59 protein-coding genes (1 of these 59 cut by a window edge) are annotated in these 55095 nt (G+C 67.1%); 27 read left to right on the top strand and 32 right to left on the bottom strand.

Annotated features, from left to right (window positions below):
- The 11 genes from ACGFH6_RS08100 to ACGFH6_RS08050 all read left to right on the top strand — a co-directional run.
- Positions 1 to 301 carry the end of an amidase family protein gene (locus tag ACGFH6_RS08100; RefSeq protein ID WP_393381580.1) on the top strand. It extends 1262 nt beyond the left edge of the window, so the window shows 301 of its 1563 coding nt (coding positions 1263-1563); its start codon lies off the left edge, out of view; it ends in the stop codon at positions 299 to 301.
- Positions 298 to 1587 (top strand): MFS transporter, encoded by a 1290-nt coding sequence (locus ACGFH6_RS08095; RefSeq protein ID WP_393381578.1) that lies wholly within the window; start codon positions 298 to 300, stop codon positions 1585 to 1587. Before ACGFH6_RS08100 ends, ACGFH6_RS08095 begins: the two co-directional genes overlap by 4 nt.
- A gap of 120 nt (positions 1588 to 1707) precedes the next feature.
- The gene (locus ACGFH6_RS08090) at positions 1708 to 2736 is read left to right on the top strand and encodes an ABC transporter ATP-binding protein (protein ID WP_393381576.1); all 1029 of its coding nucleotides are present in this window, start codon (positions 1708 to 1710) and stop codon (positions 2734 to 2736) included.
- A gap of 1 nt (position 2737) precedes the next feature.
- Positions 2738 to 4348, top strand: coding sequence for an ABC transporter substrate-binding protein (locus ACGFH6_RS08085; RefSeq protein WP_393381574.1), 1611 nt, complete (start codon positions 2738 to 2740; stop codon positions 4346 to 4348).
- Positions 4345 to 5295 (top strand): ABC transporter permease, encoded by a 951-nt coding sequence (locus ACGFH6_RS08080; RefSeq protein WP_393381572.1) that lies wholly within the window; start codon positions 4345 to 4347, stop codon positions 5293 to 5295. Before ACGFH6_RS08085 ends, ACGFH6_RS08080 begins: the two co-directional genes overlap by 4 nt.
- Positions 5292 to 6254: an ABC transporter permease gene (locus ACGFH6_RS08075; RefSeq protein WP_393381570.1), complete on the top strand. Its 963-nt coding sequence runs from the start codon at positions 5292 to 5294 to the stop codon at positions 6252 to 6254. The genes ACGFH6_RS08080 and ACGFH6_RS08075 overlap by 4 nt, the downstream gene beginning before the upstream one ends.
- A 23-nt stretch (positions 6255 to 6277) precedes the next feature.
- Positions 6278 to 7273: an ABC transporter ATP-binding protein gene (locus ACGFH6_RS08070; protein WP_393381568.1), complete on the top strand. Its 996-nt coding sequence runs from the start codon at positions 6278 to 6280 to the stop codon at positions 7271 to 7273.
- Positions 7274 to 7477 carry a hypothetical protein gene (locus tag ACGFH6_RS08065; RefSeq protein ID WP_393381566.1) on the top strand — a complete coding sequence of 68 codons (204 nt, stop codon included), beginning with the start codon at positions 7274 to 7276 and terminating at the stop codon, positions 7475 to 7477. It abuts the gene before it with no gap.
- Positions 7477 to 8871, top strand: coding sequence for an amidase (locus ACGFH6_RS08060; protein WP_393381565.1), 1395 nt, complete (start codon positions 7477 to 7479; stop codon positions 8869 to 8871). Before ACGFH6_RS08065 ends, ACGFH6_RS08060 begins: the two co-directional genes overlap by 1 nt.
- A gap of 9 nt (positions 8872 to 8880) precedes the next feature.
- Positions 8881 to 9063, top strand: coding sequence for a hypothetical protein (locus tag ACGFH6_RS08055; RefSeq protein WP_393381563.1), 183 nt, complete (start codon positions 8881 to 8883; stop codon positions 9061 to 9063).
- Positions 9060 to 10481, top strand: coding sequence for an amidase (locus ACGFH6_RS08050; RefSeq protein ID WP_393381561.1), 1422 nt, complete (start codon positions 9060 to 9062; stop codon positions 10479 to 10481). The genes ACGFH6_RS08055 and ACGFH6_RS08050 overlap by 4 nt, the downstream gene beginning before the upstream one ends.
- Here the strand turns inward: ACGFH6_RS08050 and ACGFH6_RS08045 are convergent.
- The gene (locus ACGFH6_RS08045; protein WP_393381559.1) at positions 10448 to 11308 is read right to left on the bottom strand and encodes a GntR family transcriptional regulator; all 861 of its coding nucleotides are present in this window, start codon (positions 11306 to 11308) and stop codon (positions 10448 to 10450) included. The two genes, ACGFH6_RS08050 and ACGFH6_RS08045, sit on opposite strands and share 34 nt — an antisense overlap.
- A gap of 342 nt (positions 11309 to 11650) precedes the next feature.
- On the opposite strand from ACGFH6_RS08045, the gene ACGFH6_RS08040 reads away from it, so the two are divergent.
- Genes ACGFH6_RS08040 through ACGFH6_RS08030 form a run of 3 tightly spaced genes read left to right on the top strand, consistent with a single transcriptional unit; the run spans position 11651 to position 14220 of the window.
- Positions 11651 to 11839, top strand: a complete 189-nt coding sequence (locus tag ACGFH6_RS08040; RefSeq protein WP_393381558.1) for a hypothetical protein — start codon at positions 11651 to 11653, stop codon at positions 11837 to 11839.
- Complete coding sequence (locus ACGFH6_RS08035; RefSeq protein WP_393381556.1) at positions 11836 to 13350, top strand: MFS transporter; 1515 nt, start codon at positions 11836 to 11838, stop codon at positions 13348 to 13350. The genes ACGFH6_RS08040 and ACGFH6_RS08035 overlap by 4 nt, the downstream gene beginning before the upstream one ends.
- Positions 13351 to 13356: 6 nt before the next feature.
- Positions 13357 to 14220, top strand: coding sequence for an aldo/keto reductase (locus ACGFH6_RS08030; protein ID WP_393381554.1), 864 nt, complete (start codon positions 13357 to 13359; stop codon positions 14218 to 14220).
- A gap of 69 nt (positions 14221 to 14289) precedes the next feature.
- Here ACGFH6_RS08030 and ACGFH6_RS08025 read toward each other — a convergent pair whose 3' ends face one another.
- From ACGFH6_RS08025 to ACGFH6_RS08000, 6 genes are all read right to left on the bottom strand, one after another.
- A complete protein-coding gene (locus ACGFH6_RS08025) occupies positions 14290 to 15165 on the bottom strand; it encodes an NAD(P)-dependent oxidoreductase (RefSeq protein ID WP_393381552.1) in 876 nt (291 codons plus the stop codon).
- Positions 15166 to 15325: 160 nt separating this feature from the next.
- Positions 15326 to 16291 (bottom strand): hypothetical protein, encoded by a 966-nt coding sequence (locus ACGFH6_RS08020; protein WP_393381551.1) that lies wholly within the window; start codon positions 16289 to 16291, stop codon positions 15326 to 15328.
- Between the two features lie 108 nt (positions 16292 to 16399).
- The gene (locus ACGFH6_RS08015; RefSeq protein ID WP_393381549.1) at positions 16400 to 17020 is read right to left on the bottom strand and encodes a hypothetical protein; all 621 of its coding nucleotides are present in this window, start codon (positions 17018 to 17020) and stop codon (positions 16400 to 16402) included.
- 100 nt (positions 17021 to 17120) lie between these two features.
- On the bottom strand, positions 17121 to 17849 hold the full coding sequence (locus ACGFH6_RS08010) for a response regulator (RefSeq protein WP_393383010.1): 729 nt from the start codon (positions 17847 to 17849) through the stop codon (positions 17121 to 17123).
- 588 nt (positions 17850 to 18437) lie between these two features.
- Entirely contained in the window at positions 18438 to 19196 is a 759-nt protein-coding gene (locus tag ACGFH6_RS08005) for a GAF and ANTAR domain-containing protein (protein WP_393381547.1), read from the bottom strand.
- 14 nt (positions 19197 to 19210) lie between these two features.
- Positions 19211 to 19885, bottom strand: coding sequence for a CBS domain-containing protein (locus ACGFH6_RS08000; RefSeq protein WP_393381545.1), 675 nt, complete (start codon positions 19883 to 19885; stop codon positions 19211 to 19213).
- Positions 19886 to 19961: 76 nt separating this feature from the next.
- Between ACGFH6_RS08000 and ACGFH6_RS07995 the strand changes: the two genes are divergently transcribed.
- A complete protein-coding gene (locus tag ACGFH6_RS07995) occupies positions 19962 to 20321 on the top strand; it encodes an ArsR/SmtB family transcription factor (RefSeq protein ID WP_393381544.1) in 360 nt (119 codons plus the stop codon).
- Between the two features lie 94 nt (positions 20322 to 20415).
- Here the strand turns inward: ACGFH6_RS07995 and ACGFH6_RS07990 are convergent, their stop codons facing one another.
- The 8 genes from ACGFH6_RS07990 to ACGFH6_RS07955 are packed head-to-tail and all read right to left on the bottom strand — an operon-like array spanning position 20416 to position 28171.
- Positions 20416 to 20679 carry a hypothetical protein gene (locus tag ACGFH6_RS07990; RefSeq protein ID WP_393381542.1) on the bottom strand — a complete coding sequence of 88 codons (264 nt, stop codon included), beginning with the start codon at positions 20677 to 20679 and terminating at the stop codon, positions 20416 to 20418.
- A gap of 26 nt (positions 20680 to 20705) precedes the next feature.
- A complete protein-coding gene (locus ACGFH6_RS07985) occupies positions 20706 to 22214 on the bottom strand; it encodes an NADH-quinone oxidoreductase subunit C (RefSeq protein WP_393381540.1) in 1509 nt (502 codons plus the stop codon).
- Positions 22211 to 23704 carry a proton-conducting transporter membrane subunit gene (locus tag ACGFH6_RS07980; protein WP_393381538.1) on the bottom strand — a complete coding sequence of 498 codons (1494 nt, stop codon included), beginning with the start codon at positions 23702 to 23704 and terminating at the stop codon, positions 22211 to 22213. The genes ACGFH6_RS07985 and ACGFH6_RS07980 overlap by 4 nt, the downstream gene beginning before the upstream one ends.
- A gap of 31 nt (positions 23705 to 23735) precedes the next feature.
- Complete coding sequence (locus tag ACGFH6_RS07975) at positions 23736 to 24380, bottom strand: hypothetical protein (RefSeq protein ID WP_393381537.1); 645 nt, start codon at positions 24378 to 24380, stop codon at positions 23736 to 23738.
- A gap of 5 nt (positions 24381 to 24385) precedes the next feature.
- Positions 24386 to 25324 carry a respiratory chain complex I subunit 1 family protein gene (locus ACGFH6_RS07970; RefSeq protein WP_393381535.1) on the bottom strand — a complete coding sequence of 313 codons (939 nt, stop codon included), beginning with the start codon at positions 25322 to 25324 and terminating at the stop codon, positions 24386 to 24388.
- Complete coding sequence (locus tag ACGFH6_RS07965) at positions 25321 to 27336, bottom strand: proton-conducting transporter membrane subunit (RefSeq protein ID WP_393381534.1); 2016 nt, start codon at positions 27334 to 27336, stop codon at positions 25321 to 25323. Before ACGFH6_RS07965 ends, ACGFH6_RS07970 begins: the two co-directional genes overlap by 4 nt.
- Positions 27333 to 27806 carry an NADH-quinone oxidoreductase subunit B family protein gene (locus ACGFH6_RS07960; protein WP_393381533.1) on the bottom strand — a complete coding sequence of 158 codons (474 nt, stop codon included), beginning with the start codon at positions 27804 to 27806 and terminating at the stop codon, positions 27333 to 27335. The genes ACGFH6_RS07965 and ACGFH6_RS07960 overlap by 4 nt, the downstream gene beginning before the upstream one ends.
- The gene (locus ACGFH6_RS07955; protein ID WP_393381531.1) at positions 27803 to 28171 is read right to left on the bottom strand and encodes an ArsR/SmtB family transcription factor; all 369 of its coding nucleotides are present in this window, start codon (positions 28169 to 28171) and stop codon (positions 27803 to 27805) included. Before ACGFH6_RS07955 ends, ACGFH6_RS07960 begins: the two co-directional genes overlap by 4 nt.
- Before the next feature lie 111 nt (positions 28172 to 28282).
- On the opposite strand from ACGFH6_RS07955, the gene ACGFH6_RS07950 reads away from it, so the two are divergent.
- Together ACGFH6_RS07950 and ACGFH6_RS07945 are read left to right on the top strand one after the other, a co-directional pair.
- A complete protein-coding gene (locus ACGFH6_RS07950; protein ID WP_393381529.1) occupies positions 28283 to 28468 on the top strand; it encodes a hypothetical protein in 186 nt (61 codons plus the stop codon).
- Positions 28455 to 28679, top strand: coding sequence for a hypothetical protein (locus ACGFH6_RS07945; protein ID WP_393381527.1), 225 nt, complete (start codon positions 28455 to 28457; stop codon positions 28677 to 28679). Before ACGFH6_RS07950 ends, ACGFH6_RS07945 begins: the two co-directional genes overlap by 14 nt.
- Here ACGFH6_RS07945 and ACGFH6_RS07940 read toward each other — a convergent pair.
- The gene (locus ACGFH6_RS07940) at positions 28671 to 29168 is read right to left on the bottom strand and encodes a DUF2505 domain-containing protein (RefSeq protein ID WP_393381526.1); all 498 of its coding nucleotides are present in this window, start codon (positions 29166 to 29168) and stop codon (positions 28671 to 28673) included. The genes ACGFH6_RS07945 and ACGFH6_RS07940 overlap by 9 nt on opposite strands.
- A 206-nt stretch (positions 29169 to 29374) precedes the next feature.
- Between ACGFH6_RS07940 and ACGFH6_RS07935 the strand changes: the two genes are divergently transcribed.
- On the top strand, positions 29375 to 29725 hold the full coding sequence (locus ACGFH6_RS07935) for an ArsR/SmtB family transcription factor (protein ID WP_393381525.1): 351 nt from the start codon (positions 29375 to 29377) through the stop codon (positions 29723 to 29725).
- A gap of 58 nt (positions 29726 to 29783) precedes the next feature.
- Here ACGFH6_RS07935 and ACGFH6_RS07930 read toward each other — a convergent pair whose 3' ends face one another.
- From ACGFH6_RS07930 to ACGFH6_RS07920, 3 genes are all read right to left on the bottom strand, one after another.
- Positions 29784 to 30977: a lanthionine synthetase LanC family protein gene (locus tag ACGFH6_RS07930; protein ID WP_393381523.1), complete on the bottom strand. Its 1194-nt coding sequence runs from the start codon at positions 30975 to 30977 to the stop codon at positions 29784 to 29786.
- 700 nt (positions 30978 to 31677) lie between these two features.
- Positions 31678 to 32124, bottom strand: coding sequence for a hypothetical protein (locus ACGFH6_RS07925; protein ID WP_393381521.1), 447 nt, complete (start codon positions 32122 to 32124; stop codon positions 31678 to 31680).
- 145 nt (positions 32125 to 32269) lie between these two features.
- Entirely contained in the window at positions 32270 to 33598 is a 1329-nt protein-coding gene (locus ACGFH6_RS07920) for a BTAD domain-containing putative transcriptional regulator (protein ID WP_393381519.1), read from the bottom strand.
- A gap of 1047 nt (positions 33599 to 34645) precedes the next feature.
- Between ACGFH6_RS07920 and ACGFH6_RS07915 the strand changes: the two genes are divergently transcribed.
- The gene (locus tag ACGFH6_RS07915; protein WP_393381517.1) at positions 34646 to 34951 is read left to right on the top strand and encodes a hypothetical protein; all 306 of its coding nucleotides are present in this window, start codon (positions 34646 to 34648) and stop codon (positions 34949 to 34951) included.
- A 278-nt stretch (positions 34952 to 35229) separates the two neighbouring features.
- On the opposite strand, the gene tal is transcribed toward ACGFH6_RS07915, so the two are convergent.
- From tal to ACGFH6_RS07900, 3 genes are all read right to left on the bottom strand, one after another.
- Positions 35230 to 36399 (bottom strand): transaldolase, encoded by a 1170-nt coding sequence (gene tal / locus ACGFH6_RS07910; RefSeq protein WP_393381515.1) that lies wholly within the window; start codon positions 36397 to 36399, stop codon positions 35230 to 35232.
- A gap of 54 nt (positions 36400 to 36453) precedes the next feature.
- A complete protein-coding gene (locus tag ACGFH6_RS07905) occupies positions 36454 to 37209 on the bottom strand; it encodes a hypothetical protein (protein ID WP_393381513.1) in 756 nt (251 codons plus the stop codon).
- Positions 37210 to 37513: 304 nt separating this feature from the next.
- Positions 37514 to 38755, bottom strand: coding sequence for a PucR family transcriptional regulator (locus tag ACGFH6_RS07900; RefSeq protein ID WP_393381512.1), 1242 nt, complete (start codon positions 38753 to 38755; stop codon positions 37514 to 37516).
- 178 nt (positions 38756 to 38933) lie between these two features.
- Between ACGFH6_RS07900 and ACGFH6_RS07895 the strand changes: the two genes are divergently transcribed.
- The 5 genes from ACGFH6_RS07895 to ctaD all read left to right on the top strand — a co-directional run bounded on the left by ACGFH6_RS07895 (position 38934) and on the right by ctaD (position 46602).
- Positions 38934 to 39926: a universal stress protein gene (locus ACGFH6_RS07895; protein WP_393381510.1), complete on the top strand. Its 993-nt coding sequence runs from the start codon at positions 38934 to 38936 to the stop codon at positions 39924 to 39926.
- Positions 39923 to 42652 carry a pyruvate dehydrogenase (acetyl-transferring), homodimeric type gene (aceE, locus tag ACGFH6_RS07890; RefSeq protein ID WP_393381508.1) on the top strand — a complete coding sequence of 910 codons (2730 nt, stop codon included), beginning with the start codon at positions 39923 to 39925 and terminating at the stop codon, positions 42650 to 42652. Before ACGFH6_RS07895 ends, aceE begins: the two co-directional genes overlap by 4 nt.
- Positions 42653 to 43229: 577 nt before the next feature.
- Positions 43230 to 44069: a hypothetical protein gene (locus ACGFH6_RS07885; protein ID WP_393381506.1), complete on the top strand. Its 840-nt coding sequence runs from the start codon at positions 43230 to 43232 to the stop codon at positions 44067 to 44069.
- Between the two features lie 197 nt (positions 44070 to 44266).
- Entirely contained in the window at positions 44267 to 44749 is a 483-nt protein-coding gene (locus ACGFH6_RS07880; protein WP_393381504.1) for a TraR/DksA family transcriptional regulator, read from the top strand.
- Positions 44750 to 44949: 200 nt separating this feature from the next.
- Positions 44950 to 46602 (top strand): cytochrome c oxidase subunit I, encoded by a 1653-nt coding sequence (gene ctaD, locus ACGFH6_RS07875; RefSeq protein ID WP_393383008.1) that lies wholly within the window; start codon positions 44950 to 44952, stop codon positions 46600 to 46602.
- Between the two features lie 162 nt (positions 46603 to 46764).
- Here ctaD and ACGFH6_RS07870 read toward each other — a convergent pair whose 3' ends face one another.
- The 4 genes from ACGFH6_RS07870 to fdxA form a co-directional block, all read right to left on the bottom strand.
- Positions 46765 to 47196 carry a hypothetical protein gene (locus tag ACGFH6_RS07870; RefSeq protein WP_393381502.1) on the bottom strand — a complete coding sequence of 144 codons (432 nt, stop codon included), beginning with the start codon at positions 47194 to 47196 and terminating at the stop codon, positions 46765 to 46767.
- 89 nt (positions 47197 to 47285) lie between these two features.
- Positions 47286 to 47654, bottom strand: coding sequence for a cupin domain-containing protein (locus ACGFH6_RS07865; RefSeq protein ID WP_393381501.1), 369 nt, complete (start codon positions 47652 to 47654; stop codon positions 47286 to 47288).
- Positions 47654 to 48361 carry a helix-turn-helix transcriptional regulator gene (locus ACGFH6_RS07860; RefSeq protein WP_393381499.1) on the bottom strand — a complete coding sequence of 236 codons (708 nt, stop codon included), beginning with the start codon at positions 48359 to 48361 and terminating at the stop codon, positions 47654 to 47656. Before ACGFH6_RS07860 ends, ACGFH6_RS07865 begins: the two co-directional genes overlap by 1 nt.
- Before the next feature lie 5 nt (positions 48362 to 48366).
- On the bottom strand, positions 48367 to 48693 hold the full coding sequence (fdxA, locus tag ACGFH6_RS07855) for a ferredoxin (RefSeq protein WP_393381498.1): 327 nt from the start codon (positions 48691 to 48693) through the stop codon (positions 48367 to 48369).
- 89 nt (positions 48694 to 48782) lie between these two features.
- Between fdxA and ACGFH6_RS07850 the strand changes: the two genes are divergently transcribed.
- Entirely contained in the window at positions 48783 to 49505 is a 723-nt protein-coding gene (locus ACGFH6_RS07850; RefSeq protein WP_393381496.1) for a DUF2249 domain-containing protein, read from the top strand.
- Entirely contained in the window at positions 49498 to 49905 is a 408-nt protein-coding gene (locus ACGFH6_RS07845) for a hypothetical protein (RefSeq protein ID WP_393381494.1), read from the top strand. Before ACGFH6_RS07850 ends, ACGFH6_RS07845 begins: the two co-directional genes overlap by 8 nt.
- 20 nt (positions 49906 to 49925) lie before the next feature.
- Here ACGFH6_RS07845 and ACGFH6_RS07840 read toward each other — a convergent pair whose 3' ends face one another.
- From ACGFH6_RS07840 to ACGFH6_RS07815, 6 genes are all read right to left on the bottom strand, one after another.
- The gene (locus ACGFH6_RS07840) at positions 49926 to 50303 is read right to left on the bottom strand and encodes a DUF488 domain-containing protein (protein ID WP_393381493.1); all 378 of its coding nucleotides are present in this window, start codon (positions 50301 to 50303) and stop codon (positions 49926 to 49928) included.
- Positions 50300 to 50536 (bottom strand): MarR family transcriptional regulator, encoded by a 237-nt coding sequence (locus tag ACGFH6_RS07835; protein WP_393383007.1) that lies wholly within the window; start codon positions 50534 to 50536, stop codon positions 50300 to 50302. Before ACGFH6_RS07835 ends, ACGFH6_RS07840 begins: the two co-directional genes overlap by 4 nt.
- A gap of 82 nt (positions 50537 to 50618) precedes the next feature.
- Positions 50619 to 51548, bottom strand: a complete 930-nt coding sequence (locus tag ACGFH6_RS07830) for a slipin family protein (RefSeq protein ID WP_393381491.1) — start codon at positions 51546 to 51548, stop codon at positions 50619 to 50621.
- Between the two features lie 146 nt (positions 51549 to 51694).
- A complete protein-coding gene (locus ACGFH6_RS07825; protein ID WP_393381489.1) occupies positions 51695 to 52126 on the bottom strand; it encodes a hypothetical protein in 432 nt (143 codons plus the stop codon).
- A gap of 179 nt (positions 52127 to 52305) precedes the next feature.
- Positions 52306 to 52965: a response regulator gene (locus ACGFH6_RS07820; protein ID WP_393381488.1), complete on the bottom strand. Its 660-nt coding sequence runs from the start codon at positions 52963 to 52965 to the stop codon at positions 52306 to 52308.
- Between the two features lie 2 nt (positions 52966 to 52967).
- Positions 52968 to 53924 carry a HAMP domain-containing sensor histidine kinase gene (locus ACGFH6_RS07815; protein WP_393381486.1) on the bottom strand — a complete coding sequence of 319 codons (957 nt, stop codon included), beginning with the start codon at positions 53922 to 53924 and terminating at the stop codon, positions 52968 to 52970.
- Positions 53925 to 54218: 294 nt separating this feature from the next.
- Here ACGFH6_RS07815 and ACGFH6_RS07810 point away from each other — a divergent pair, with 294 nt between their 5' ends.
- Entirely contained in the window at positions 54219 to 54533 is a 315-nt protein-coding gene (locus tag ACGFH6_RS07810) for a TraR/DksA family transcriptional regulator (RefSeq protein WP_393381485.1), read from the top strand.
- Positions 54534 to 55095: the final 562 nt, after the last annotated feature.

Genomic DNA, 55095 nt, shown 5'->3' with positions numbered 1-55095 from the left:
CGTACTGGTCATGCCGACGACGATCACCCAGGCGCCTCGGTTCGAGCCGTTGGACGACCGCACGACTGCCTTGGACTTCGCCTTGCAGAGCCCGGTCTCGCAGAGCGCGGTGGCGAACACCCGGCCGTTCAACTTCACCGGGCACCCGGCCTTGGCGGTGCCGTGTGAGAAACGTGACGGCCTGCCGGTCAGCATCCAACTGGTCGGGCGCATGTTCGACGATGCGCTGCTACTCCGTACCGCGCATGCCTTCAGCCAGACCGTCCCGTTCGCGGAGTGGCTCGCAGTCGACCCCGCATGACGAGCCCGAGGATGTTCCGCTCGCTGCAGATCCGCAACTACCGGAACTTCTTCTGGGGCGGCACGATCAGCAACATCGGCGTCTGGATGCAGCGGACTGCGCAGGCGTGGGCCGTCGTCGTGCTCAGCAACGGCGACGGCCTCGCCCTCGGGCTCGCGACCTTCCTGCAGTTCTTCCCGACCGTGATCCTCGGCCTGGCGACCGGTGCGCTCGTCGACCGGGTGGACAAGGTCCGGGTGCTGGTCGTGACCCAGGGCCTGGTCGGGCTGGGCAGCGTCGTGATGGCCGTCCTCGATGGACTCGGGATTCTCACCCTGGTTCAGGTCTGGGTGCTGGCAGGTGCGATGGGCATCGTCACAGCGTTCGACGTCCCGGCCCGGCAGGCGGTGGTGTCAGAACTGGTCGGACCTGATCGGGTCGTCAATGCGATCGGGCTGAACTCCGCCTCCTTCAACGCCGCCCGGCTGATCGGTCCGGCGTTGGCGGGGTTGCTGATCGGCGTTGCCGGTACGCCGTTGATCTTCGCACTGCACGCAGCCAGCTCGGCCGGCATCCTGATCGCCCTGTTCAGGATCGATCGCTCCGAAGTACGCCGGGTTCCGCGCTCGCCCATGGGCCGGGGGCAACTGATCGCCGGCTTGCGGCAGGTGGCCGGCGATCCGTTGCTGGCAACACTGATTGTGCTGGCGGGAGTGATCGGGATTGCCGGGGCGAACAGCCTCCAGGTCGTGCTGCCGCTGGTTGCGACCGAGGTGTTCGGCGTCGGCGCGCTGGGCTTCGGCCTCGTCACGTCGTGTCTGGCGGTCGGCGGTCTGACCGGCGCGCTGGTGGCCGCCTCCACCAGCGGGATGCCGAGGTTCCGGTGGGTCATCGGGGCCGCCGCGGCGCTCGGGGGTTGTCTGGTGATCGCGTCCTTCATGCCGATACTGATTGCCTTCGGCATCGCGCTGATCTGCTGCGGCGGGCTGTTCATGTCGTTCGCCGTCCTCGCGAACACCTCCGTCCAGCTGACTGCCGAGCCGGCCCTGCGCGGACGCGTGGTGGCGGTCTATCTGACCTCCTTCCTCGGCGGCGGTGCGCTCGGCGCTCCGTTGCTCGGCATGCTCGCCGAGCGGGTCGGCCCGATGCGAGCCATCGCGCTCGCCGGAACGCTGGGCCTGTTCGCCGCAGGAGGCGGAGCGATCGCGATCACGTTCGTCCGGAAGCATCCGAAACTCGCCGGGAATTCCCGGCCGACGCGCAACGAGATCGTTTACCGGCGAGATACCGAGATGGTCGATCGCTGAAACATCCGCGCCATAGCTTGAATGCTGAAAGTCCTTCTATGACAGGGCTTCGAGCCCCGTCCGCACTCCGGATGAATTCCACTGGAGATTGTTCAGAAATCCCCTGGAAGGAACATGACAATGTCGACGCTGACCGATACCCGACAGGTCGGGAAAACCACGCCCGCGATCGCGCCCGCGTTGCACGTCCACGGCCTGGTCACCGAGTTCCGCAGCCGGCGCGGCACGGTCCGCGCGGTCGACGGCGTTTCGCTCACCGTGCCGCGCGGCGGCGTGCTGGCCGTGATCGGCGAGTCCGGCAGTGGCAAGAGCGCGATGCTGCGCTCGATCATCGGCATCAACCCACCGACCACGCTGATCACCGGGGAGATCTCGGTCGGCGGTCGCGACCTCCTGACCATGTCACCGCGGGACCGCCGCAAGGCCCGCGGCAGCGACGTGTCGATGGTTTTCCAGGATCCGCTGACCGCGCTGGACCCGGTGTACACGGTCGAGAAACAACTGACCGAAGCGATCCGCAAGCATCACGAGGGAATCGACCGGTCCCAGGCACGCAAGCGGGCCCTCGAGTTGCTCGAACTGGTCCAGATCCCGTCCGCCGCCGCCAGGCTGACCGCCTACCCGTCCGAGTTGAGTGGTGGAATGAGGCAACGAGTGGTGATCGCGATGGCGATCGCCGGCCGGCCCACCGTACTCCTCGCCGACGAGCCGACGACCGCGCTCGACGTGACTGTGCAGGCTCGGATGATGCGGCTGTTCCGGCAGATCCAGCGCGAGATCGACATGGGACTGGTCGTCGTCACGCACGACCTCGGGGTCGCGGCCGAACTCGCCGACGAGGTGGCGGTGATGTACGCCGGCCGGTTCGTCGAGTACGGGTCGGCCGTCCAGGTGCTCACGGCACCGTCCCATCCGTACACCGAAGGCCTGATCGAGGCGAACGTGCGCGCCGGGCAGGATCGCCGGCCACACGCGATCCCGGGAGCGCCGCCTAGTCTCGACCAGCTGCCGCCTGGCTGCGCGTTCGCGCCGCGGTGCGGCTATGCGATCGGCGCTTGCTGGGATGGCCGGCCGGCCCCAAGAGTGGTGGACGCCGGGCACTGGAGCAGTTGCCAACTCGTCCGCGGTGAAACCGCACTGGCGTCCTGAGATGCAGCTCCGCCCACGCTTCACCCATGCCCTGGTCGCGCTGCTTCTGGTCGTACTCGCCGGCTGCGCGTCTGCCTCCGCGAGCGGCCCACCGCCGGCCGGCGGCGAGCTCCGGATCGCGATGTCCGCCGGCAACATCCCGTTCCCGTCGACCCCACCGAACGAGGGCTACGAGGGATACCGGTTCGTCGGCAACAACATCTACGACGGACTGACCCGGCTGAACCTGAACCAGTCGGCCACCTTGCCGACACCGCAACCGTCCCTCGCCGAGTCCTGGACCAGGTCGAAGGACCTGCGCACGTGGACGTTCACGCTCCGGCAGGGCGTGCGGTTCCACGACGGTACGACGTTCGACGCGGATGCGGTGATCTTCCAGTTCGATCGCCTGCGCACCAAGGCCTTCCAGTACTACGACACCAAGTCCGCGGCGAGCGCGGCCGCGGCGTTCCGGTACTTCAAGTCCTGGCGCAAGGTGAACACGCGGACCGTACAGATCATCACGACCAAGCCCTACGCGTGGCTGCTGTGGGACCTGGCCGGCATCTTCTTCCCGAGCCCCGCGGTGGTGAAGAAGTACGGCAACAACGACTACAACAAACATGCCACCGGCACCGGACCGTTCCGGATGACGAAGTACGTCGACGGCGAGGAGATGGAGCTCACTCGCAACGACGACTACTGGCGTGGTCCGGTCAAGCTCGGCCGGATCGTGCTTTACCCGCAACCGGAGGCGGCGTCGCGACTGTCGATGCTGCAGTCCGGTGAGGTCGACTGGGCGGAGGTCCCGTCGCCCGACTCCGTCCAGCAACTGCGCGACGAGGGCTACCAGATCGAGATGGGCAAGTACCCGCACGGGATCATGCCGCGGTTCAACATGTTCCGCGCGCCGTTCAAGGACAACCTGAAGTTGCGTGAGGCATTGAACTACGCGCTCGACCGCCAGGGCACGGCCGCGCTCCTGAACGACGTCGGCTATCCCGCGAGTGAGTACGTGTACGACGGCAACCCGTCGTACACGAAGAACACGACAGGATTCGGCTACGACGTCGAGAAGGCGAAGAAGCTGCTTGCGGACGCCGGGTACCAGCCGGGTCAGCTGACGATCACGATGGCCTATCCGACCGGTGGCTCGGGGAACATGTACCCGGACACGATGATGCAGAAGCTGCAGGCCGACTTCGCCGCGATCGGAGTCCGCACGAACCTGCGGCCGCTGGAGTGGAACACGATCATCTCCATCGGTCTCGACGGCCTGAGCGCCAAGCAGTGGAGCGACATCGACATCCTCTGGGCCTCCCCCGCGGCCGGAATGATGCCGACCGGCTACAGCGCCACGTTCTTCTGCAACCGGCCCGGCGGGCTGCCGAACGCTGCCGGGCTGTGCGATCCGAAGATCGACGCCGCTCTCACCGCGGCGAGTGAGCAGCCCGATGTCGCGTCGCAGTACCGCTACCTCCAGCAAATGATGGATGTCGCGCTGAAGAACGCGTACTTCCTGTTCTGGATGCACGACCTCAACCTGCGGGTGCTCAGTTCGAAGGTCCACGGCTACGCCCAACCGCAGTCGTGGTGGGTGGACTTCACCCAGATCTCGGTCGAGGAGGGATGACCATGCTGCGTGTCGCGGTGCTCCGCATCGGAATGGCGGTGCCGATCCTGTTCGGCGTCTCCGTCATCGTGTTCCTGCTGATGAACGTCCTGCCCGGGTCGGCCGAGGCCTCCTTGGTCAGCGACGACATGTCCGCCGCCGAGCGGCAGGCGATCCGCGACGAGCTCGGGCTGAACGACCCGCTCCCGCTGCGGTACCTGCACTGGCTGGGTGACGCACTCCACGGCGACCTCGGGTATTCCGCCCAGCGTCGGCGAGACGTCACCGATCTACTCCTGCAGGCCTGGGGAAACACCGCCGTCCTGGCTGTCGTATCGGCCGTCTTCGGCATCAGTCTCGGCCTCTGGCTCGGGTACGTCGCAGGCACCCGCCGAGGCAGGCTGATCGACCGGATCACCGGCGTCGTCAGCCTGTCCGGCCTGAGCATCCCGTCGTTCTTCCTGGCGATCATCCTGCTGGCGGTCTTCGCCGGTGGATTGCGACTGCTGCCATCGGGTGGCGCCAACCTCGACTCGGGGCTACTGATGGCGCTGCGGAGCCTTGTACTCCCGGTGCTGTCCGGATCGCTGATCACCATGGCGATTACCGCGCGGGTCACCAGGGCCAGCATCGTCGACGTGGCCGGCGCCGACTTCGTCGAAACCCTGCGGGCCAAAGGACTGAGCGAGCGGGAGGTTCGACGGCACATCCTGCGGAACGCGATCTCGCCGGTACTGACGACGTCCGGCGTCCAGATCGGCGCGCTGCTGGGAGGGTCTGTGCTGGTGGAGACGATCTTTCGCTGGCCGGGAATGGGGCTGCTGGTCTTCACCGCGATCTCTGCCCGCGACCTGCTCGTGGTCCAGGGCGCGACTTTGGTCATCGCGGTCACCTTCGTGCTGGTCAACCTGGTCGTCGACCTCCTGCAGGCCTGGATCGACCCACGGGTGAGAGGAGCGGTCGCATGAACGAGGTTGTGGTTCCAACTCTGCTGGACAAGAGTTTCGGTGCCGCTACGACGACCGCCGACCGCGCGGACGCGGCGCGTCGCCGGGACGAGTGGAACGCGGCACGTACGAGCGAGCGCCCGACGTCCTTCTGGCACGCGACCGTCAAGCGATTCCTGACCAACAGGGTCGGAGTGGTCGCCGCGATCGTCGTCCTGTTGCTGGTTCTCGGCGCGATCTTCGCGCCGTGGCTCACCAGCGCCGATCCACTGCTCGGCAGACCTCTCGACCGTCTGCAGAATGTCGGCGCACCGGGACACCTCCTCGGCACGGATGAGCAGGGTCGCGACATGCTCGCCCGCGTCCTGTACGGCGGCCGGCTCTCATTGCTGGCCGGATTCGTACCCACCCTCGGTGCGGCCCTCATCGGTACGGCGATCGGCGTCACCTCCGGGATCGTGCGCGGTGCCGTCGGGACCGTGCTGATGCGGGCGATGGACATGCTGTACGCGTTCCCGGCGATCCTGCTGGCGATCGCGGTCGGCGCCTCGCTCGGTCCGGGCCTGACCAACACGATCATCGCGGTCACCATCGTGTTCATCCCCCCGGTCGCCCGGGTCGCCGAGTCCGCGACCCGCCGGGTCGTCGTCCAGGAGTTCGTCGAGGCGGCGCGGCTGAGCGGCGCGAGCCGGCTGCGGGTCGCCCGTACCCAGGTGCTGCCGAACGTGCTGAACGACGTGATCGTCTACTCCTCCGGCCTGGTCGGCGTGGCGATGATCATCGCGGCCAGCCTGAGTTTCCTCGGCCTCGGCTCGGCGCCGCCGGCGCCCGAGTGGGGCTACATGCTGAACAGCCTGCGCGGCATGGTCAGCGTCGCCCCGCTGGTCGCCATCGTGCCCGGCTTCTTCATCTTCCTCACCTCGGTGGCCTTCAACCTTGCCAGCGACGCGCTGCGGGAAGCCATGGACAGCCGGCTCTGAACCGGTACGGAAGGAGAACAACGATGGAGTTGCTCGAACTGATCGACATCTCGAAACAGTTCCACGTCCGGTCCGGCGGCCGCCGGGCGACACTGTCGGCGGTGGACCATGTCTCGCTGACCGTCCGGCCGGGGACCACCCTCGGTGTCGTCGGCGAATCCGGCTGCGGGAAGTCCACGTTGGCCCGGGTGATCGTCGGGCTGCACCTGGCCGACGACGGCGAGATGATCTTCGACGGCAAGCAGGTGCTGGCCGGCAAACGACGTACGCCGACCGAACTCAAGCGCATGCAGATGGTCTTCCAGGACCCGTCGTCCGCGCTCAACCCTCGCGCCACGATCAGCGAGTCGATCGGGTTCCCCTTGCAGGTACAGGGCACGCCGAAGGCAGTGATCGCCGATCGAGTCGCGAAAGTGATGCACGACGTCGGGCTGCCGGCCGCCTACGCGTCGCACTACCCGCACCAGCTCAGTGGTGGCCAACGGCAACGAGTCAACATCGCCCGGGCACTGGCCCTACAACCGAAGCTGGTCGTCCTGGACGAGGCGGTATCGGCCCTGGACAAGTCGATCCAGGCGCAGGTGCTCAACCTGCTCAGCGACCTGCAGGAGGAGTACGGACTCACGTATGTCTTCATCAGCCACGACCTCAACGTAGTGCGCTACATCAGCGACGACGTCGCGGTCATGTACCTCGGCCAAGTGGTCGAGAGCGGCAGCGCCCAAGAGCTCTACGACAACCCGAAGCACCCTTACACCCAGCTGCTGCTGTCGTCCGTCCCGACACTCGACCCGGCGCAGAGCACCCGCGACGAACCGGTCGACAGCATCGACAGCACCGAGATCCCCAGTCCTATCGACCCACCGAGCGGCTGCCGATTCCGTACCCGATGCCCGTTCGCGATGGACGTTTGCGCACAGACCGCACCACCGCGGATCACCATCGCCGACGACCGCACGGTCGCCTGCCACCTGTACGCCGATTCCGCCCTCCCACTCCCCCACTCGCAGGAGGTTTGAATGCCCACCCCCGCAGAGGTCGTTCCCGCGATCCTCGCCGCTGCCCAGCTGACCGTCTCCGAAAGCGAAATGACGATGTTCGTCCGGGACTACCCACTGATGCGACAAGCGGCCGACGCGCTGTACCAGCCCGAGTTCGACCCCGACGAGCCGGCCATCCGCTTCGACCCGCTCGACTTCTATCCCGCCGGAAAGGACGCCTGATGACGACCATCAAGGAAGCAGCGACGGCACTGCGCGACGGCAGCCTCACCTCGACCACGCTGACCCAGCAGATCCTGGACCGCGCCATCGCACTCAATCCGGCTCTCGGCGCGTACGTCGAGATCACCGCGGAGGCAGCCCTCGAGCAAGCAGCCGCGGCCGACGCCGCCCTGGCAGCCGGCGACGATCGCGGACCCTTGCAGGGCATCCCGCTCGCGATCAAGGACATCATCGCGATGAAGGGCGCCCCGACGACTGCGAACAGCCACGTGCTGGCGCCGGACTGGGGTGCGGGCACGGACGCACCGGTGGTGGCCCGGCTCCGCGACGCAGGGGCCGTCTTCGTCGGCAAGGCGACCACCAGCGAGTTCGCCTGCGGGTTGCCCGACGCAACGAAACGCTTCCTGGTCCCCCACAATCCGTGGAATGTCGACCACACACCGGCCGGGTCCAGCTCCGGCACCGGCATCGCTGTCGCGGCCGGCCTCGCTCTCGGTGGGCTCGGCACGGACACGGGCGGTTCGGTGCGCAGCCCAGCCGCTGTGAACGGCCACACCGGTCTGAAGGTGACGTTCGGCCGGGTTCCGAAGAGCGGCGTGGTCCCACTCGGCTTCAGCCTGGACAGCATCGGCCCGATGGCTCGTAGCGCCTGGGACTGCGCCGCGCTGCTCGAGGTGATGGCGGGCTACGACCCGACTGATCCCAACTCCGCGCGGCAGCCGGTCCCGGCGTACGCGGAACTGCTGGACGGATCGGTGGACGGGCTGCGGATCGCCCTGCCGATGCCGTACTTCTTCGACCACGAGCAACTGGATCCGGAGGTGCACGACGCGGTCCTCGCGGCCGTGAAGCAGCTGGTCGGGCTCGGTGCGACCTCGACCGAACTGGACCTTCCGTACGCGGCCGAGGCCAAGGACGCGAACCACATCATCATGGTCGCGGAGGCATACGCCTACCACCGCAACGATCTGGTCAGCCGCTGGACCGACTACGGGGTCCACACCCGGCCGACACTTGCCCGAGGCGCCTTCTACACGGCCGGCGACGTCGCCCAGGCACAACGGTTCCGCCGGTTCTTCGCCCGCCTGGTCGCAGAGCTGTTCACGGCCTACGACGTGATCATCACACCGTCCGCACCGGTACCGGCCGAGCTTGCCGCCGGGTTGTCACCGAGCAAACGACTGCTGACCCCGAGCTACACCGGCCAATGGAACCTGACCGGGCTGCCGGCGGTCGCCGTACCGGCCGGGTTCTCCAGTAGCGGGCTGCCGTTGTCGATGCAGATCGTCGGCAAGCCGTTCGCCGAGGCCACCGTGCTGAAGGTCGCCGACGCGCTGCAACAGGTCAGCGACTGGCACCTCGCCGTTCCGCCGGTCGATTCCCTCGCCGCCTGAAAGGACGCCATGAGCAACGAATCAGATCCTCTCGCGACCGTGCTCGCGCTCGCCGGGATCGAGCCCGCCGAGGCCGAACTGGTGCCGATGGCAACCGCGTTCGTCACCGCCCGGGAGAACGCCGCACTGGTGTACTCCGTCACGTCCGCCCGCTACGAGGAACCGGGCCTGATCTTCTCCGCCCGGCCATGACCGCGCGGACCATCTCCGGCGCCATCGCCGCCCTGCGCTCCGGGGAACTGACCGCGACCGGCCTGCTCGACGAGGCACTCGCGGCAGCAGACGCGTTCGACGATGCCTTGGGCATCTATCTCGCCCGGTTCGACGAGCCGGCGCGGGAAGCCGCCGCCGCGGCAGACAAGGTCTACGCAGCCGGTGACTCCGCCGGTCCGCTGCTCGGCATTCCGCTGGGCATCAAGGACATCATCACCACCGCCGAGGGACCGACCACCGCACAGAGCCTGGTGCACGATCCCGACTGGGGCGGCCGGCTCGACGCACCGGTCGTCAGCCGACTCCGCGCCGCCGGCGGCATCATCACCGGCAAGACGACCACGATGGAGTTCGCGACCGGCGTACCCGATCCGTCGAAGCCGTTCCCGGTCCCCCGCAACCCGTGGAACTCCGAGCACTGGACCGGAGGCTCCAGCTCCGGCACCGGGAACGGCGTTGCCGCCGGCGCCTTCCTCGGCGGGCTGGGCACCGACACCGGCGGCAGCATCCGGATCCCTGCGGCGTTCTGCGGGATCTCCGGGATCAAGGCCACCTTCGGACGCGTGCCGAAGTCGGGATGCGTTCCGCTTGGATACAGCCTCGACAACATCGGTCCGATGGCCCGCTCCGCGCGTGACTGCGCGATCATGCTGACCGCCATCGCCGGGTACGAGGCGAGCGATCCGTGCACACTCGACGAGCCGGTCCCGACGTACGAGGAGGCCCTGACGGGTGACCTCGAGGGCCTGCGGATCGGCGTCGATCCGCTGGCGGAGCATCGCCGAGTGGACCAGGATCCACTGCTCGGCGAGCTGCTCGACGCCGCTCTCGCCGTACTGGCCGGCCGCGGGGCGACCATCGTGCCGATCGAACTGCCGTACTACCGGGAACTGACGGCCGCCACCGGGATCACCTCGCGCAGTGAGGCATTCGCCTACCACGCACCCGATCTGCGCCGCCGGTGGCCGGACTACTTCGCCGCCACCCGGCAGGGCGTCGGCATCGCGGCGGCGTACACGGGTGCCGACTACGTCCAGGCCCAGCGGGTACGACGGGTCGGTCAGCGGGAACTGGCGTCGCTGTTCACCGAGGTCGACCTGATCGTCACCCCGACGGCGAGTGTCGAGGCATTCGCCATCGATGGGCTCGGAAGCCTGGCGACGGAGCGGTTCCGGGCGATGCACACGTCGTACTGGAATGCGGTCGGCAACCCGGCGCTGTCGGTGCCGATGGGCTTCGGCGCCCGAGATCTCCCACTCGGGTTGCAGGTGGCCGGACGGCCGTTCGACGAGGCACTCGTACTCCGCGCCGGAGACGCCTACCAGCAGGACACGGACTGGCACCTGCGCCGGCCAGGGCTCGATCAGACGTCGGCAATCCCTGCGGCTGTGGCCTGAGGCAACGGCATCGAGGACGACGCGTCCTGCGCCGTCCTCGATGCCGGCCCACGCATGACGGTGCCGAACACCAGCCGGTCGGAGCGCGCGTGCGACACGCTGTACTCCAACGGGTGCCCGTCCAGCGCTCGCACCACCCGGCTGGTGTCGAGCAGTGCGAACCCGACGTCGACCTGCAGCGCCTCCGCGCTGATCGGATCCGCGCACGAGCAGCCGATCTGCAGCTCGGTATCACCGACCGGTTCGTGCAGCACGTCGGCGATCAGCTCGTAGGGCGATCGGTTCAGGCTCGCGACGGAGCCCCTCAACAGCACTGCGAACGGATCGGCGGGCATGAACGCTGACCGGATGCTGAGGGGATATCCGTCCAGCGACGTGACCGACTCGAGGATCACCACGTCCGCTCCGAGCGGAAGCTCCAGCCGATCGGCGATGAACGCGGGCGCCTGATGCAGGCTCGCGTACGTCGTCCGGATCGCCACCCGCGTCCCTTGAGTGTTGACATCCTGCGCGAGATCCCGCGACACCTCGATGCCGTGCTGCAACGCGCTCGGAGTCAGCGCGAACGTGCCGGCTCCGCGAACCCGCTCGACGAGTCCCTGCTCGGCGAGGATCGCCAGCACGTCCCGGATGATGCTGCGGCTGACGCCGTACTTGCGGAGCAATGCGTCCTCGGCAGGCAGCGGAGCTTCCGCCCAGTCACCGCTGAGCAGCTCGGTACGGAGAAGGTCGCAGACCCATTGGACCGTGCGCGAACGCCCCGGACCACGCCGGGAGCCACGATGGTGAGCTGAACCGTGGTGCCACTGTCGGGAGAGGTGTTCCACCGGATCTCCTCCGACCGCCGGACGACGAGATTGCCGTTACGGTACGTCCGCTGGGCTACCCACCAAAGCGATAACTCCGTGTCCTGGGTCACAGCCCACGTCCGTCCGGCTCATCTTTCGGTGCCACCAGCTAGCAGGGGGCGCGGAGCCCCTCCTGGCCAGCACCGGGAATTGCCGCTAGTGGCGATGCCCGGCAGCCATCGGTCGGCCGATGCTGGTGGTCGTGAAACCTCCAACCGGGATGGCGCCGTACCTCACCTGGCGTGGTCCGCGATGATGGCTGAGGCGACGACCCGGCCGGTGTGGCTGAGGATCTGGCAGTCCCAGCGCCAGGGATCCGTGATGCCGTCCGCCATCGCGATACACCGGTCGGTCGAGCAGCACGTCGCGCACACGGCGGGCGTTGCGCTGACCATTCAGCAACTCCGCCAGGCCGCCGTCTACACGGTGCGGTACGACGTGGAGAGCGGCCGCCTGCTGCACGAGGTGTTCGCACCGTACGGCATCCCCTATCGGCAGGCGACCGGATGAGCGCCGCGGACGCGACGGCAGCGCCGCCCGCGACCGGCCATCCGCTGCGCTGGCGGACCTTGGCGGTGAGCCAGCTCGCCGCGTTCATGGCGCTACTCGACGTCAGCATCGTCAACGTGGCGCTGCCGTCCATCGAGCGAGTGCTCGCCGTGTCGGCCGGAACCGCTCAGTGGGTGGTATCCGGATACGCGCTCAGCTTCGGGCTGGCGCTCGTACCGGCCGGCCGGCTCGGTGACGCGCTGGGCCGGCGCCGGATGTTCCTGATCGCCCTGACCGCGTTCGTGCTGACCAGCGCTCTCACGGGCGCGGCGCCCAGCATCGGTCTGCTGATCGCAGCACGGCTGCTGCAAGGCGTCGCCGGTGGCATGCTCGTACCGCAGAACGCCGGCTTGATCCAGGAACTCTTCCAGGGAGCCGAACGAGGCAGGGCATTCGGCATCCTCGGCGCCACGATCGGAGTGGCCACCGCGACAGGTCCCATCGCCGGCGGTCTGATCATCACGCTGATCTCCGGACCGGATGCCTGGCGCTGGGTGTTCTACGTCAACGTGCCCATCGGTGTGGTCGCCCTGCTGCTCGCCGCGCGCTGGGTTCCGGCCCGTTCGGGAGCCGGCCGCGGCAGGCCCCACCTGGACCTGACCGGGTCGCTGCTGCTAGGCGCCGGCGTGCTCTGCCTGCTGCTCCCCGCGGTGGATGCCGAGAGCAACGGTCTGGGGCACGACTGGTGGCTGCTCGTGGTCGCCGCGCTGCTGCTCACCGTCTTCGCCAGGTGGGAGCTGCGTACCGTACGTCGGGAGCGCGAGCCGGTACTCGACCCACGGCTGGCACACACCTCCGGCTTTCCGGCCGGCTCGATCATCGGCATGGTCTACTTCATCGGCTTCACCGGCATCTGGCTGGTGCTCGCACTGTTCTACCAGGACGGATACGGCTACTCGCCGCTGCGCTCCGGCCTGGCGGTGACACCGTTCGCGATCGGGGCCGCGGTGTCCGCGGCTGTCGCGGGGCGCCTGGTCTCGAGGTTCGGTCGGGTGCTGACCGTGGCCGGCCTGACCGCGACGATTGCCGGACTGGTGACTACCGCCTTTCTGCTGCGCCACCTCGGTGCCGACACCGCGGCGTGGGCGACCGCCGGGCCCTTGCTGGTCGCCGGAGTGGGCGGCGGCATGGTCACGTCACCCAACATCACGCTGTCCTTGCAGCACGTCCCGGTACGGATGGCCGGCGCGGCGGGTGGTGCCCTGCAGACCGCTCAGCGGATCGGTTCGGCGATCGGTACCGCCGTACTGGCGACGATCTTCTACCACGTCCTGATGAGCTCCGGCCATGACTACCCACCGGCGGTCTCCGATGCGCTGCTGAGCGCCTCCGCGCTGATGCTCGTGGCCTTGCTGATCGCCGCCGTCGACCTCGTCCGGCACCGGCGACCTGACCGCGGCGCCGGACCCATTGAAGGGATCCACAACCCAAACCAGCAGTGCCTCAGCCAGAGGCCGCAGATCAAGGAGTAATGATCCATGTCAGAGTCCAATCCCGGAAACGCCGGAGCGGCCGGCACCATCGACATCGGCGGTGACCTGACCGTCAACCGTCTCGGCTTCGGCGCCATGCGGATCACCGGCGCCGGGATCTGGGGGCCTCCCGCCGACCGCGACGAGGCGAAGGCGGTACTGCGCCGAGCGGTCGAGCTCGGCGTCAACTTCATCGACACCGCCGACTCCTACGGACCTCACGTCAGCGAGGAGCTTATCGGCGAAGCCCTCTCCCCGTACCCGGACGACCTGGTGATCGCGACCAAGGGCGGCCTCGTGCGCCCCGGCCCCGGGCAGTGGTTGGCCGACGGCCGCCCGGAACACCTCATCGAGGCCTGCGAGGGAAGTCTGCGCCGGCTCAAGGTCGAACAGATTCCGCTCTACCAGTTCCACCGGCCCGACCCGGACGTGCCGCTCGAGGACTCGATCGGCGCTCTCGTCACGCTCAAGGAACAGGGCAAGATCCGGCACATCGGGCTGTCCAACGTCACCGAGGACCAACTGCGGCGCGCACAGCAACTGACCCCGATCGCCTCGATCCAGAACCGCTACAACGTCGACGACCGCCATTCGGAATCACTGGCCGACCTCTCCGAGCAGGAGCACCTCGCGTTCCTCCCGTGGGCGCCCATCCAGGACCTCGACGACAACCAGGCAGTGCAGGAACTTGCCCAGCGCTACCACGCTCAGCCCCGGCAGATCGTGCTGGCGTGGCTGCTGGCCCGGTCGCCGGCCATCCTGCCGATCCCGGGCACCGGATCTGTGTCGCACCTGGAGGACAACATCGCGGCCACGTCGATCAAGCTGACCCCGGCAGAGGTCGCCTCCGTGACCGGCAACGCCGGCTGAACGTCGGGGAATCGCCGCCTCCGCGGGGAACGCGCCGTCGGGCGCTGATGGCGAGTATGAGCCCCATGGTCACTCCGGACGACGTCTCCCGTCCGAGGTGATCGTGGGGATCACCGCCGAATAGTCGAGGTCGCCCGCGCCGGCCACGGCGGCCTCCTCGAGCCAGTCACGTGACGCCACTGCCACCTCCAGCCGCCGGCCGAACTGGTCGGCGATCTCAGTGACCAGGTTGAGATCCTTGAGGGCCAGGCTGAGCTTGAAGTTGGCAGGATAGTTGCCGGATTCAACATTGGCGCGTTTGGCCTCGACGGTGCCCCCGATCGGAGTGTCACTCAGTACGTCGAGTAGGACGGAACGATCCAGGCCGAAGTCGTCGCCGAGGGCAAGGGCTTCGCCGAAGGCGGCGATAGCGGCGCCGAGCGTGGAGTTCACGACGACCTTGGTGGCCGCACCCGCTCCGAGCCCGCCGACGTGGTGCAGCGTGCCGAGTGGCGTGAGGATCGTCTCCACGCGGTGGAAGTCGGCCGGATCCGCGCCGACGTAGATGGCCAGCCGGCCGGTAGTGGCCTGGGGAACGCTGCCCCGCACCGGTGCGTCAACCATGGCGACGCCATCTGGAAGGCGGGATGCGACCGATCGCACCGCGTTCGGACCCACGGTCGACATGTCAATGAGCAACTGCCCCGGTGCCAGCGCAGCAGCAACGCCGTCCTCGCCGAACACCACCTGCTCGAGCGCTTCCGCGTTGGACACCATGGTGATCGCGGCATCGACACCCGCGCTCGCCTCCATCGGCGTGGATGCGGCAGCAGCGCCGCGATCGGTCAGCGGTTTGGTCTTCTCAGCGGTCCTGTTCCAGACCGTCACGTCGTGACCGGCCTCGAGCAGCCGAGTGGCCATGGGTGTGCCCATCAGTCCGAGACCGATGAATGCCAGCTTTGCCATTGTGTACTCCCTCTCACATGCCTTCCGGGTCGGCCCCACACCGATGGGCGTCTTGTCACGCGGCCATCGTCTACGTCGCTACGATGCCCTCGCGCGGGCCAGGTGTCGCCGTGGCCAGCGGCCATCACGGTTGCCCGTTCACCTCAAACCGGCGTACCTGCTAGCGGGTGGGTGTGATCACCGCGTAGACGTGGTGGAAGCCGATCACGTCGATCTTGCCGTCGAGGAAGTTCTGCGCGCTGATCCGATCCACCGTCGCGTAGCCGGGTTCGTAGAAGAGCAGGTCGGAACCTTCGCGGCCGATCAGCAGGATGTAGTGCCGTGGGATCCAGTCACCGATCAGCACCGGTACCGGCTGACCACTGTCGGCAGCTTCGACCGCAGCCCCCAGCGCCGGCTTGCCACCGGTCCCGGTGACCAATCGCGACTTGTACCGGGTTCCCAGCGCGTCGGCGTGCCGGTTCAGCTCGGTACTCACTCCGGCCGGTGTCGAGCCCAGCCGCTGCGGCCAGAAGCGGTTGGTCGCATCATGGATGCGATGTTCCTCGGCCGTCAGCCTCGCCTGGAACTGCTCCGCGCTCGCATCGGACCGGTCGGTGCTGTCGCCGGTCGTGAGGTACAGCGCGTACAGCGGATCTGTCATCGCCCGCGCCATCAGGATCGTCATCGACCCGCAGCTCGTGTTGTCGGTCTGTTGCACCGGAGAGAAGCGGTACGCCACCCACCCCGGTCCGTCCGGATCGATCAGGCTGAGGTGTCTGCGCAGCCATTCGGGTTTCTTGCCTCGAATCAGCCGCGCGAACGTGACGATGTCGTCGGCGCTGTGCCCGGCCGCCAGTGCCTGAAGGAGATACGGCCGCGCCGCGGGACCGGCCGCACCCAGCGTCGCGTCCATCCGGGCCTGGTCACCGGGTGACGCGTCGGCCAGCGTCTTCGCCGCCCGCGCGGCCGATGAGGCCACGGTCGGCGGATCGCACTCGGGCTGCACGTGCGGACCGATTCCGTACCCGGTCAAGGACAGGAGCAGCGTCGATACAACCGCCGGCCGGCGCACGTTGGCGGTCCAGCGCCGTAGCGTTCGAGCCGGTCTGAACGCCTTGGCCCACAACCTCGATCGGCTTGCCACGATCAATCCCTTCCGACCCCTCCCGGGGTGCTTCCGTCATCCCCTCCACGGTGTCGCCGCCGGCTCGGTGCGCCTCGGGGCGCTTCGGGCGTCCAGACCAGGTATCGGCTAGCGGGAGTCTCTGCCGTCGCCGCCGGCCAGGAACCGGCTGGGATCGCCGGCGGCGCTGGCGTTCCCGCCCAGCCAGGCGTTGAGCCCGCGGGGGTCGCGACGTTCGAGTTCGTCCAGATAGTGCTGCCTGGCTTCGACAATGCGCAGGCGTGCGGCCGCCGTGGTCGCGGCCCGCAGGGCGTCGTAGCTGTCCTGCCATCGTCTGCACAGCTCGGCTGTAGTGAGCGCACCGTTGTAGAGCCTGCCGGGGACGTGCCCCAGCCGGCGGCCGAACCAGCGCAGCGCGGGCGGTGATGTGATCCCGAGAACCACCACCAAAGATGGACCCGCAGGACCTAGGAGGACGACATAGCCCGCGCACGCGACGATGGCCGCGATCACTGTGCCGGCGACGACAGCTGCTTTCCACGCTCTGGCGGGGACACTGGCGTCCTCCGTCTTCGACCAGGCATTGGCCGCCACGGCCGATCCGATCAGGGCCGCGACGAAGAACAGCGGGAACACCAGATCGGTCGGCACGAAGAACAGTCCTGCCACCAGGCCCAGTACGCCGACCAAGCCACACAAGCCACTCCACCCGAGCCTGTAGGCCTTCAGCCAGTTGGTGCGACGCCTCATCTCGAGTCCTCTCTGAATCTCGTCGTCCGACGCGGACGGTGGAGCGGCAGACCCGGCGCCGAGGTATGGGTTGAGTACTCGAGACGCCGGGTCCGCCGGTCTAGTGGGGCCGCTCTCCGACTGCCAGCGGCACGGACGCGGCCTTCAGCCGGTAGCCCAGACCGCGGGCGGTGACCACGTGCTGAGGGTTCGCGGGGTCGCGCTCGACCTTCAGCCGGAGCCGGCGGACGTGTACGTCGACGATCCGGCTGTCGCCGAAGTAGCCGTATCCCCAGACCTTGGAGAGCAGGTGTTCCCGGCTGCAGATCGCGCCTTCCGCACCGGCCAACTCGGCCAGCAGCTTGAACTCGGTCCTGGTCAGCGGCAACGGCAAACCGTCCCGCGTGGCCTCCAGGCAGGCGACATCGATCAGCAGATCGCCGACAGTGAACTGCCGCGACGGCGACGGCGGCGGCGAGGCGGACTCGATCCGGCGCATCACCGCGCGGATCCGGGCCGACAGCTCCTTGGCCACCAGGGGTTTCGTGACGTAGTCGTCCGCACCCGACTCCAGGCCGGCGACCACGTCGTGGCTGTCGGTCCGGGCCGTCACCATGATCACTGGGATGTCGCTGTTTCGGCGGATCTCCCGGCAGACACCGAACCCGTGCCGGTCCGGAAGCATCAGTTCGAGCAGGACGACGTCCGGCGGCTCGCGACGCAGCGCCGCCAGCGCCTCTGCCCCATTGGTGGCTTCGAGAACCTGGTATCCCTCGTCCTCCAGGGCGAGCCGCAGACATCGCCTGATCCGCGGATCGTCGTCCACCAGCAGCACCCTCTGGGCCGGCATCGAGCCATGCGCGCCGGCGGCCGCGGTCCGGGTGTCGCTGATCATCATCAGTCGTCCTCTCCACACACGGGTGGCCGCAGCCGTTCCTTCAGGGCCTGTCGGCCGCGGTAAGCCGCGACATCACGGTGGTTTCGCAGGTACGTTTCCTGGAGGAGGTCCTCCGCGTCGGCGTCGGCGGAACTCCGTCAGCCGCACGGCAGCGACGTACAAGCGAGGCCGCCTCGGCTTCGAAGTCGTCCTTCAGTTCGTGAGGACTGCGCAGTGATCGCACCATCGGAGCATCGCGCGGCACAGGTGGTCCTGTCGTCGAGGTGAGCACCCAGCCGCCGGGCCTGCTGCCCGGAATCCCGACCCGCCCGCTACCTGGAACCGCCGAAGCCGCCGCCGACCTAAGCCCGGAGACCATCGAGGCGTACGGCGCCGCAACCGTCCTCACCCTGCAAACCAGAAGGCAACCTGGACAGCGGGTCCTGCCGGGTCGTTCACGCGGTCATCATCACATGGCTGGCGGCACGGCGATCCTCCTCGGCGAAGCGTGAGGATGACCCAGACCTGATGCCCGTGACGGCGCCTCGGTTTGGCGTCAACTCACTCTGGTAGGTGCCGGGTGTCGATCAGTTGTTGGGCGACGTCGCGGAGCTTGGTGTTGGTGTGTTGGGAGTAGCGCTTCAGTACGGCGAACGCCCGCTCTTCGTCCATGCTGTACCGCTCCATCAGAATGCCGGTCGCCTGGCCGACCAGCGTCCGGGCATCGACTGCCCGAGTGAGATTACGCTCGTTACGGGCGGTCGCGACGGCCACCGACGCATACATGGCCAGCATATGAGCGATTGCCTCGTCGTCAGGCCCGAATGCGTTTGGCTTCAGACTGTACAAACCGAGCACCCCGACCGTCTCCGCAGTCGTGCTCAGCGGCACGTCCAGCACACTCCGCACCCCAGCGGCGCGGGCCTTCGCGGCCCAGGCCGGCCACCGTTGCTCGGTCGCAGTGTCGGCCACCAGCACTGTCGTATGACTGCGCATCGACTCCACCAGCGGCCCGTCGGCTGCGGTCGTTTGAGCGCGGAAGTCCTCCGCAACAATCGGGCTGGTGACGGCCGATACCTCCGGCTGCCCTTGCTCACCGACCAACGCGACGCCCGCATGAGAACAGCGCACCGCTTGCAGCGCGAACTGCACCACTGTCTCAACCGTCTCGTTGATGCTCTCGGATCCGTGTAGTTCGAGCGCCAACTGCGCGAACCGGACGACAATGTCATCGCCGGCTTGCGGCGCGACTCCGGGATCCGTGTCCCCAGGCGGCGAATCCCTGTGATCCATGCCCCTCACGCCGTCCGCATCTGCCACGGTGTCACCGACATTCAGAACCCGGTGACGAACATGTCGTCGATGTCATAGGTCAGGTTGTTGTGGACAGTGATGACGCCGGCGACTCGGGAGGCCGCGAAGACGGCGTGTTCCATCTGGCTTCGGTACGTCAGCGCCCCCTCGAGCGTGACGGCCCCGTCGTCAACGTGAACAGCCAGGTCAGCCGGCGAACGCGCAGGCCGTGACCGATCGTGCTCCACCGCCGCCTGTATGTCGGCGGCGAGCTCATCGTCGGAGCGCCGGTAGATCGCGAGCAGGTCGCGCCGCGCCAGCAAGCCGGCGAGCTGCCCGATCTCGTCGATCACACACAGCGCCGGAAAGCCTGGGGCGGTGAGCCGACGGACGGCCTCGCTCAGACCCGCCGAGCAGGCAATGGTCGGCGCCGGCGAACTCATCAGCTCAGCGGCCGTCTCGGCACAGGCCTTTCGCCGCCGACGGCGGCCCGCGCCCCCGAGAATCAGCGGGGCCGGATCGACGCCACCGTGAAACTCGAGGTTCAGCAGTACGTCGTTCTCGGTGATCACGCCGAGCGGCACCCGGCCGTGGACCACAGGTACGACGCCCGCGTCGGAGGCGAGCAAAGCGCACGCGACCTGCTTGAACGACAGGTCTCGGGTCACGACGACCGGGGACCGGCTCATGACCGTGGCAACGATGGGCTCCGGCATCACTCCCACCTCGTTTCGGACTTGCTAAGATTAGCAAGTCTGCAATCATGAGGGAATCGGACAGGAGGCTCCTCCCATGCGTCGGCCTCTCTACGAAGTCAAGGCGGAGTTCTTCAAGACACTCGGCCACCCCGCGCGAATCCGGGTGTTGGAGCTACTCAGCCAGCGGGACCATTCGGTGGCCGAGATGTTGCCCGATATCGGCATCGAGGCGGCCAACCTCTCCCAGCACCTGGCTGTACTCCGTCGAGCCGGTCTGGTCACGGCACGCAAGGAGGGTGCGGCCGTGATCTACTCGACGGCCACGCCGTATGTGGCCGATCTCCTTGGCGTTGCGCGGCGGATACTGACCGAGCTCATCAACGATCAGATCGAACTACTCGAGGACCTACGCGAGCCGGTCGGGACCTGCAGAAGCGGGCGCCGGTCACAGTGAAGCCGCGGCCGCCCTGCACCCCTCACCCCAACTGGCAGGGCGGCCACGCTCAGAGGCTCAGTCCGCGAGGCGCTGCAGCTGCCGGGCGAACCGGTCAGAAGATGGCGAAGCCGGTGACGGCGGTGGGGAGGAGGCCGAGGAGGAGCCAGAGTGAGATGGGTGAGCGCTGGAAGATGAGGCGTACGCCGGCGACGGTGAGCAGGCCGATGACACCGGACATGATCCACAGGCCGACACCTCGCCCGTGGTCCGTGCGGGCGAGGCCGATGCTGTAGACGGCGAGCGAGACCGCGGGGACGGTCCCGACATGGATCAGGATGACGGAGGCCACCCAGCGCTGGACCGTTTCGATCTTCATCGGGCGGATCTCTCGTCGGCGGCGGATCACAGGTCGTTCCCGGCGTACGAGAGGTTGAAGCTCTTGTTGGTGAGGGGAAAGTCCGGGACGATCGTGTCGGTGAGTGCGACTGGGAGCGCCGGCCAGTTGAAGAACGAGGGATCGACGATCTTGAGCCGGGACACGGTGTTGTCGGGGCCGATCTCGATCCGGTGAGCGACGGTGCCGCGCCAGCCTTCGACCAGGCCGACGCCGGACGTGCGGCCGGCGGCGAGCCAGGTGGGTTTGGCCGTGCCGGTGCTCAGAGGTGGCCGGGTGGCCATCAGGTAGTTGATCAAGGCAACCGAGCTGTGGACTTCCTCGATCCGTGTGAGGAGCCTGGCCATGACGTCACCGGCCGAGTGGACAGCCGCGCCGACGCCGGTGGTCAGTGGTGTGAACGGATGATCACGGCGGGCGTCGTGGTCAGTGCCGCTGGCGCGGGCGACGTACCCGAGTGTGCCGATGTCGCGGGCCTGGTCGAGCGTCAGTACGGCCGTCCCGGTCATCCGGTCCAGTACGACGCTGTTGTTGAGGGCGATGTCGACGACCTGCTGGATGTCGGCGGCAATCGCGCTGAGTAGTCCCGGTTCGGGCAGTGCGCGGACATGGGCTGCGCCCGGCGTGACCGCGCCGCGCAGGAGACGGTGACCGGTGACGTGGTTGTTCAGGCGGAGCAGTTGCTCGCGGATCCGCTGGGCATGGGCATTGGCGATGCCGTAGCCGACGTCGTTGCACAATGCCCCGATATCGGTGACGTGGTTGTAGAGGCGCTCGAGCTCCAGCAGAATCGCTCGCAACACCTGCGTCTGCGGTGAAACCGGCCAGTCCCGTGCCTCTTCGACCGCGAGGCAGAATGCCAGAGTGTGTCCGACCGTCGTATCGCCGGACACCCGCTCAGCCAGCGGGAGCGCGTCCGCGATGACTCTGCCTTCGGCAAGTTTCTCGATGCCTTTGTGGACGAACCACAGTCTGGCCTTGAGTTTCAGGATGGTCTCGCCGACAACCGAGAACCGGAAATGCCCAGGTTCGATCAGGCCGGCATGGATCGGTCCGACCGGAATCTCGTACACACCGGGCCCGCCGACAGTGAGGAACGGATACGGCTCATCGGTGTCCGCGAAGTTCGGCCGTGGCCCGGCGTCGCGACGCATCGGGTACCAGTCGTCCGGCCAGTGCTGATGCAGGACCAGCCGACGTGGTAGCGGGTGATTCGTCACCTCGATGCCGAAGAGATCGTGCATCTCGCGTTCGAATCGTCCGGCCGGGAACGACAGTGCTGCCAGGCTGGGGACGCGGGGTGTGGATCGGCTCGTGGTCAGGACCAGCTCGGCGCGACGGTCCGGCCGCGCGGCGACGAAGAGGTAGACCACACGGAAGGCGTCCGGATCGTCGTGGGCGGCGATGAGAGCGAGTCGATAGCCATCGTCGAGCAGCGTCGTCGCGCGATCTGCCAGCGTCTCGGCGGTGACGGCCGACTGGCGGCGGTTCGGGTAGGTTCTCGAGTCCGGGCTCATCGCGTCCCCACGATCAGAGCGGCGGTGTGCAGCAGCGGGCCGAGTGGCCAATCAACGATTCCGAGCACACCGAGAATCAGGAGGCCCGCCACCAGTGGTGCCGCGGTGGCTGGTCGGAGCGCAGTGCCCGCGGTGCCGGTGGACTCGGCCCCGAACAGGATGCCCGCTGCCTTGTCGACGACGGCTACGAAGACGCCGAGCAGAAGCACCAGTACGGCGGCCGCCACCCAGTCCAACCCAGCGCCGATCCCGGCTCGGATCAGGCCCACCTCGCTGACGAACAGGCTGAACGGCGGAAGTCCGAGCAACGCGGCCAGCCCGGCCGCGAACACGCCGGCCAGCACCGGCGTGCGGAGGAACAGGCCGCGGACCCGGTCGATCCGGGTGCTGCCCTCGCGGGCGAGGATCTCCCCCGCGCCGCAGAACAACACCGCCTTGCCGAGACCGTGCCCGACGATGTGGAGCAGCGTGGCCGCGATCGCCAGCGGCGTACCGATCGCGACGCCGATCGCAGCCAGTGCCATGTGCTCGATGCTCGAGTACGCGAGCAGCCTCTTGTAGTCCCGCTGGGCCAGGATCAGCCCGGTTGCCAGCAGCAACGAGAGGAGGGCGACGGCGAGCAACAGGCCGCGGACGAAGCCAGGATCGACGCTCTCGACCGCGATGACCCGATACCTGGCCAAGGCGTAGATCGCGACCGGGAGCAGCACCCCGGACATCAACGCGGACACCGGGGCCGGTGCCTGGCTGTGGGCGTCGGGCAACCAGCTGTGCATTGGGACCAGACCTGCCTTTGTGCCGAACCCCAGCACCAGCAGAGCGAACGCGAGCCGCATGACGCCGGGGTCCAGTTCACCGGCATGCGCAGTGAGCTCGGTCCAATCGAGGGTCCCATGGCCGGCGATCCCTGCCTGCTTGGCGGCGTAGTTGACCAGCACCGTCCCCAAGTAGGCCAGGGCGATGCCGACCGAGCAGATGATCACGTACTTCCACGTCGCCTCGACCGCTTTTCTGGAGCGACGGTGACCGACCAGGAAGGCGGTGACGATCGTGGTGGCCTCGACCGCGGCCCACAGCAGACCGAGGTTGTTCGCCAGCACCGCAAGCACCATCGCGGCAAGGAACAGGGGCACGAGTACGCCGTACCGTCGAGCGCCGGTCGCGTCGGTGTGCCCCGCACGGAGTTCCTCGTCCACGTATCCGAGACCGGACCACGCGGCGATGACACCGACGGCACCGATGACGATCAGCATCAGGCTGGACAGCGCGTCGATCCGCAGCCAATTGCCAACAGCAACGACGCCGCCGCCGGCGGTCCAAGCCGCCGTACCAGCGCCCACGACGAGAATCGCCGCGGCCGCCGAGATCGTTGCGACGGCAGTTGAACGCCGCCAGCCCATCAGAACCGTGGCACCGGCCGCGGCCGCCGGCGCGACGATCGGCGCGGCAACCAGCAGTACGGCCGCACCACCGGTGAGATCGGCGGTCATCGGATCTCCCCCTCGACGAGTCGTGCGGCCATCAGTCGTGCAACTCCCGGAGCTCATCGATGTCGGTTCCGCCGAAAGTCACCCGCAGCCGGGAGGTCAGGACCTGCAACACGAGAACGACGAGCAGTACGTCGAGCGAGACCGCGAGTTCGACGATGCCGGGTACGCCTCCGGTGATCAGGAACGCTGTCGTCGCGATGCCGTTGTCGAGCAGCAGGAATCCAACGATCTGCGACAGCGCACGCCGTCGGGTGACCAGGACGAAGAACCCGAGGAGCACCATCGCCAGCCCTACCGGCACCGCCTGGGTCTCCGCGGAAGGCGCGAGCCGCACGATCGGGCGGCTCGCGGCGTACGCCAGCAAGATCAGTAGGGCGGCCGCCACGATCGAGGCGGTCACGTTGATCAACGGCTCGGTCTCGCGCGCCTCACCGCTGTCACGCAGCACTCGTCGGAGGATCCCCGGTGCCACGACCGCCTTCAGAGCAAGGACTCCGAGCCCGACCACCACCAGTTCGAAGCTGTCCAGCCGGACAGCGAGGATCCCTGCCAGTACGCCGAGCAGGATCCCCTGCACGACCAGAAGACGCACGATCGCCGACAGTTCACGCCGCCACAGCACCATCACCGACGACAGGAGCAAGCCGCCGCAGGTCAGGTAGAGCCACTGAGTCATCACGATCACGCCAGAAAGAAGGAGGACGAGATGGCCAGGACACCGAACAGGAACGAACCTGCGAGCAGCTCAGGGACCCGGAACAGCCGCAACTTGGCCATGAAGACCTCGCCGGTCGCCAGGACCACCCCCAGCACTGCGACCTTCACCGTGAAAGCGGCGACTCCGATCAGCAACGCCACCGGCGAGTCGGTCGTGGCGACGCCCCACGGCAGAAACAGGTTCGCCCACAGCCCCAGCAACACCGTCAGCCGCAGCGCCGAGGCGAATTCGACCAGGGCGAGGTCACGGCCGGAGTACTCGAGCACCATCGCCTCGTGAATCATCGTCAACTCCAGGTGCGTCGACGGATTGTCCACCGGCAGTCGGCCGGCCTCAGCCACGACGACGACCGCGAGCGCGACCGCGGCGAGCAAGGTCGCCGGCGACAGCATGCTCGCAGGCTCCTGCTGTCCGCGTTCCACGATTGCGGACAGGTTGGTCGATCCGACCCGAGCAGACAGCGCGAAGCCGGCCAACAGGATTGTCGGCTCGGCCAGAGCCGCCACCGTGATCTCACGGCTGGCGCCCATCCCACCGAACGCCGTACCGGTGTCGAGCCCGGCCAGGGTCAGCGCGACCGTACCGAGTAGCAGCAGAGCCACCACGGCAAAGAGATCCGCGACGCCGTCCAACGGAGAGACTGTGGCGACGAATGGAGCCACGGCCGCGATCACCACGGTCGTCGCCACCAGCACGGCCGGCGCAGCGGTGAATACCCAACTCGATCCCGCCTGCGAGATCGGTTCCTTGCGGAACTGCTTGCGCAGATCCCGCCATGGCTGCCCAGCACCAGCGCCCGCACGCCCCTCGAGCCGCGCCCGGACCTGCCGCATCAGGCCGACCAGGTACGGCGCCACGGCGATCAGCAGCACGAGCTGGACGAGGACCCCGACAGTGCTCACGTGGTCAGCCCTACGACGACGAGAACGGTGATCAAGCCGACCAGCCCGAGCGCGAGGTACCGGTGCACACTCCCGTTCTGCACCCGACTCAGGGCACCGCCGGCCCTCGTCCCTGCGGCCATGATCGGTGGGTACAGCGATGCCTCGAGTCGATCATCGACTCGTTGCCGGTACTGCACGCTCTCGATCAGGTACTGCGACTCGGCATGGTGCGTGACGTCCACGTCGTACTCCGGTCGCAGCACGTCGTCGAAGACCCGGGTCAACGGCTCGGCGAACGACGTCGCCGTGTATTCCATCCGTGGGTCGAGCCGGGTTCCGCCACAGCCCCACACCAGCGACCGACGCCGTGGCAGCCCGCGCCGAACCAGCACGACAACCACCAGTCCCGCAAGCACGAGACCGATCAAGATCAGCACCGGCGACATCGTCCCCTCGACACCTGCCAGACGCAGCGTCACGCCACCCCGCAGCGGCGCACCGTCGTGAACGGTGGGCAGCGTCCCGAGCACCTTGGTCAACGACGGCCCGATCGATGCTGGTGCGATCGCCAGCGCCGCGCAGGCGACCGCAGCGAGCATCATCGCCACACGCATCATCGTCGGAGACTCCTGCGCGGCCGCCGCCGACTCCGACCGTGGGCGAGCCAGGAAGCCCACCCCGAACGCCTTCACGAAGGTCGCCACTCCCAGTCCCGCGGTCAAAGCGATCACGCCGACCGCCAGCGGCATCGCGACCGCGACGACGGTGTCCGCGCCGGGCAGACCATGGACCAGTCCCTGCAGCAGCAACCACTCCGAGACGAACCCGTTGCCCGGCGGCAGCGCGGCCGCCGCGAGCGCGCCGATGCCGAACAGAGCGGTCGTTGCCGGCATCCGCGACACCAGCCCACCAAGCCCGTCCAGATCTCGTACGCCGGTCGATCGCACGACCGCACCCGCACCGAGGAAGAGCAACGTCTTGAAACCGGCATGGTTCAGCGCATGCAGCAGCGCAGCCGCGATCAGCAAGCCGGCCAGCGTGCGATTCCCGTCGGCCGCGAACATCCCGCCCGCGCCGACGCCGATCAGGATCAGGCCCATGTTCTCCGTCGTCGAGTAGCCCAGGAGTCTCTTCAGATCCACCGCGACGCTGGCCTGCAGTACGCCGTACACCGCGGACAAGCCACCCAGAATCAGCACCAGCAGCCACCACCAGCGGGGACCACCGCCGAGAAGGTCGAGGCCCACCCGCAGGATGCCGTACAGGCCGAGCGTCACCATCGCCGCCGACATCAACGCCGACACCTGACTCGGTGCCTCCGGATGGGCTCGTGGCAACCACACATGCAACGGCACGATGCCGGCCTTCGAGCCGAATCCCACCAATACCAGCACGAAGATCACCGACCGGGTCGTGGCCGGCAGCTGAGCTTCCCGAAGCGAATCGAACGACTCACTTCCTGCTTCGGAGGCGAAGAGCACGAGACCGAGCAGGATCGCCACCAGGCCGGCGTGCGTCATCGCGCCGTACCAGACACCTGCGTCACGCACCGCCGGTCGCAGCCGGTGCTCGGCGAACACCAGTGCCAGCGAAGTCAGCGCCATCAGTTCCCACAGCAGCAGGAACGTCGTCACGTTCCCAGCCACCGGAACCAGGATCATCGCCGCCACGAACAACGGCAACAAGGCCTGCGCCGTCCGCGAGCCCGCACCGGTCTCCCCCGCGTGATCCGTGTAGCCGGCGCTGTACACCCCGGCGATGACAGCGACACCACCGATCAACACACAGAACGCACCAGAGAGCGCGTCCACGGCGACCACCGCCTCGCTCAACGGAAGCAATTGCGGCACTGTCGCCGTGTACGTCGCGCCACTGATCGCGAGCACGCCGACCAGCACACCGAAAGCCCCGGTCACAGCCGTCGACAGACCCGCAACAACGGCCCGCGGACGCGGACCGACGGCAACAGCGCTCAGCGCACCCAGCCCGGCGACTACCAGCACGCCGAGCAGCGCCCAACCAATCGTCATCGTCCGGTCAGGTCCCGCAGCGCCTCGATGATCTTCGGCGGCTCCGGCGGGCATCCCCGCACCACGACGTCGACGGGAATCACCTCACCAACCGCACCCTCCACCCCGTAGCCACCGGCGAACACCCCGCAGTCATGAGCGCAGTCGCCGACCGCGACAACTCGCTTGGGCGCGGGTGTCGCGTCGTACGCCTTCCGCAGCGGCTCGGCCATGTTCCGCGTCACCGGTCCCGTCACCAGCAACACGTCCGCGTGCCGCGGCGAAGCGACCAACCGGGCGCCGTACCGCTCGGCGTCGTACACCGGTCCGAACGCCGAACCGATCTCCACCTCGCACCCGTTGCACGACCCGGCATCGACATGCCGAACCTGCACCGATCCACGCAGTACAGCATCTCCGCCGCCCGACCGCGCCGGAGCCGGCTCCGCCACTCTGCCGATCTCGCGGATCTTCCGCGCGAGCGCTCTCACCGCACCGCCCGCCGAACCCGGGATCGACCCGACGCCAACGCGTCTGCGCGAAGACCATCCAGCAGCTCCGCCTGCTCCGAGAGAACCGACGTCAGGATCACTCGCGCGACAGCGAGTAGCTCGGCCACGTGCGGACTGGTCAGCGAGTAGTAGACCTGCGAGCCGTCCTTGCGCGTCGCGACGAGGCCGGCCCGGCGAAGGACCGCCAACTGCTGCGACAAGTTCGAGGCCTCCAGCGGAAGCTCGGGCAGCAACTCACCAACCGCCATCTCCCGCTCGCTCAACAGCTCCAGCACCCGGATCCGGGCGGGATGACCGAGGGTCTTGAAGAACTCCGCCTTCAACTGGTGCAGCGGTGTGGTCATGCTTCCGCCCTTCCGTCACTACACGTCATGCGCAATGCATGCGATCATGAATTGAAGAATTCTGCAACTCTTGTGTACGGTGAGAGCACAGCTCACAGCCGGACGGAGACCATGGACGCGTTCACCGAGGAACTGCGACAGCGGATCGTCGTCGCCCGCAGGGAACTCCGCACCGCCCGGGACGCCGGAGACCTCGACGCCGAGCGCGTCTACTCCGGCGAGCTCGACAGCCTCCTCCGGCTGGCCATGGAGAACGGGGTGACTGTTCCGGCCAACCTGTCGGGTGAAGAAGTCTGACCAGTCGAGTTCGGCCCAGCGGACCACGAAAAGAGCGACCGCCTTGCTCTACGAAGTGACCTACACCTCCCGCGAGCCCGACGCGCCCACCCGCACCGTGACCGACGCCGCCGGAGTCACCGAACTCGTCCGCCAAGCCGCGGCCACAGGCTCCCGGGTCCACGTGCGCCCGCTACCGGACGAGGACTCGACCCCGGCGACCTCACAGTGAGCCGGCCAGCCAGGACCACGCCACCTCGAACTTCTTCTCCAGCCTGATCCGGACGGCGTCCGCCATGACCTGCTCGAGCCCTTTACCCACCACCGGGAGCGACGCGGTCACGTGCAACTCGAAAGACTGGGTCGTCCCTCGTCCTTCGGGGGTGATCCGCGTCCTGCCGGTGAGCCTCACCGGCGCACCGGACACCTCGCCGTCGACCTCCGCCTCCCGCGCGCCGTCGACGTCCGGCCGGTGCCAGATCTTGTTCTGCGCCAGGACGAGCGAGTGGCCCACGAGCCTTCGTGCGACGACGGGCACGTCCACGGGCTGCGTCTGCCAATGGACCCGGACAGCCCGGTCGTCGCCGGAGTCCCCCACCTCGACGTCGTACGACCGCGCCCTCAGACGCTCGAACACCTGTTCCTGGAAGGTGACGTCGGTGATCATCGCGAACACCTCCTCCGGCGAGGCGTCGTACGACGTGACGAGAGTCAGATCCATGATCCATGTTTACACCGACTGTGACCACAAGGCACCGGTTCGTTGTGTCGGGCAATGACGCGACCACCGTCCGGGCTCGGTTCCGGCCGCCAAGCCGATCGCGGCTTCTGCACCTGTTCAGATGTGCAGCGAGTGATAGATTTTCAGGTGTGGAACGTCGGCGCCGGAGAGTGGACGCCCCTGCGGCCGAGTCAGAGGTGCGTCGGGTGAGCAGACCTCTGTATCAGGTGAAGGCCGAGTTCTTCAAGACGCTCGGGCATCCCGCGCGCATCCGCGTGCTGGAACTGCTCAGCGAACGGGATCACTCGGTTGCGGAAATACTGTCCGATGTCGGCATCGAGGCGACGAGCCTGTCCCAGCAGTTGGCCGTGCTACGCCGATCCGGACTGGTGGCGACCCGAAAGCAGGGGTCGACGGTGATCTACTCACTGACGAGCCCCGACATCACAGAACTGCTCAGAGTCGCCCGCACGATCCTCACCGGGATGCTGTCCGGTCAGGTCGAACTGCTCGAGGACCTCCAGGAACCGCTGGCCGCACCCCGGCCTGATCGTTGACCTGCGCAACAACTCGCCATGAGCACAGGCTGGTGCCGCCCGGGCCTGTCAGCGAACGTTACGGGTTCGCATCCGTGCCGGGATGGTCCGGCCACCTGATTGCGTAGCCTCCGAAGCCGCCCTCGTTCAGTCGTGCGTAGCGCAGCAACTCACGAACGATGCCTGCGTTGCCCATGGCCCATCCGGGGCGCGGTTCAAGGTCTGGTGGATCTGCGCGGTGCTCATGATTCGACCAGCGAACGCCGGCTTCATCGACGATTGCATGAGTCGCCAGGTCATCGACGAGGACGTCGGCGAAGTCGAAGTCGTCACCACGTTCCACGATTCGGTCACAGGCCAGGGCCAGTACGCCTGCGGTTCCGCAGCACCGCCCGTGGTTGTCCCAGAAACCCGGACGGATCCGACGCGGCAAGCCGGACTGTGTGACCGTCTGCCAGCACCTGTCACCGAGTCGAGTCCAGGCCGAGTCTGCAGTGACCTGCGCTAGCAGCCGAAAGACTTGTGCGTCGCCCGACGGGCCATTGCACCAACCAAGACTGAACCGCTCGATCACATCAGGCCGGTGCGGCGGGTCGGAGTGCGGTACAAGGAAGCCGTGGGGACCAGCCTCATTGCGGCCGACGACGTCTGCTGCTCCGGCGAGGGCAAGGTCGATCAGATCGTCCCGGTCAGCGGCTCGACCGACGGCGGCCAGCGCAAAGACGATGCCCAGGGTGCCGTGCGCGATGTGATGGGATCGGGGCGGAGAGGGCCTGACCGGCCAGTTCACGCCGTATTCCGTCCGATCCGCAGTAGCGAGGTAGGGCGTCACCGCCGCAACGGCCATGTCGACATCGCCTGCGAACAGTGCACCGAGCCCTATGCCGGCGTTGCCGGCGAAGAGCTCGAACATCGGGCTCCAGCGCTGCCCGTCGAAGCGATCCCGAATCCGGCCCAGCGTGCGGTCTGCCGCATCGGGATTGCCAAGCGCCCGCAGTGCGGCGGCGACGCCGGCCAAGCCGAAGTACAGCGACGAGTCCTCAAGATTGTCGACGCTCGCGCTCAGAGCATCCACGCCCGCAGCCACTGCATGGTGATAGCGATCGTCGCCGAAGTGGTGCGCCGCTTCCTGCAGCGCGAGAACGATGCCGGCCATACCGTGGTAGAGCGACGGGTCCTTGCAGTCGGCAACTTTGCCGAGCAACCAGTCAGCCGCGCCTCGCGCAACACGCGTCACCTCTTCGGCCCGTGCCGCGCGGTCTGGCGTCCCCACGGTCGCCAGCTTACGTTGCGCGCACGCGCTGTCTCCGGCAAGACCGGTTCGAGCCAGATAGTCCTGAATTCATTCGGCAGCTGTTTGGAGGTCAGGCAGACAGAGCTGCGGCGAAGTGGTGGATGTCTCGGGCGAGCGAATCCGGCTCCACGTGCGGTGCGAAGTGCCCGCCCTGGTCGAAGCGGGTGTAGCGCACGAGGTGGCAACGCCTCGTTCAGCAACAAACCGACGACCTCGTTCGCACCAGGCGACGACACGCCACCGACCGCGCCGGGCAACCTGCACGTGGTGAGCAACAACTCCAACGGAATCGTGCTGGCCTGGGATCCGTCCGTTGACGACTCAGACGTCATCTACTTGGTCGACGGAGGACCGTGCTCCCAGCAGCACGCAGGTTCCGCAACGACACTGCTCGTCGGATCCCTCGACACCCGACCCCGTGTGCGGCCTCAGCCCCGGACTCACCTACACCTTCTGGTCCGCGCACAAGACGACATCGGCCTCAACTCCCCACCAAGCAACACCGTGAGCGTCATCTTCAACGGCTGAACACCTCACCTCAGACGAAAGACATCACCGCACAGACCCCGCCCCGGTGCCTGGAAGGCTCGAAGGCAGGGCTGGGAACGCCGTGCGGCAAGGATCAAACCGGCAGGTCGATCAAGATTCCCGACTAGTCTGTCGTGTGGAGGAAGTTCGTTCAGCGGTCTTCGGATTCGCCCAGTTCCTCGCATAGGTTGCGCTCAGTGCCCTGGTACCGGGTTACGGTCTTTACCCCCGTGGCGTCGAACGCGACACTGAAGATGCCGTCGAACACGTAGATCCCGCGGGGACGGTTTCCTCCGTTCTCGCGAAAGCCGAACATCGCCGGTCCGACCAAGTGCCAGGTGGAGTTCGTTTCCAGTGTTCCACCTCTGGCATAGTCGACGAGCGCGCTGCCGCCTATGTCAACCTGGATGGTCCTGCTCGTGGCGAGGTTGGTGACGGCGAAGATCAAGTCGCCAACGTACGCCTCGCGCTTCGTCGAGCCGTCTGAATAGCGCGCAAGGACCCGCGTCTTCACCTCGTCGAGGACCGGTTCGGCATTGACGGGGAAGTCGCACCGAGTGCCGGCAGGTGCGTCAAATGGCGCTGACGGCGCCGGCACCCAGCCACCACGTGTGGTCGCTCGAGCCGGTGTCGCCCCTAGGAGCAGTGTGATGAGTATGGCCAGGAAGAAGACTCGCTTACACATGTCGACAAGGGTGGCGGCGACAGCTCACCACGAACTCACCACGTCGTACCCGGTCCTGTCATGAGGGATCGCCGCAGGTGGCGACGCTGCAGAAGCGACGTCGTCCGGTCTCGTCGATGAAGAGCCATCCGCACTGCGGGCTCGAGCACGCACAGACGGTCAGTCGCCGAGGATCGGCGAGAAGCCGACCCGCGGACTGCGCGACGGCAAGAATCGGCGCTCGAAGGCAGGTGTTGCGGTTGATACTCCACCGAGCAACCCCATTCGACCCGCAGCCGAATGTTGCGTTCTGCGCGGCTTCTTCGACGTACCTCGCGACAGAGGCGAAGGCGTCAGGCTTCCCAGGATCAGTGAGGCAGGTGTACAGCAATGCACGCAACTCGCGCGCCTCATCCATCACACCGGCCGCGGTGAGTGGATCCCGCTGTGCGTCGCTGAGTAGGTCGGTGATGGTTGCGTCGTCCAGCAAGTCCTGATGGCCGGCCCAAACGGCCAGCGTGGGATAACCACGTAGCCACTCGGCGCCAGGACTGCGCGGTCCGCCCCAGCCGGCATAGGTATTGCAGAACTCCAGAACTGGGTGGCCGCCAACACTCCACGGCAACCAGAACTCACCCACCAGCACGGCGTAGATGGGGGCGGCCGGTCGTTCCAGTCGCACGTCCTTCGTGAGAATCCGTTGATATACGGTCTCGAGCTCGAGTCCGGGCTCGATGTCCAGCTCCTCAGCGAGCGCCTTTCGTGAACGGTCGTAAAGGTGCAACGCATCGGCCTGCCGAGCGGCGCGGTAAAGAGCGGTCATGACCGCGGCGACCAACCTCTCCCGCGCCGGGTACTCCTCCGCGAGTCCGGCGACCTCGAATATCACGCGGTCGTGGTGCCCCATAGCGAGCTGAATGTGGGCCCACGTCTCCGCTGTAGTCAGCCGGGCTTCCTCGAGAGCTGCTCCGACTCGCAAGCGCAGCGACGGACTCGTCAAATCTTCCAGGACAGAGCCACGCCACAGGCCGAGAGCCGCGCCCGCATGTCGCGCACGTTCGGCGAGATCAGTCGTGGCAGCGGCGTCGCGCGCTGACTGGAGAAACTCCAAGGCATCAACAAAGTGGTCAGCAAGCTTGAACTCGTATCCATCGGCTTGAGTGGCGATCTCGACTTCGTACGACGCGAGCAACTTCCGCAGCCGTCCGATGTAGGTATGGACCGCATGCCGTGCGTTCGCTGTCGGCTCGCCGTCCCACAGCAGATCCGTCAGCCGGTCGATCGAGACTGTACGGCCTGCATTGAGAAGCAGAATGCCTAGCAGCAGCCGCTCCTGCCGGCGAAGCCGCAGCGGGATACGCCGGCCCGCATCCATGGCCTCCAAGGGTCCAAGCAGGCGGAACTCCATTGGGCGAGCCTGCCCCTGGCGTACGACATCGCGCAAGTCGTTGACATTGGATGACATGACGGCCGACCTGCGTCGTCTGGCGTCTGCCGCTCATGAGTGTCTGCCACATGTCCCCCACCTGCGCAGCCATAGCGGTCGGTCGACATGCAGCGCAAATCTACTGGTCAGCGCCGCGGCGAGCAGCACCATCACACTGTGGGTCTTCCAAAGATCGCGGTACGCCGTCAGCCCATCGGCCACATTCTCTCTGACGGCCCCGCCATCATCTCGGGATTCTCCCTATCTTCATGTGGATACGAACATTGTCGGCACCACATGCGACCTCTGTGGTTCCCCTCACGATCGAGCCGGACGATCCGGAACCAGCCCGACGCAATGCCTTACCTGCATGGAAAGACGCCTCGATCACGAGCAGCGCACAGTACGAGCAGCGGCAGCCTGTGCGATCGCGGTCGGCCAGGGCTTCATCTGCGCTGTTCACGGGCCCGTCGCCCGAACGCGGTCGCCGACGGGATCAGCTCGTCTCCCTCCCCTTCGCGCGGGATCGATGCGGGTGTGGGGCGCTGTTCCAGTAGAGCGTCGTTGCTGGGCGTCGGCCATAAGGCCGGTCACAGGTTCGCCGATCGTGGCCGTACCTGTCGTGGCGCAGGTACGGCACAGTCGAAGCCACAGGGATCCAAGCTGAACGGAGCGACGACATGACGAAGGCAACTGCTGCATCAACCCACGACTACCGAGCCGAGACCATTCCCTACTGGGGGCCCGCCGATAGGCCCAGCTACCGCCTGCCCGCCACGCGCCGTAGCGGCGCGCGTCGCAGCCTACGCACAAGCCTCCGGCAATGGCGCCGCGGCATGGGAAGGGCGCGACGGACTGCCCCTCCTCCGACCCGTGTGTGGTCGCATGACAAACCGTGACCGCCGCCTGGTCCTTGTCGGTGTCCGACGGCTCGGTGTCTGCGCAGGCGCACTGTCTACTCGCGCGGCACAGTCGGTGTCGTACCGCCGCTGCCCGCTGCAGGTTGTTCACGCGTTCACCTTGCCCACGATGGGCAACCCGGTCGACCTGACTGTCCCTCCATTGAGCACCGGCAACTATGCGGGCGCCGAGTGGCTCCTCGGCGAAGCGGTGAGCCGCGCGCGCCGCGCGGCTCCCGGGGTCAAGGTGACCGCCGAACTGCGGGGCGCCGGCAACGCCAACGCGAAACGCTTCCTCGGCTGGAATCCGAAACACCCATCGTGGCGCCAAGGATTCGAGGCGGAACTGACGCATACCGGCGATTCATGGGCGCCTTCGCCTGTTGCCGGCCACCATCGCCGGCTGATCATGATGATCAGCGCTTGCCGACGGTGACGTTGCAGGGCGAGGCGTGGGCAACCAAACAACGTTGCCTTCGGCAAGCGCCTCCGACACCGCACCCGACCCCGGGAAAGAACATCGCAGCTGCCGCACCATGCGGCGCATCCTGTCACCGCCGGCGCCTGGAACGGCGCCGGCCACGGTTACGGCGGATGCGTTGGAGGTGGGTCTCCTGTCGGTCAGGTGTCCTCTGGGGACCGCCGTGGCCGGGCTCAAACTTGCCGGCTCCCCTACCCCGGCCATGTTCTTTGGCCGACGAGAGGGGGCCAGGTTCAGCTGCGACGGGCGTGGCTGCGGGTTCGAGCGGCATCGGAGAAACCTTCCTCGCGGGTGCGGCCGGGCGTCTGCGGGGCTGCTGCCAGGTTCGTCAAGTTCGCCAGCACGTCCTGGTATGACTTGTCGAAGGCGGCGATGCCGTTGTCCTCAAGGGTGCGACCGACTGCGGTCATGTCGACACCGACGGCCGCCAGGCGGAGCATCAGCTCGGCTGCCTCCGGCACGCCGCTGTCCACGGTGCGAGCGAGCGTGCCGTGATCCTCGACGGCGGCAATGGTTGCTTCGGGCAAAGTCGTGACGGTGTCAGGGCCGATGAGTTCCTCGACGTAGCGGGTGTCACGGTCGTTGGGGTTCTTGGTGGACGTCGAGGCCCACAGCGGACGCTGGATATCTGCGCCCAGGCCGGCGAGTCGATGCCAGCGCTTGCTAGAAAATTGTTCGGTGAACAACCGGTAGGCCAGCTTGGCCTGCGCGACCGCCGCCTGGCCGCGCAGAGCGAGCGCCTCGTCGGTTGCGAGGGCCTCGAGTCGCTGGTCGACTTCGGTGTCGACCCGGCTGACAAAGAAGGAGGCGACGCTGCTGACGGTCGAGGGATCGCCGCCGTTCACGGTGAACTTCTCCAGCCCGGACAGGTAGGCCTCGATGATCTCGGCGTACCGGGACAGGGAGAACAACAGCGTGACGTTGATGCTGGCACCCTCGGCGGTCAGCACCTCGACGGCGGTGACGCCTTCGGCGGTTGCCGGAATCTTGACGAGCAGATTGGGTTGGGCGATACGACGGCGCAGCCACCGCGCGGCGGCGATCGTGGCGGGCGCGTCGTGAGCCAGCTCGGGAGACACCTCCACCGACACGAACCCGTCGACGCAGTCACCCCCGTCGAAGACCGGTCGCAGTACGGCCAGTGCCTGGCCGGCGTCGGAGAGGACCAACTCCCAGTAGGCCTCGTCCACCGACTTGCCGGCCGCCATCAGCGCCCGGAACTGTTCGTCGTAGTCGTGGGAGCCGGTGATGCTCCGGGCGAAGATCGTCGGGTTCGCGGTGACGCCGCGGATCCCGTCAGCGACCATGCGCGCCAGGGTGCCGTTACGCAGGTAGGCGCGGGTGAGGTTGTCCAGCCAGGGGCTCTGTCCGAAGTGGCCGTAGAGGCGTTCAAGCTTGGTCATGGTGTTCCCGGTTTCCCTGGCATCCGCCAGCTGCGGCGATCGAGTTGTGGTTGTTCACTTGTCCGTGTCGTGGAGCAGGTCGTCCCAGTCGATGCGGGCGCGACCTGCCGCGCCGTCTCCCAGGACGAACCGGCTGGGGTCTCCGGCTGCTCTCGGTCCGGACGCCAGCCACGCGGCCATGCCGTGAGCGGTGCGGCGCTCGATCTCGTCGAGATACGCCCGGCGCTCGTCGACGATCCGCAACCGTTGCGTCGGCGAACCGGCCCTTTGCAGAGCCGAGAAGCTGGCCCGCCAGGCACGGCAGAGAGCTTCGTCACTCAGAGCATCCGGTGCGACGTGAGGGCCGGCCACCTGGTGGTCCGGTTCGGTTGCCAGGATGGGTGCCGTCGCGGATCGTGGCGACCGGTCGCCACGATCCGGCAGGGTAGGCCGAGGTGACGCGCTGGTCAGGTGGCCATGTTCGCTGAGCCAGCGACGGCAGTGGCGAATCACATACGGCGATGACCCGACCATGATGACCAGCAGCGCCACCGCCGTCGGAGCGCCTACCAGGGTGCCCAGGCCGATGAAGGAGACTATGCCACTCGCGGCGAGGGCTGTGCTGCGGGCCACAATCCGTCGACGATCCCACGGCCGCCGCTTCGGGCCGTCGGGCTCCGCCAGAGCGACCATGGCCACGACGGCCCCCGTGAGGGCGGAGAGGACGAATAGCATGATGAGGTTCGAGAGTGACCAGGTGAGGGCCATGATCGCGCCGAGTACGCCGAGCACACCACAGAACGACAACCAGAAGAGTCGGTAGGCCTTCATGGTGCTTTCTCCTGCGCCGTAGCGTTGGGCAGGTCGAGGTGGGCTGCGACTGATTGGTCCACGAGAAACCTCCTTACGGCAGCGGGCGATCCCGAGGGCAGCCCGCGACTCGGCCATGCACACGAGCGACAGTTCGCCTGAGGTACGGCCCTGCGTGAGCCGACGTCCGGGTCTTACTCGTGCAGCTACGACTCTGCCGCCGCGTGGCGATGACAGGTACGGCAACGACCGGCGAACCTGAGGCCGGCGTGTTGGCCGACGCCCGGCAACGACGGCCCCCGGCGGGGACGCAGCGTCGGGTCCGTTAGGCGTGGGCCTCCGCGCCGGACGGAAGGTCGCGGGCAGGCCACTCGAGGAGGCGCGCGCCGAGAACGGCGATGTGCAGCGTGAACCGCTGCGCTGGGTCGCCCGGGTCGTGTCCGGTCAGGGTCTTGACCTTGTCCAACCGATAGGTGACAGTGCGGACCGACATGTTCAGGCGCCGGGCAGCCTCAGTCGCGACCTCACCGGTCGCGAAGTACGCCTCGAGGGTCCGCAGAAGAGGCTCGGCACCGCCGCGAGCCTGGGTCAGCGGGCCGAGCACAGCCTGGATGAGATCGACGATGGCGGCCTGGTCGCGAATCAGAACCCGATAGACGAGCATGTCGCGAGCATCGACCACGGGCGCGTCGAGTTGCAGCCGCTCGGCCAGCGTCAACGCCTCGCGCGCCTCCTCGTAGGAGCGGGCGATGCCGTAGGAGCCGGGGTAGGGCCGGCCCGTCGCAACGCGCCATTCGCGGCCCGATCGGTGCCGGATCAACGCGTCGTGGATCAGATCCCCCACGCCCTGGTTGATGGTCCGCGGGGCGGTGCTGGGAGCAGTCGCGGGAATCAACACCACGAGAAGTCCCTCTTTGGTGGCGACGAGCACCTCGCGGTCTCCGAAACGGTCGAGTATGAAGAGTTCCAGCATGTTCGCGCTGCTGTCGCCCTCGGGGAGACCGTCGGCGGGGCGGGCCAGTACAACCTGGTGCGGCCGACCGAGGTCGAGCCCGAACGGTTCGGCACGCTCGACCATCCGGGCGACGTCGGGGTCGCCGCGCAGCAGGTCGTCGACCAGCTCGCGGCGCAGCGATTCCTCCTGTCTGATCAGCTGCTTGGTCGCGACCTGATAGCTGTCCACGAGAACCGCGATCGCTTCACCGACGGCCCGCAGTACCGCCTGGGCCGAGGCGCGGACCGTGTCGCGGTCGCGGTACGGCACGACGTCGGGCAAGTCCCGCCACATCCGCCACGCCGCGGACAGGTACAGGTCGACGACCCGTCCGGCAGGGATACCTTGCTCGGCGGCGCGACGCCCGAGTTCACGGACGATCGCCAACTCGTGTTCCCGGGGCCGTTGCCCGGAGATCGCCGCATCCGCGAGCAGGGTGAGGTATTCGACCAGCAGCTCCAGCGGCGCCTGCGAGTCCCCCGCGGCCGCCTGCGCGATCGCCGTCAGCCACGCTTCATCCGCGCTGTTCGCGTCACCGGAACCCGGCCACCGCGGCGCCCCGGACTCGCTCATGCCACTCCCCTCACGCTGGATCGACGCAGGTGCTGGGCCACGTCCCAGTAGAGCATCGTTGCCGGGCGTCGGCCATAAGTCCGGTCACAGGTTCGCCGATCGTTGCCGTACCCGTCAGGGCGCTGAAACGGCACCCTCGAAATCGCGGGGGCATCGAGAGCGGAAGCGGAGCGGCGATATGACGAAGACAACTGCTGTAGACGACCGCGACCGGCGACCGGTCCTGGTCGGCGTCGACGGCTCGGTATCCGCGCAAGCCGCGCTCGCCTGGACGGCGGCCGAGGCGTCGTACAGGCGCTGCCCGCTGCGCATCGTTCACACCTTCACCTGGCCGATGGTCGCGGACCCCTTCGGCCTCGACCTCACCGAGCCGATGAACGACGGTCTCCGGGCGGCGGCCGGTTGGATCCTCGGCGACGCGGAAATCCAGGCGCGCCAGGCGGCGCCCGACATCAAGGTCAGCGCTGAACTGTTCGCCGCCGGCGCCGTACCGACGCTGCTGGCCCAAGCTCGCGACGCGCAACTTGTGGTCGTGGGCAGCCGTGGCGTCGGTGGCTTCCCCGGTCTGCTGGTGGGGTCGGTCAGCTCCACCGTGGCCGCGCACGCCCCGTGCCCGGTCATCGTCGTCCACCCACATCGAGACGGCACCGCGTTCCCCGCCTCACCGACCGGTCGGGTCGTCGTCGGCGTCGACGGGTCGGAGGTCTCGGCCGCGGCGATCCGGTTCGCCTTCCAGGAGGCCGCACGCCGGCGCGTCGGAATCACCGCCGTACATGCCGCGGTGCCGACCCGTCAGCATCCCTCGCTGCGCGTCCCCGCGGACATCGTCGAGCAGGTCGACCGGCAATTGTTCGCCGAGGCGATGGACAGTAGGCGGATCCTCGTTCCTGGCATCGACGTGGAAACGAAGCTGGTGCACAGTCACCCGGCCCAGGCACTGATCGATGAATCCGACGGCGCCGAGCTGATCGTGGTCGGTTCACGCGGGCGCGGCGGCTTCACTGGCATGCTGCTGGGATCAGTCAGCCAGGCCGTGCTGCACCATGCCGCCTGCCCGGTCGCCGTGGTTCACCCGCACCGGACGAAGGCCGTCAGACCCTCGGTTGCGCACGAGCCCAGCGTCCAGATCGCCGCGCCGTACCGCTACGCGGACCTGAAGGAGTCGTCATGACCCCGACGCCGCAAGGCCTGCCGGAAAGTCTTGGGTTGCACAGCCAACTGCTTGATCTGGATCCCTCAGAGACCCAGGAGTGGCTCGAATCGATCGACCAGGTGGTCGATCATGCCGGGCAGAACAGGGCGCGGTATCTGCTGCTCAGCATCCTGCAGCGGGCCCGCGACCGTCGCGTCGGTGTCGCGAATCTGCGCAGTACCGACTACCTGAACACGATCGCACCCGATGCCGAGCCGACGTTCCCGGGCGACGAGTACGTCGAACGGCGGATCCGGGCCTACAACCGCTGGAACGCCGCGGTCATGGTCCACCGTGCGCAGCGGCCGGGCATCGGCGTCGGCGGACACATCTCCACCTTCGCCTCCGCCGCGGCGCTGTTCGAGGTCGGCTTCAACCACTTCTTCCGCGGCCGCGACGCATCCGGGGGCGGCGACCAGATCTACTTCCAGGGCCATGCCTCACCAGGCATCTACGCACGGGCGTTCCTGGAAGGCCGGCTGACCAGCGATCAACTCGACGGCTTCCGGCAGGAACTCTCCCATGCCGGACGGGGCGGCGGGCTGCCGTCGTACCCGCACCCGCGGCTGATGCCGGACTTCTGGGAGTTCCCCACGGTCTCGATGGGTCTGGGCCCGATCAACGCGATCTACCAGGCCCGCTTCAACCGCTACCTCCACAACCGTGGTCTCAAGGACACCAGCGACCAGCGGGTCTGGGCGTTCCTGGGCGACGGCGAGATGGACGAACCGGAGTCCCTCGGCGCGATCGGGGTCGCGGCCCGTGAAGAACTCGACAACCTGACCTTCGTCGTCAACTGCAACCTCCAGCGTCTCGACGGCCCGGTCCGCGGCAACGGCAAGATCATCCAGGAACTGGAGTCCTACTTTCGCGGCGCCGGCTGGAACGTCATCAAGGTGATCTGGGGCCGCGAATGGGATCCGCTGCTGGCCGCCGACACCGAAGGCGCCCTCCTCAACCTGATGAACACCACACCCGACGGCGACTTCCAGACCTACAAGGCCGAGTCCGGCGCGTTCGTCCGCGAACACTTCTTCGGCCGAGACCCCCGCACCGCGGCCATGGTCGAGCACTTGTCCGATGCCGAGATCTGGAACCTCAAGCGCGGTGGACACGACTATCGCAAGCTGTACGCCGCCTACCGGGCCGCGACCGAACACACCGGGCAGCCAACGGTGATCCTGGCCAAGACCATCAAGGGATGGACCCTCGGCTCCCACTTCGAGAGCCGCAACTCCACTCATCAGATGAAGAAGCTGACCGTCGAGGGCCTCAAAGGATTCAGGGATCGGCTGTTCCTGGACATTCCCGACGCCGCGCTCGACGAGGTCAAGCCGCCCTACTACCGGCCCCCGGAGAACTCGCCAGAGCTGGAGTATCTACTTGAGCGGCGGCGCGCCCTCGGCGGGTACGTGCCCGCGCGCAGAGTGCACAGCGAACCTCTCGTCCTGCCCGGCGCCGCGGCGTACGACGTCGCCCGGCGCGGCTCGGGCCGGCAAGAGGTCGCCACCACCATGGCGTTCGTACGGCTGCTCAAGGACCTCATGAAAGACCCACAGATCGGTCACCGGTTCGTGCCGATCATCCCTGACGAGGCCCGCACCTTCGGGCTGGATTCCTTGTTCCCGTCCAAGAAGATCTACTCGCCCCGCGGACAGAACTACCTGTCCGTGGACCGGGAACAGATGCTCAGCTACCAGGAGGACGTCCACGGTGTTCTCCTCCACGAGGGCATCACCGAGGCCGGCTCAGCCGCGTCCTGGACAGCCGCCGGTACGTCGTACGCCACTCACAATGAGCCGATGATCCCGCTGTACATCTTCTACTCGATGTTCGGGTTCCAGCGCACCGGCGACCAACTCTGGGCCGCGGCCGACCAGATGACCCGAGGATTCCTCCTGGGCGCCACCGCCGGCCGTACCACCTTGAACGGCGAAGGCCTGCAGCACCAGGACGGCCATTCGTTGCTGCTCGCATCGACCAACCCTGCCTGTGTTGCCTACGACGCCGCCTACGCGTTCGAACTCGGCCACATCACCGCCGACGCACTCCGGCGCATGTACGGACGACCGCGACCCGGCGAAGACCAGAACGTCTTCTACTACCTCACCCTCTACAACGAACCGATCGCACAACCGGCCGAACCCGACGACGTCGACATCGACGGGATCCTCGCCGGGATGCACCGCTACTCCCCCGCCCCGGACGGCGACGGCCCGAAGGCGCAAATCCTTGCCTCCGGCATCGCGATGCCCTGGGCACTGGAAGCACAACGCCTCCTGCACAGCGACTGGGGCGTCCAGGCCGATGTGTGGTCGGTGACGTCCTGGACCCAACTACGTCGTGACGCCCTCGCGGTCGACGAATGGAACCAGTCTCACCCCGACCAGCCTCCCCGCGTTCCCTATGTCACAACGCGGCTGGAGGAAACCGCGGGCCCCGTCCTCGCGGTCTCGGACTGGATGCGCGCGGTGCCCGACCAGATCGCTCCGTTCGTCCGCAGGCCTTGGACGTCGCTGGGCACCGACGGCTTCGGCCACTCCGACACCCGTGCCGCCCTGCGCCGCCACTTCGGCATCGATGCGCAATCAATCGTCGCGCGGACGCTGCAGCACTTGGCCGACTGCGGCGAGCTGGACGAGTCGGTACCGCGGACGGCCAGAACGACCTACCTGGTTGAGCAGGAGGACGCAGGCCCGACGTAATGCCCGCGGCCGCAACCGGCGCCGAGCGCATCATCACCAAAGGGCTGGCCTGCATCAGCCGAACAAGTGGGTTCTGGCCACCGAGGTCGTCCCGTCATGGCGAGAGCCACCGAGGTAGTAGCGGAGGAAGCCGATGCCGAACTCGTCAACCGGTGAGCCCGCGATGACACGGGAGCTTCTTTTCTCGTCGACCCACGACGCCCGGTTGGCGGCCGCCAGCTGGGACGAGGTCGTGTACGCGGTTGCGACCGGAGCCCTCACCGAAGGCCGCCGGGTCGCCTTCAGCAGTGAGCTGCCGACAGGCGTCGACGCGCAGAGGGATCTGGCCGAAGACCTCGCCGGCCTCGGCGTGGTCGGGGGTGTCCTGATTCTTGGTATTGCCCGTGACCAGGAGTCTGTCTGGCGGGTGACCGGTGTTCCGATCACTGGCCTGGGCGAACGAATCCTTCGGGTGGCCTCGAGTCTTGTCACACCCCGGGTTGAGGTCGTGCTGCACCCGCCGTTTCCAAGTCCCGACGATCCTGCTGTCGGTGTCCTTGTCGTGACGGTGCCACGGTCCGGCCAGGCGCCTCACCAGGTGGACGGCCGGTACTGGGGCCGCACCTGCAACGGCAGGCAGCTACTGACCGACCAGCAGATCCGTGAGGTGATGCTGGCTCGGCGGGTTGACACGGAGCGGTTCGAATCGCGGCTGCGATCGATCGCCGGCAACCTCGACCCTGTACCGGCGTCAGATCGCAAGAACGGTCACCTGTATCTGCTCGCCGAACCTGCTGCCGGACCGGTGGCTGCACCTGTCCTGCGTTGCCTTGACGCGGTGACGCTGCAGCGAGTGATCGGCATCGAGCCGGACCACGACCCTCCGCTGCTGCAGAGATCGGCGACCCATCGCGCCCATCCCGATGGCCGCCTGTTGACTGCCGGCGTCCGCAAGAACACGAGCGGCTCGGGCCTGAGCATCGCCGAGGACGATCTGGTGTGGCTGCTGGTGACCGATGCCGGCGCCGTGGAACTCGCCTGCGGCGCCGGCACCACCGCACAGCGTACGAAGTTTCTGTTCACTGGTCCCGAGTTCGAACAGGTGGTGAATCCGCCGTGGGTGGTCGAGTTCGTCACGAGTTTCTGCCTGCTCGTCGCACATCTGGGCGAGCAACACCTCGCCTACACCGGCCCGTGGCGGCTGGGTCTGTTGATCGACAGGCTCGCGGGCATCCGGGCCACTGACGCGATTGAGGACTTCGAGTTCGGACTCGACCTCGAGGGCTTCCCTTCGCCGGAGTACCTCGAGACTGCTCCATGTTCTTTCGCTGAGCTTCGACATTCCTCGGCTGAAGTCGCGGGACGGCTGGCCGAGCGGCTGCTCCGGGGGCTTGGCGTCTCAGAAAGCCATCTTCCCTACGAGCGGAGCACCTGCTGACGGACCGCCGGAGGCACGGGAGACCAAGGATCCGCAGCCAGGTCCGCGAGGCTGCCGATGCCCGGCAACGACCGGGTCCGACCTTGGCCGATCGGACACATGTTCAACCCCCGTGCGAGACGACATCGTTGGGATCGTGCGGACATGGGGGCGCGGGGTATCGCGACTCCGCCATCCGTGGCGACGAGGAGGTTTCGATGACCGATCTGGATCCGGTGGCGCCACCCAGCGCACCACGTGACCGGCAGACCGTCGACTTGCAGTGGTACCGCCGCGAGCTCGAGCAGCACCGCCGACGTCGTCTCGATCAGCTCACCCACCTCGCGTACGACGCGCTGGCCGCCTCCAACGATGTTCTGATTGAGGTGACAGGAACAAAGATGAGAGCCGCCAGAGCTGCCTTGGCCGACATCGATGCTGCTCTCTTCCGGCTCGCGATCGGTCGCTTCGGGGACTGCCAACAGTGTGGCCGCGCCATCGCGGCGGACCGGCTGTGGGCCGTCCCAATGGCCAGTCTCTGCCTGCGATGCCAACTCTTGAAGGAGTCGGCAAACCACCACCGGCGCACGTGGCGCACTGGAACCATTCCTCCGGCGTCGGCTTCGCCACCCCTGCGGGACATTGTCGACGTGTGGGGCGAAGATTCGTTCCCGGCCAGCGACCCGCCGGCGAACTGGTGAGTCGGCCCGTGGGGATCACGCAGGCCGGCGACAGCGATCCGATCCACAAGCAGCTAACGCATGTCGGCGCCCATCAAGACCGTCCCTGGTCAGTGACGGCCAGGGCCGGACTCGGCGAACCCGCGGCAGGATCTCGCCGCCCGCTCGGCCGTGCGGTGGTGCGGGTCCTTACCACCACCGATCACAAGCTGATCGGCCACATGTACCTGATCACGTCGTTCGCGTTCTTCCTGATCGGCGGCCTGATGGCACTGGTCATGCGGGCGGAGCTGGCCAAGCCGGGCCTGCAGATCGTGAACGAGGAGGTCTACAACCAGCTCTTCACCATGCACGGCACGATCATGCTGCTGCTCTTCGCGACACCACTGTTCGTGGGCTTCGCCAATGTCATCATGCCGGTGCAGATCGGCGCCCCCGACGTCGCGTTCCCACGCTTGAACATGTTCAGCTATTGGCTGTTTCTGTTCGGTGGGCTCATCGCTTTCAGTGGATTCTTCACCCCGGGCGGCGCGGCGAGCTTCGGCTGGACCGGCTACGCCCCGCTGTCCAACGCGGTCCGGTCGCCGGGTGTCGGCGGTGACCTGTGGATCATGGGTCTGTGGATGGCCGGTCTGGGCACGATCCTCGGTGCGGTCAACTTCGTCACCACGATCATCACCCTGCGGGCTCCCGGGATGACGATGTTCCGGATGCCGATCTTCACCTGGAACACTCTCATCACCTCAATCATGGTGCTGGTCGCGTTCCCGATCCTGGCCGGCGCGCTGCTGATGCTGGAGGCGGATCGAGCCCTGGGGGCTCACGTCTTCGATGCCGCGAACGGCGGCCCGATGCTGTGGCAGCACCTGTTCTGGTTCTTCGGGCATCCAGAGGTCTACATCATCGCGTTGCCGTTCTTCGGCATCATCACCGAGATCCTGCCGGTGTTCAGCCGCAAGTCCGTGTTCGGCTACCTCGGCCTGGTCGGCGCTACGCTGGCGATCGCCGCGCTGTCGATGACGGTGTGGGCGCACCACATGTTTGTCACCGGGGCGGTCAGCCTGCCGTTCTTCTCGTTCATGTCGTTCATGATTGCGGTGCCGACCGGGGTGAAGTTCTTCAACTGGATCGGGACGATGTGGGGCGGTTCGGTGTCGTTCGAGACGCCGATGCTGTGGTCGCTCGGCTTCCTGACCACCTTCTTGTTCGGTGGCTTGACAGGGGTGATCCTGGCTTCGCCGGCCTTGGACTTCCAGGTCACCGACACCTATTTCGTGGTGGCGCACTTCCATTACGTGGTCTTCGGCACGGTTGTGTTCGCGATGTTCGCGGGCTTCTATTTCTGGTGGCCGAAGATGACCGGGCGGATGCTGGACGAGCGGCTCGGGAAGCTGCACTTCTGGTTGCTGTTCATCGGCTTCCACACGACGTTCCTGGTGCAGCACTGGCTGGGTGTCGAGGGGATGCCGCGGCGCTACGCGTCGTACGGCGCGAACGAGGGCTTCACCACGCTGAACGAGGTCTCCAGCGTCGGTGCGTTCATCCTCGGCGCATCGACACTGCCATTCCTTTACAACGTCTACAAGACGTACCGCACGGCACCGTTGGTCGGTGTGGACGACCCGTGGGGTTGGGGACGGTCATTGGAGTGGGCGACCAGTTCCCCGCCGCCGCGGCACAACTTCGAGACGCTGCCGCGGATCCGCTCGGATAGCCCCGCGTTCGACCTGAAGCACCCGGAGTTGGCGATCGCGGAGTACCGGGACACCAGGGCCCCTGCGGACAACCTGCTCGACGCCGGCGAGGACCAGGGCAGGGTCCAGCATGTCGAGGAGACCGCCGGCATCGAGTCCGAAGGAGAGGACTCGCCGTGATGACCCACCTCTCGTTCGGAAGCCGGCCGGCAAGCGAGCGCCCTGCCGAGACCTCGGTCCTCGCGAGCTCATGAGCGGTCAGGTTCGGCAGCCGAGCCCTGAAGCTGTCAGACGCACCAGACCACCCGTGGTCAAGATGCCGGCATTGGCAGCATGTGCGACTCACCGCGCCACGAGGAGGCAGATCCCGAGCGTCGCCAAGGTGAGCACCTTGGCGGCCTCGAGACCGACGTAGTACAGGTGCATGGTTGACCGGGGTGGGTGCTGACCCGCGAGGACGCGGTCGGTGCGCCGGTTGAGTTGGGGCCGGACGGCAATGAGCTGTCCGGCCAGGATGATCAGGATCGCTGCCGTGAGAGCCGCGATCGAGCCGGTCGGCCGTCCCACGACGATCGCCGCGAGGGCGAACAGGGCCAGAGCGATCTCGATACGGTTGAGCGCTCGAAAGACGATGCGGCCGATGCCGAGCCCGATGGGGATGTCGACGCCTGGGGCGCGGAACTTGAGTGGCGTCTCCAGGAAGGAGATCGCGAGCACCATGCCGAGCCAGACGAAGACGACGGCGGTTGCTACAGCGGCTGGTGCTGCGTTCACTGTTGCTCCTGCTGGGTCCGTGAGGTTGCGTCCGCGATCGGGTGACCCGGGCGGGTTGTGGCTGGCCGCGGCGTGGTAGCCGATGGCTCCTACGCGGCGGGCCAGGCTGCGATGCGCGCGACGAATTCGGGGGGTGAGGCAACGATCATCATGACGGCGGGTTCGGTTCCTGGATTGGTCAGGCTGACCCGTTCCCCGGTGGCGAGGTGCGCGACGGCGCCGGGAGCGAGCCTGTGCAGCTGATCGCCCTGCCGCAGCTCGATCGAGCCTGACAGGTGGACCAGGACGATCTCGGACGGCCCGTGGTCGTGCTCGGGCAGGCCGCCACCCGGCGGGATCCACACCTGGACCATGGCGATGTTGTCGGAGGTCTCGGCGGCCACGAGTACTTCCATCGTCGGGCCTCCGGGGATTGGCGCGCGGCGCCGGGGAGTGGTGCCGATCCTGGTGAGGTGCATCAGGTGCTCCTTTTGCGACGCTGGTGCGGACGCGTGCCCACGCCGGTTCCCGAGGATGGGGAGAGGTGAACGAGGCAGGCGTCGGGCTCGGCGAACGGCTCGAGGCTTGTCGCGGTGATTGGTGCGCGGATCTCGGTGAGGGCACCTCGCATCAGGCCGAGATGCAGGGGACACAAGGTGGATGAGTACTCCTCTGCGAGCTCCAGGAAAGGGCAGTGGCGCAGTCTGATGCGGTTGGCTGCGCCACCGTCCGCCTCCGGGGCGAAGCCGAGGTCCGTCATCATCGCGGTCAGCCGCTGGGTCGCCTCGGCGACGCCGGGCTGATGCGACGGGGGGATGTGCTCGACCAGGTAGCCGCCCCAGTTGCGGCCCGCGATTTCGGCTGCGGCGCCCGCGTCGGGAGTCGTGGACAGCTGGCTGAGCAGGATCTTGGCCAGCAGGTGGTACTGACGCCGGCCGCCTCGGTCCATCCCGGGATGTTGTGTGTACACCGTGCGAGGTCTGCCGCGCCCGGTCGGCTCCTCGAGTCTGCGGTCGACCAGTCCCTGTGCTGTCAGCGCGTCCAGGTGGAAGCGGACCGTGTTGGAGTGGATGCCGAGCCGTTCGGCGAGCTCGGTGACACCCAGCGGAGCGTCGGAGGCTCGCAGAGCTTCGAGCAGTGCCTGTCGGCGTGGCTGGTCGCCGGCCGCCTGGTCAGTTCTGGTCATGGAGGTCAGCTTGCCTGTTTCTGCGGCGGCAGCGCCGCGATGAGGGGATGGTCGTGTGCGATGGCGCCCACCTTGAAGGCCCCGCCGGGGGAGCCGAGTTTGTCGAAGAATCCTGCGTTCGCGGCCTGGTAGTCCATCCACTGCTCGGGCAGGTCGTCCTCGTAGAAGATGGCTTCGACCGGGCAGACCGGCTCACACGCACCGCAGTCGATGCACTCGTCGGGCTGGATGTAGAGGGAGCGCCCTCCTTCGTAGATGCAATCGACCGGGCACTCCTCGACGCACGCGCGGTCCTTCAGGTCGACACATGGCATCGCTATCACGTAGGTCACAGCTGACTCCTCACCGGGCGCTTGTAATTACTACAAATATCACATGTAATAATTATTAGAAACCTCGATGTGAAGGAGAGAGTGGCACCATGCCGGATTCGGACATCTACATCCAGGCCACCGAGACCGATCCGGACGTCATCGCTCGCGGTGTGGTCCGTGAGGCTCACGATCGACTGCTGTCCGGACTGGCGGGGCTGACCACGGCGCCAGTGGCCCATGGCGCCGAGCCGCGGTCTGCAGACTTGGTGGACTTCTGCCTTCATGAAGTGCGTCGGTACCTGATTACCGCGGATCGGGACCTGTACGAGCCCGCGTCCGGGGACGACGAGACCCGGCTCCTGGTTGATGCTCTCCGGGTCGGAGCCGCGGCACTCAACGCGCAGATCGACGAATTGGCGACCGCCGGCCCGGGCGATGCGGCCAGGCTCGGCGTGATGATCGCGGCGACCCTGGATAGCCACCTTCAGATCGAGGAGTCGGTGTTGCTCCCCGCGCTCGCCGGCCTGCCGGGCGTGGATCCGTTGTTGCTGGCCGCAGACCTGCGGGCCTACCTCGCGGGGGAACATGTCGAAGAGCCGACCGTCATCGACGTGCGGAACATCGCTCGCGGCGGACGGCACCCGCGTGTCTTCGCTCGCTATGCACGGCTCGCGCCGGGAGAGGCGTTCATCTTGGTCAACAGCCACGACCCCAAGCCGTTGCGCCGGGAGTTCGAGGCCATCCATCGGGGCGCCTTCAGCTGGGACTATCTGCAGACCGGGCCTGAGGAATGGCGAGTCCGGATCGGCCGGGTCGCCGCTGATGTCTGACGAGTCACCGGCTGTTCCAGCCGACCGCCTGCCGGAACAGCCGACGGTGCGGGTCCTGGTCGACGTGCACGAACTCGGCGATGACTCGCCCGTATCGTCGGGTGCCCGGTGGACGCTCGCCGAACCGGGTCGGCAGCTCGACGCGAACCTCATCCATCTCCCAGCCGGGCAGCGGGTGGACACCCACACCGAGCCGGATCTCGACGTCGTACTCGTCGTCGTCGCGGGTGGCGGCACCGTCGGTACACCTGACGGAGACCAGGCTCTTGCCGACGGCAACGTCGTCTGGCTGCCGCACGGCTCGACCCGCAACATCACCGCCGGCAACAGCGGCCTGTCCTACTTGACCATCCATCGGCGCCGTCCCGGGTTGCAGATCAAGAAGCGTCCCGGTCAGTAGCTTGGCCCCGGCCATCCGGTCTAGTTGATCAGCCCGGGCGGCTCCCGCAGCAGCCGGGCCAGAACAGCCGCCTGGCTGTGGTCCACGTCCTTGGTCGCTGTCACCAAGGTCAGGTCATCTCGTTTTGCCAACGTGCGAAGGTGATCCAGTGCATTCCGTCCGGCGTGTGTCGAGAGCTCATCGCGATAGCGCGCCTCGAACTGCGCGAACCTCTCCGGAACATGGCCGTACCACTTGCGGAGTTCCGTGGACGGTGCCACGTCCTTGTCCCACTCATCGATGGCTGCGGCCTCCTTGCTGACCCCTCGGGGCCACACTCGATCGACCAGGACCCGGATTCCGTCGTCGTCCGCGGCGCGATCGTAGATCCTGCGGACCCGGACAGTGTGGCGTGTCATGCGGCACCGCCGGCGGCATCGCTCCAGTCGGGCACGGCAAGGATCGTGCCCACGCGTCGAAGCTCGTCGTGCCGCGTCAGCTCCATCCGGACAACCCTGGCATCCGCCGGATCTGACGCCCTGGTCACCAGGTCTTGCGCCTGGGCGCGGTTCACCAGTTCACCAACGCTGTGATGACGTAGTTGAAGACGATCAGCCAGTTCGCTCACGCTCGCCACCCAGAGTCTCTTCATCGTGTTCACCGCCACTGCGTCCTCGCTGCTGGGGCGACTGACACCCAACAAGACGGCGGCGGACGGCCCTGCGACAAGGCCGTCAGACCATGGGGTGACCTCGATCGGGCCAGTGAAGCCGCTCCGCCGGTACCTGGGAGTGCTCGATCTCGCGGACCTTGGTGACATCAGGCGAGGTTGAGACCGGCGAACCGTTCTTCGCTGCCCGAGTGCGGGTGATCGTGGGCTCACCAACGCTGACTGTGTTGGCGTTCTCGGGCGGCGTGGACCGTTCTAGAAACCGGAGCAGCTCGACCGGGAAGGGCAGCACCAGTGTGGAGTTCTTCTCGGCGGCGACCTCGACGACGGTCTGGAGCAGGCGCAGTTGCAGGGCGGCTGGGTGTTCGGTCATCACCTCGGCGGCCTGCCCCAGCTTCTCCGAGGCCTGAAGCTCGCCGTCCGCGGTGATGATGCGGGCACGACGCTCCCGCTCGGCCTCAGCCTGACGCGACATCGACCGCTTCATCGTCTCCGGCAGCGCGACGTCCTTGATCTCCACCCGCTCGATGTGGACACCCCAGTCGAGTGCGGGGCTGTCGATCATCAGCTCCATCCCCTGGTTGAGGCGTTCCCGGTTGGACAGCAAGTCGTCCAGGTCGCTCTTGCCGATGATCGACCGCAGAGATGTCTGCGCGACCTGGCCGATGGCCGAGATGTAGTCCTCGACGTCGACGGCCGCACGGACCGGGTCGATCACGTTGAAGTAGACGACTGCGTCGACGCGAACCGTCACGTTGTCGCGGGTGATGCCGTCCTGTGCGGGGACCGGCATCGTGATGATCTGCATGTTGACCTTCTGAAGCCGGTCGGCGATCGGCACCAGCAAGGCAAGACCGGGCGGCCGGACCGTCGGGCGTACCCGGCCGAACCGGTACACGACGCCGCGCTCGAACTGCTTGACCACGCGGACGCACACCGCCGATCCGATCAGGCCGACGACTATCGCTGCGAGTAGTAGGTAAAGGACGATCATTTCTTCTCCGTTAGGACGTCGCCCGCGATCTCGTCGATGGCTACGCGACGACCGACGGGCATGCTGTCGAGAGTTCGTTGCCCCCGCTCTCCGGAACCGCGATCGCGCCTTCGGTGCGAAGGGGCCCGAACTGATCGTTGTTCTCGTTAAGAGTTGTGTCGTGCGGGGGCGTATTTGGTGGCGAGGCGGGCCAGCGCGAGGGCGGCGATCAGGAGGCCGAAGTCGCGCAGTGCGACGTCGTAGAAGCCTGAGAGCGTGAGCAGGTTGAGGATGATGCCTGCGAGCCAGGCGGCGACGAGCAGTGCGCCGTACCGTGGGATCAGGGCGACGGCGAGGCCGGCGACGATCTCGATGACGCCGATGGCGTACATGGCGTCTTGGCCGGAGCCGGGGACGATGTCGTTGATCCACGGGGCCAGGTAGCCGGGCCAGTCGGTGAGCAGGTTGGCGAACTTGTCCAGGCCGAACACGATCGGTGCCACGGTGAAGACCGTTCGCAGGACCAGGAAGGCCTGGTATGCCGGGTCCGACAGCGACTCCCGGTTCGCCGTGCGGGCTGTGCGCCCCTCAGTGCTCATAATGTGCTCCTTCTAGAGCGTCGATGTCCTTCCATGCTTGTCTCGCGACCGCGAAGTGGCACTGGCTCTCACCGGCTGACTTGGAGCCCATCTGGCTGCCGATGACCGGCAACCCCGGACACATCGGAACGTCGGTCGAGCCAGCTTCTCTCCCGTCGGCTCGGGGCAGGTCTTTGGGCTCAGGGCTCGATCAGGCCGGCCCGGATCGCGTAACGGGTAAGTTCCAAACGGTCACGGAGGCCAAGTTTCTGAAGCATGTTCGCCCGGTGCCGCTCGACCGTCTTGACGCTGATGAACAGGAGTCCCGCAATCTCTTTGGAGGAGTGCCCCTCGGCGACGAGCTTGAGTACCTCTTCCTCGCGGGCGGTCAGGATCTGCTCCGGGATTGTCTGGCCGAGGCGTGCCCGATTCAGGTAGTTGCGGATCAGCGCGTTCACCGCTCCTGGGTAGAGGAATGGCTCTCCGCGCATCGCGGCCCGGCACGCCTCCACCAGGTCGCGGTCGGCGACGGACTTCAGCACATACCCTGCCGCTCCGGCCTTGAGGGCTTGGAAGAAGTACTGCTCGTTGTCGTACATCGTCAGCATGAGAATCCGCAGGTCCGGCTGGCGCGACGACAGCTCACGCGCAGCCTGCAGCCCAGTCATCCTCGGCATGGCGATGTCGAGAATCGCCAGATCGATCTCAGTGGAACGGGCGAGGTCGACGGCTTCCTTTCCGTCTCCTGCTTCGGCGACCACCTGCAGGCCAGGTTCGCTGTCCAGGATCAGCCGTACACCGCGGCGTACCAGTGCATGGTCGTCGGCGAGCAAGATGCGGGTGACGTCCTGTGCGGGCATGCTCATACTCCGTTCCGGTCGAGCGGCACCAGCAGGTTCACCTCGGTGCCACCTGCCGGCGCGGTGCCGAGATCGAGGGTGGCGCCAACCAACAGTGCGCGCTCGCGCATGCCACGGATTCCGGCTCCCTCATGGGCCAACCCGAGGCCGCGGCCGTCGTCACGGATCCGGAGACTGACGACTCCCTCGCCGTGGCCCAGGCTGATCTCGACGTGGCCAGCATCGGCATGACGGGCGACGTTCGTCAGTCCTTCCTGGGCAACCCGATAGATCACGAGCTCGGCCTGCTCATCCAGCACGGGTAGACCCGGCTGGAAACGCTGACTGATCGCAAGACCTGTGTGCGTGGACAGCTCGGTGACCAGCGCAGTCAAAGCACTGACCAGACCAAGATCCTCCAACACACCCGGCCGCAGCCTACGCGCCAGCCGGCGTACCTCGTCCAGGCTCTCCCGGGTCGTCTCCTGAGCATGGAGCAGGTCCGCGCGCAGGTCGGCGTCGTCCACCCGCCCGGCCGCGCGTTTGAGTTCCAGCAGTACGGCGGTCAGACTCTGGCCGACTTCGTCGTGCAGCTCCTGAGCGATCCGTCGCCGCTCCGCCTCCTGGGCCGACAGCGCACGGGTACTGCTAGCGGCACGTTCTGCCTCCAACCGCGCCAGCATCTCGTTGAAGGCTCGGATCAACTGGGAGACACCACCCTGACCGACGACCGGCAGACGCTGCCCGGGCTTCAGCAGATCGACCGTCGCCATCCGGCGGGTCAGCCGGTCCAACGGAGCTAGTCCTACCTGCAGCAGTACGGCGTTGGCGACCAGCATCACCGCCAATCCGCCCAGCAGCACCAGGGCCTCGGTGAACACCACTGGAACCGACACGGTCACCGGCGCCCACAGCAACAATGCTGTCGCGGCAGCAAGAACCACCGCGTTCAGAGCGAAAATGCGCCAGAACAATGGCACCGCAAGCACCCCTCTCGTCCCCGCCGCTGTCTGATGGCTCGGCATGTGTTGCATGCCGCCCAGCCTGCCTGCTCTCCCACTGCAAGTCGATCGGGGCCGACTCATCCGGCTCATGGCGCCTGAGCTGCCGAATGGGTGTCAGGCCCCATGGTCTGCGTCTGCGGCATCGCGGATGGTGGTGACAGACGAAGTTCACGAGTCTCAAGACGGTCTTCCGCAGACAGCCGGCGTGCGCAATGCCTCCCAGGCGCACGCCGGCCTTCGGTTGGCGTCCCTTGAAAGGACCAGAATCAAATGACGACGGACATGGGCCACACCCAGCACCTCACACAACACGAAGCACGCCAGCGCCTGGAACACGAGCGCAACTCCCGCCTCACCCAACTGAGGGCGATCGAAGAGTCCGCGCCGCATACGGACGAGGACTTGCAGGCGGCGCAGACCGCTGCGATCGAGCGGGTGCTCGAAGAGATCGACGCTGCCGGACGACGCCTGACCGACGGCTCCTACGGAACCTGCAACAACTGCCGAACCGCTATCCCCGTCGAGCGCCTCGAGATCCTGCCCTACGCACGCTTCTGCGTCGGGTGCCAGCAACGCGCCAGCTGACCATGTCGCGATTCCCGCGCCCGTCTTCCCACCGAACCATGCGTTCGTCTCCAGTCGAGGAGCGCCAGTCGTGACCCATCAGATCTCAGCAATCGGCAACCATCGCCTCGCTCCCGCGGAACTCGCCGTTCTGCGGGCACGGCTAGACGAGGATCGCCTGTTCCGACGCCAACAACTCCGCGGCAGCACCCAATTCGCCAACGCCGCCGCCGGAACGGCCGGCGCTCCTGACGTCGCCGCGCACCGCGAGGTCCGTCACAAGCTCATCGTTGCCGCACGAATCGCGCTGGCCGAAACTGAGGCAGCCCTGGCCCGGATGGACGCGGGGCGGTACGGCGGATGCGGCCGATGTGGCCGCACCATCAGCCTCCAATGCCTGTCCGTCCACCCTCAGGCACGCCATTGCACACCGTGTCAGCACTACCTCGCCACCCAGGAATGAGCGGATTCGAATCGGTCGGTCACCGCAGCCGCGCCGGGTCCGTGATGAAGTGCGTGAGCACCTCGTCCACACCGCATCGATTCGCTCGAGCCCCAACCGGAGGGTGGTTGGTGGGCGGTC

It is taken from the genome of Kribbella sp. NPDC049227 (assembly GCF_043197265.1).
Taxonomy (GTDB): domain Bacteria; phylum Actinomycetota; class Actinomycetes; order Propionibacteriales; family Kribbellaceae; genus Kribbella.
Note: the sequence above shows the minus strand (reverse complement) of the source record. Positions and strands in the feature narration are given on the sequence as shown.

Bases quoted from the DNA above. Each gene is read 5' to 3' on its own strand.
- ACGFH6_RS07965 (WP_393381534.1), bottom strand. From the start codon at position 27,336: ATGACGATTGGTTGGGCGCTGCTCGGCGTGCTGGTAGTCGCCGGGCTG.
- ACGFH6_RS07980 (WP_393381538.1), bottom strand. From the start codon at position 23,704: ATGACCGCCGATCTCACCGGTGGTGCGGCCGTACTGCTGGTTGCCGCG.
- ACGFH6_RS08095 (WP_393381578.1), top strand. From the start codon at position 298: ATGACGAGCCCGAGGATGTTCCGCTCGCTGCAGATCCGCAACTACCGG.
- ACGFH6_RS07905 (WP_393381513.1), bottom strand. From the start codon at position 37,209: ATGAAGGCCTACCGACTCTTCTGGTTGTCGTTCTGTGGTGTGCTCGGC.
- ACGFH6_RS07820 (WP_393381488.1), bottom strand. From the start codon at position 52,965: ATGCCCGCACAGGACGTCACCCGCATCTTGCTCGCCGACGACCATGCA.
- ACGFH6_RS08025 (WP_393381552.1), bottom strand. From the start codon at position 15,165: ATGGCAAAGCTGGCATTCATCGGTCTCGGACTGATGGGCACACCCATG.
- ctaD (WP_393383008.1), top strand. From the start codon at position 44,950: ATGTACCTGATCACGTCGTTCGCGTTCTTCCTGATCGGCGGCCTGATG.
- ACGFH6_RS07810 (WP_393381485.1), top strand. From the start codon at position 54,219: ATGACGACGGACATGGGCCACACCCAGCACCTCACACAACACGAAGCA.
- ACGFH6_RS08055 (WP_393381563.1), top strand. From the start codon at position 8,881: ATGAGCAACGAATCAGATCCTCTCGCGACCGTGCTCGCGCTCGCCGGG.
- ACGFH6_RS08090 (WP_393381576.1), top strand. From the start codon at position 1,708: ATGTCGACGCTGACCGATACCCGACAGGTCGGGAAAACCACGCCCGCG.
- ACGFH6_RS07835 (WP_393383007.1), bottom strand. From the start codon at position 50,536: ATGAAGAGACTCTGGGTGGCGAGCGTGAGCGAACTGGCTGATCGTCTT.
- ACGFH6_RS07995 (WP_393381544.1), top strand. From the start codon at position 19,962: ATGCGTCGGCCTCTCTACGAAGTCAAGGCGGAGTTCTTCAAGACACTC.
- ACGFH6_RS07920 (WP_393381519.1), bottom strand. From the start codon at position 33,598: ATGGAGTTCCGCCTGCTTGGACCCTTGGAGGCCATGGATGCGGGCCGG.
- ACGFH6_RS07955 (WP_393381531.1), bottom strand. From the start codon at position 28,171: ATGACCACACCGCTGCACCAGTTGAAGGCGGAGTTCTTCAAGACCCTC.
- ACGFH6_RS07825 (WP_393381489.1), bottom strand. From the start codon at position 52,126: ATGAGCACTGAGGGGCGCACAGCCCGCACGGCGAACCGGGAGTCGCTG.
- ACGFH6_RS07895 (WP_393381510.1), top strand. From the start codon at position 38,934: ATGACGAAGACAACTGCTGTAGACGACCGCGACCGGCGACCGGTCCTG.
- ACGFH6_RS08030 (WP_393381554.1), top strand. From the start codon at position 13,357: ATGTCAGAGTCCAATCCCGGAAACGCCGGAGCGGCCGGCACCATCGAC.
- ACGFH6_RS07830 (WP_393381491.1), bottom strand. From the start codon at position 51,548: ATGATCGTCCTTTACCTACTACTCGCAGCGATAGTCGTCGGCCTGATC.
- ACGFH6_RS07880 (WP_393381504.1), top strand. From the start codon at position 44,267: ATGACCGATCTGGATCCGGTGGCGCCACCCAGCGCACCACGTGACCGG.
- ACGFH6_RS07845 (WP_393381494.1), top strand. From the start codon at position 49,498: ATGTCTGACGAGTCACCGGCTGTTCCAGCCGACCGCCTGCCGGAACAG.
- ACGFH6_RS07865 (WP_393381501.1), bottom strand. From the start codon at position 47,654: ATGCACCTCACCAGGATCGGCACCACTCCCCGGCGCCGCGCGCCAATC.
- ACGFH6_RS08035 (WP_393381556.1), top strand. From the start codon at position 11,836: ATGAGCGCCGCGGACGCGACGGCAGCGCCGCCCGCGACCGGCCATCCG.
- tal (WP_393381515.1), bottom strand. From the start codon at position 36,399: ATGACCAAGCTTGAACGCCTCTACGGCCACTTCGGACAGAGCCCCTGG.
- ACGFH6_RS08085 (WP_393381574.1), top strand. From the start codon at position 2,738: ATGCAGCTCCGCCCACGCTTCACCCATGCCCTGGTCGCGCTGCTTCTG.
- ACGFH6_RS08080 (WP_393381572.1), top strand. From the start codon at position 4,345: ATGACCATGCTGCGTGTCGCGGTGCTCCGCATCGGAATGGCGGTGCCG.
- aceE (WP_393381508.1), top strand. From the start codon at position 39,923: ATGACCCCGACGCCGCAAGGCCTGCCGGAAAGTCTTGGGTTGCACAGC.
- ACGFH6_RS08050 (WP_393381561.1), top strand. From the start codon at position 9,060: ATGACCGCGCGGACCATCTCCGGCGCCATCGCCGCCCTGCGCTCCGGG.
- ACGFH6_RS07850 (WP_393381496.1), top strand. From the start codon at position 48,783: ATGCCGGATTCGGACATCTACATCCAGGCCACCGAGACCGATCCGGAC.
- ACGFH6_RS08040 (WP_393381558.1), top strand. From the start codon at position 11,651: ATGCCGTCCGCCATCGCGATACACCGGTCGGTCGAGCAGCACGTCGCG.
- ACGFH6_RS07940 (WP_393381526.1), bottom strand. From the start codon at position 29,168: ATGGATCTGACTCTCGTCACGTCGTACGACGCCTCGCCGGAGGAGGTG.
- ACGFH6_RS07975 (WP_393381537.1), bottom strand. From the start codon at position 24,380: ATGACTCAGTGGCTCTACCTGACCTGCGGCGGCTTGCTCCTGTCGTCG.
- ACGFH6_RS08070 (WP_393381568.1), top strand. From the start codon at position 6,278: ATGGAGTTGCTCGAACTGATCGACATCTCGAAACAGTTCCACGTCCGG.
- ACGFH6_RS07950 (WP_393381529.1), top strand. From the start codon at position 28,283: ATGGACGCGTTCACCGAGGAACTGCGACAGCGGATCGTCGTCGCCCGC.
- ACGFH6_RS08065 (WP_393381566.1), top strand. From the start codon at position 7,274: ATGCCCACCCCCGCAGAGGTCGTTCCCGCGATCCTCGCCGCTGCCCAG.
- ACGFH6_RS08015 (WP_393381549.1), bottom strand. From the start codon at position 17,020: ATGAGGCGTCGCACCAACTGGCTGAAGGCCTACAGGCTCGGGTGGAGT.
- ACGFH6_RS07900 (WP_393381512.1), bottom strand. From the start codon at position 38,755: ATGAGCGAGTCCGGGGCGCCGCGGTGGCCGGGTTCCGGTGACGCGAAC.
- ACGFH6_RS07915 (WP_393381517.1), top strand. From the start codon at position 34,646: ATGGGCAACCCGGTCGACCTGACTGTCCCTCCATTGAGCACCGGCAAC.
- ACGFH6_RS07990 (WP_393381542.1), bottom strand. From the start codon at position 20,679: ATGAAGATCGAAACGGTCCAGCGCTGGGTGGCCTCCGTCATCCTGATC.
- ACGFH6_RS07840 (WP_393381493.1), bottom strand. From the start codon at position 50,303: ATGACACGCCACACTGTCCGGGTCCGCAGGATCTACGATCGCGCCGCG.
- ACGFH6_RS08010 (WP_393383010.1), bottom strand. From the start codon at position 17,849: ATGCCGGCCCAGAGGGTGCTGCTGGTGGACGACGATCCGCGGATCAGG.
- ACGFH6_RS08060 (WP_393381565.1), top strand. From the start codon at position 7,477: ATGACGACCATCAAGGAAGCAGCGACGGCACTGCGCGACGGCAGCCTC.
- ACGFH6_RS08000 (WP_393381545.1), bottom strand. From the start codon at position 19,885: ATGCCGGAGCCCATCGTTGCCACGGTCATGAGCCGGTCCCCGGTCGTC.
- ACGFH6_RS07985 (WP_393381540.1), bottom strand. From the start codon at position 22,214: ATGAGCCCGGACTCGAGAACCTACCCGAACCGCCGCCAGTCGGCCGTC.
- ACGFH6_RS07860 (WP_393381499.1), bottom strand. From the start codon at position 48,361: ATGACCAGAACTGACCAGGCGGCCGGCGACCAGCCACGCCGACAGGCA.
- ACGFH6_RS08075 (WP_393381570.1), top strand. From the start codon at position 5,292: ATGAACGAGGTTGTGGTTCCAACTCTGCTGGACAAGAGTTTCGGTGCC.